This window comes from Clostridium sp. K04 (assembly GCF_019734375.1).
GTDB classification, from domain to species: Bacteria; Bacillota; Clostridia; order Clostridiales; family Clostridiaceae; genus Clostridium; species Clostridium saudiense.
Genome location: NZ_JAASHD010000021.1, coordinates 1 through 57671 on the forward strand (window position 1 = coordinate 1; position 57671 = coordinate 57671).

Genomic DNA, 57671 nt, shown 5'->3' on the forward strand with positions numbered 1-57671 from the left:
TTTAAGTGCGTCTATTTTTATATTCAATTTGATTTTAATCGAAAATGTACAATTATTTTTTTGAAAATATAGAAAAAGAGCTATCGCTAGCGGATTTTTTTACCCGCTATTGCGACAGCTCCATATAATAAATTATATTCTAAACATAATCAGGCTCTAACAAACCATAATTTCCATCTTTTCTCTTATATATAACATTAATATTTTCTGTATCACAATCTTTAAATACAAAGAAATTATGTTGAACAAGTTCCATTTGTAATATAGCCTCTTCAGTACTCATTGGTTTTATATTAAATCTCTTAACTTTTACTATTTCACCTTCATTATCATCTTCCTCAGATGCAACCTCATCAAAGTTACCAAACCTTAAAGACTCATTATTTCTTCTTTGTAATTTTGTTCTTTGCTTTCTGATTTGTCTTTCAAGTTTATTTTCCACTAAATCTATAGACTTATACATATCATCTGTAGATTCTTCACATCTTAAAACTACGCCATTAAAAGGTATTGTCACCTCAAAAATTTGACTATTCTTTTGAACTGTTAATGTAGCTCTCGCAGTTACATTAGGTTCAAAGTATTTGTCTAGCTTCGAAATCTTCTTTTCTACTATTTCTTTCAATGCAGGTGTTACGTTAATGTTCTTTCCTATTACTGTTACTCTCATAAGGTCAACCCCTCTCTTTAAGTTCTAATTATAATTATTAAGATTTCAATATTTAGTATAGTTATATGTTACCATTTTCAAATTTATTCCACAAGCATTGTTTTCTGAATTTACAGAAAATTTAAACTTGTTAACTCTACATAACTCTATTTTCCTTTATTTCTCTTAATATTTAAACAAAATAAAAAAACATCAACTCATACGAATTGATGTTTTTTTATATAAAGTTAGCTGACCTGGATTTTGCCCCCACACTCGCCTGCTGGAGCTTTTGCTACCCGGAATTAACCTCTCACTACTAACACTCTCAGTATCTCTACTGGCAGGACTTACCTCTATACCGCACCATGCTCATTAAAACTTTGTCTAACTTACGTGGATCGTTTCGCCTGCGACTGGCATCGACTTTCATCCACAGACCTAACTTTACATTACTATTATATATTGCTTTTAGCAATTGTCAATACCGTAATTTTATTTGCACCATATTTTAATAAAATATTTTTACATTCATCTACTGTAGCTCCAGTAGTAACAACATCATCTATCAATATAACATGTTTATCCTTTATATCTTTGCTACTTTTTATATTAAAGACTCCTTTAATATTACTTTTTCTTTCATCTTTACTTAAAGTCTTCTGCTCCTTTGTATGCTTTGACTTTATTACACAATTACTAATTGGAATATCTGTATTATAACTAATGTTTCTTGCCATAATTTCACATTGATTAAATCCCCTTTTTCTAATTGCTTTTTTAGTCATAGGAACATAACAAATTACATCAGCATTAATACTCTGATTATTTATTATCTCTAAAATTAAATTTGATAATATCTCTCCAGCAGTAAAATTTTTATTATATTTAAATTCTAAAATTAACTTTTTTAATAATCCTCCATAAAACCCATATGAAATATTAGTTTTATCCTCAACATCACATTTCTTAATTTCAGATTTACAGCAATCACATATCCCTATAAATCCTTCTATTTCACAAAGAATACACTTTTCTTCTATCGGATAAACTATATCTAATAACTCCTGATATATTTTTTTTAATATTTTAAATATTGTCTTTCCCACAAATTTTTATTAAATGATCTCGCCATATTTTTAGCTTTATCCATTTCTTCAGAAACTTCCCTAGATACCATTATTGCTTCTGAATGAATATTACTTTTAACATTAATTGCTGCACACATATATAGTATCTTCTTATATGAATAAAACATATCGTCTGCAAACAACATTATTATATTTACATCAGGAATATTTTTTATATACTGTCCACAATTATTTGTTACTATAAATAAAGCATCACTATAACCATCTATTATTTCTTTAATAAAGCTGAAATCTTGATTTTTACTATAGCGAACTACTCTTATATTTAATTCTTTTAAAATATTGTAATAATGATTATAAACTTTATTTAATTTATCTTCTGAAGGAACCACTATTAAAACAATTCTTTTATTTTCCTTAAACCACCTAAAGTATTCAAATAAGGAAAGTGGAATATCCTGTTCTAATTTTATTCTAGTATTCATTAATCGTGGTTCTATCATCGGTTCTTGTGATGGCATATAATTAATTTCAAATTTTTCTCCAATAGGGAAAATATATTCTGAGGCATACACTATTATTTTATTACAATTCCAATATATATCTTCTATGGCTTCCCTAATGTATTTATTACTAGATTTAGAAAATAAACTTATGTCATCAAATATAACTAAATCATATAAATTGTCTATTTTATTAATTTCATCTATAAAAATAAATTTAATTTTGCTTTCAATTTTTTCTTTTTCTATAGTCTCATTAATATATTCATATAGTTCATTTTGTTGTTCATATACATATTTTTCTTTTTTGCTACAGAATACGTATAGTATATTACTTTCTCTACCTACAACTTTATTTATTATATTTGAAAAAATTTCAACTGTATTAAAAGGCCTCGTCTTTATTGATAAAACCTTTGTTTTTTTACCATACCATTTATTTATCTTTTTAAAAGTATTACTCAATTCCTTATAATTCATAGTATCAGAACTCCATTATCTATTCTTCTTTTATTTTATCATCAGATACAATATCTACAATTCTTTCTTTTAATGATGAATATCTCTCCATACTATTTGTATTATCTACCATGTATTTTAGTGATTTTTGATTACCTACAACTACAACTAATTCTTTTGCTCTAGTTATACCTGTATACAAAATATTTCTATTCATTAAAAAAGCTGAACCCATAAATGAAGGTGTGATTACAACTTTAAATTCACTACCTTGACTCTTATGAATAGTAATTGCATAAGCTAACTCTAACTCTTCTACATATATATTATCGTATACAATTCTTCTTTCATCATCAAATACAACAGTGACAGTTCTACTTTCCTCACTAATCGATTCAATAAATCCCATATCACCATTAAATACCCCTACACCTTCATTATCGCCATATCCACCTGTTCTATTCCATTTTAAAGAATAATTATTTTTAGTTTGCATTACCTTATCGCCTTCTCTAAAAATTATATCCTTAATATTTCTCTCTTTTTTATTTTTACTAGGTGGATTTAATATAGCTTGAAGCTCATTATTTAAGTTATCTACTCCTAATATTCCTTTCCTAGTAGGAGAAAGAACTTGAATATCTCTTGTTTTATCCCACTTAGGATTAAAAAGGGGTAATCTTCTATTTACTAAATCTAAAATAGTGGACAAAATTTCTTCATTACTTTCTCTATTATCAAAAAAGAAATCTCCACCTTTTTTATTCAAGTATGGCAACTCACCATTATTTATTCTATGTGCATTAGTGATAATCATACTTTCTTTTCCCTGCCTAAATATTTCTTTAAGCCTTACAACCTTAATAAATTCACTATTTATTAAATCCCTTAAAACATTTCCAGGACCTACTGATGGAAGCTGATCAACGTCTCCAACTATGATAACTCTTGTTCCAAGTTTAATAGCCTTAAGTAAGCTATTCATAAGCATTATGTCAATCATGGATGCTTCATCTATTATTATTACATCTCCTTCTAATGGTTCACCTTCACCTTTACCAAAAAATGAATTTTCATCATCGCTTACACCCATTTCTAGTAGTCTATGTATAGTTTTTGCTTCTCTTCCTGTTGATTCTGTCATCCTCTTAGCTGCTCTTCCTGTTGGTGCTGCTAAAAGAACTTTCATCCCATTATTTTCATATATCTCTATTATACATTTAATTATAGTAGTCTTACCTGTACCAGGACCACCAGTAATTATCTCTATCCCATTTTCAAAAGCTCCTAGTATAGCCTCCTTTTGAGAATCTGCAAATTCTATATTATTTTTCTTTTCAAAACTAGATATTTCAAAAGAAATATCAGAGTTTATAGTTTGAAAGTTTTCAATACTTAAAGTAATAATTTTATTGGTTACTCCTAATTCACAAAAATAATATGGCAGAGCATACACAGCTTCTACATCATTAATTTTTTCTACTTTTATTTTACCCTCTAATACGCTATTATATATATTTGCTTCTATTAACTCTTTATCTACAACCAAGACCTTTTGACACTCTTTTATTAGCTTATCTTTAGGCATATATGTATTTCCTAAACCTGAAAAATTATTTAAAACATATCTTATTCCACTTTGAATTCTAAAATCCGATACTGGCTCAATTCCTAAGCTTTTTGCAATTCTATCTGAAGTTAGAAAACCTATTCCAGAAATTTCATCACTTAAAATATATGGATTTTTAGATACAATATCTTGAGAATCTGGACCAAATTTTTTATATATTTTTAAGCATTGATTTATTGTTACTCCATGTTTTTGAAAAAACATAATTATATCTTTAAGTTCTTTGCTTTCTAAATATGAATCATAAATAATGTTATACTTCTTTTCACCAATACCTTCAACTTCTTTGAGTCTTTCAATATTATTGTCTAATATATTTAAAGTTTCTTCTCCAAATGCTTTTACTATTTTTTTTGCTGTTACTGGCCCTATTCCATGTATTATGCCTGTGCTTAAATATTTTTCAATTTCCTTAACAGAAGTTGGAAGAAGCTCTTTATATTCTTCTACATTAAATTGTCTTCCAAATTGTTTATGTGTAATCCAATTTCCTTTAACCTCTATTTGTTGACCTTCTTTTAATAACGGCATTATTCCAACAATCGTAACAACCTCTTTATTCGCTGTAATTTTAGCTACTACATATCCGCTATCTTCACTTCTAAAAATTACTGCTTCAACTAAGCCATCTAATATCTCCATATTATCGCTCCAAACATTTTATTTTACTTATTAATATTATATAATTATATCATAAGTGAAATTTTGATTGTTAATTTATACTCTTCTTATTCACTTATAAATTATTTGCTTATAATAAAAAGCTTAAACATCATAGGGAGGTTATTTAATATGTTATTAAAAAACTGTAATATTATTTTTCTAGATAAAATTGAAAAAGGCTCTATATTAATTGAAAACGGTATTATTAAAGAAATAAATCCAAATACTACTTCTTCTGATTCAGTCATCGACTGTAAAGGTTTATATGTAGCTCCTGGATTTATAGACATTCATATACACGGAGCTGGAGGATATGATACTATGGATGGTACATTTGACGCAATAAATGAAATTTCCAAAACCATCTGTAAGTATGGTACAACTTCATTTACACCAACTACAATGACGATGTCAGCAGAAGACATATTAAAATCTATGACTGCAATAAAAAAAGCTAAACTTGAAGGTACAGATGGTGCTCAAGTTTTAGGCGCACACTTAGAAGGACCTTTTATCAGTCCTAATGCCATTGGAGCTCAAAATCCTAACTATTTAATTAAACCAACTTTTGAAAATTTTGAATCTATGACTGGAGATGCAATGGATTCTGTAGTATCAATTACAATGGCACCAGAAGTTGATGGAGCTAAAGAACTTGCTAGTATATTAACCGAAAAGGGTATTCGTTGCTCTATAGGTCATACTAAAGCTACTTATGAAGAAGCAATTGAAGGTATCAAATGTGGCTTCTGTCACTCAACTCATTTATTTAATGCAATGACAGGCTTCACTCATAGAGAACCTGGTGTTGTAGGTGCAACCTTTGATACTGATATTACTACTGAAACTATTTCTGATGGTATACACATATCCTATCCATCATTAAGAATAGCTTATAAACAAAAAGGAACTGATAAAACTTTATTAGTTACAGATGCAATGTGTGCTTGTGGAATGCCAGATGGAAATTATGCCCTAGGAGGACAACCAGTCATAGTTAAAGATGGATCAGCAAGACTTGAGAATGGTGCATTAGCAGGATCAATTTTAACTTTAAATAAAGCAATCAAAAACATATACGAAAATACTGATTATCCTTTATACGAAATAGTTAAAATGGCTTCATTTAACGGTGCTAAATATTGTAGAGTGGATGATAAAAAAGGTCAAATAAAAGAAAATTTTGATGCTGATTTAGTTTTATTCGATGATAATATTGATATTAAAATGACTATCGTAAACGGAAAAATAGTTTATTCTAGTTAAGAGTTTTGAGTTAATAGTTATTAATTTAGGAATAGTTTCATGATAAACTACTAATTTTCTAACTGAGTAAATTTCTTTTCAATCTAATAAAAAAGCGAAGACTCATGTCTTCGCTTTTTTATTATAAGTATTTCTTAATTTCTTCTACTTTATTTAATTGTTCCCAAGGTAAATTTAAATCATTTCTACCAAAGTGACCATAAGCTGCTGTTTGTCTGTATATAGGTCTTCTTAAATCCAGATCCCTTATTATAGCTCCTGGTCTTAAATCAAATACTTTTTCTACAATTCTTGTTATTTCTTCTTCATTTAATTTACCTGTTCCAAAAGTTTCAACTTCTATAGAAACCGGCTTTGCAACACCTATTGCATAAGCCAATTGAATTTCTAACTTATCTGCAACACCAGCTGCAACTAAATTCTTAGCTACCCATCTTGCTGCATAAGCTGCTGATCTATCAACTTTTGTTGGATCTTTTCCTGAGAAAGCACCACCACCGTGTCTTCCATATCCTCCGTAAGTATCAACTATAATCTTTCTTCCTGTTAATCCACTATCACCTTGTGGTCCACCAACAACAAATCTTCCAGTAGGATTAATGTAATATTTAGTTGATTCATCTAATAATTCAGCTGGAATAACATGTTTAATTACATGCTCCATTAAATCTTCTCTTATTTGCTCTTGACTTACATGCTCATCATGTTGAGTTGAAATAACTATTGCATCAATTCTTACAACTTTATTATCATCATACTCAACTGTAACTTGAGTTTTTCCATCTGGTCTTAAATAAGGTAAAGTTTCATTTTTTCTAACTTCAGTTAATCTTCTTGACAATCTATGTGCCATGGCAATTGGTGAAGGCATAAATTCTGGTGTTTCATTAGTAGCATAACCAAACATCATTCCTTGATCTCCAGCTCCTACTGCTTCAACATCATCCTTTGTTCCTGCTCTAGATTCTAAAGCTTCATCAACTCCCATTGCAATATCTCCAGATTGTTCATCAATAGATGTTAATACTGAACATGTATCACAATCAAATCCATATTTAGCTCTATCATATCCAATTTCTCTAATTGTTTTTCTAACTACTTTAGGAATATCTACATAACAAGATGTTGATATTTCTCCCATTACTAGTACCATTCCTGTTGTTACTGCTGTTTCGCAAGCAACTCTAGCTGTTGGGTCCTTTTCTAATATACTGTCTAATACTGCATCCGAAATTTGATCACATATTTTATCTGGATGCCCTTCTGTAACTGATTCTGAAGTAAATAATCTTCTCATTTTGCTTAGCTCCTCTCGTTTTGATATTAATTCTAAGCAATAAAAAAAGCCTCTTGCAAAAAGAAGAGACTATAATTATCTAAGGTCTTTCTTATCTTGCAAACTTAATTGTTCTGCAGGAATTTGCACCACATTAACCTAGTTAATAATTCTTAGTTTATAGTTCATAGTTATAGATGAAATCCTAATAGTTTTCTCTAATCTTAACTATTAACTTTTAACTGTTAATAGGTTGCCGGGTTTCACAGGGCCTTTATCCCTCCACCTCTCTGGATAAGAACTAATATCAAATTTTATTTCTAGAATATTTTATCAATATAATTATACTATGTCAACATTTAATATATTCATAAAAAATAATATGATTATAATTTATTTTTTATAAAATAAAAAAAGCATGGTATAAACCATGCTAATGGTGGGGGAGGACGGATTCGAACCATCGAAACGAAACGTAACAGATTTACAGTCTGCCCCCTTTGGCCTCTCGGGAACTCCCCCATATTTGGAGCTTCATGTCGGAGTCGAACCAACAACCTGCTGATTACAAGTCAGCTGCTCTGCCATTGAGCCAATGAAGCTTATTTGGTGGAAACAACAGGGATCGAACCTGTGACCCTCTGCTTGTAAGGCAGATGCTCTCCCAGCTGAGCTATGCTTCCATAAAACTAAATTTGAAATGGTGGGGGAGGACGGATTCGAACCATCGAAACGAAACGTAACAGATTTACAGTCTGCCCCCTTTGGCCTCTCGGGAACTCCCCCATTTGGAGCTTCATGTCGGAGTCGAACCAACAACCTGCTGATTACAAGTCAGCTGCTCTGCCATTGAGCCAATGAAGCATAATACCAAATTTCAAATTTTCTTTTTTAAGTTGTTAATGGTGGGGGAGGACGGATTCGAACCATCGAAACGAAACGTAACAGATTTACAGTCTGCCCCCTTTGGCCTCTCGGGAACTCCCCCATGTGCTTATTTACAACTTTTTTGTCATTCATTATGTTACTGCCGAACTGACAAGGACTAGTATATAATTAAACCAATTATATTTCAACCCCCATTTTTAATCTTTATAAAAGATTATTCTTAATATACTCTTATTTTCTCTATAATTCTTCTTTTTAATATATAATTCTATTTTTTTATAATAATAAAAATAATACTTTTTTCAAATTTAATAGTAGATTTTTTATTCATTTTTCACCTCATAATTAGTAACAAATTTACCCTCATATAAATATAGTATAAGTACAAGCTTGTTAATTTTAATAAATTTTACATACTTTTATAAATCATCATTGTCCAACTGATACCTTTTCTTTTAAGTTCTTAATATAATTTTTTATAATAAAATTATATTATTGCTTTGTAAATCATATATTTTATATAAGACAAGCTATAATATAATCAAAATTTAAACTTTTAATTTTATTATTAAATTTATTTACTAAATGAATCGAAAAGAAGTTTTCTTTAAAGTAACAAACATTATTTTTTGTTATTTTAAATAGCGAAAAATAATTTCCATATATAAAAATGGGAGGTGAATTATTTGATTAAAAGAAAGTTTAATTATAAATCTAATTTAGCATACTATGAAATTGCTGAATTTATGAGAAAATATATTAATTCTAATAGTATTATAGTATGCATCGGTACTGATAAATGCGTAGGTGATTGTTTAGGCCCACTTGTTGGAACTTTTCTTCAAGAACATAATTTTCCTTTACCTGTATACGGTACGTTAGAAAATCCGATTCATGCATTAAACTTAGATAAAAAACTTATTGAAATCAATAAGCTTCATCCTAATGCTTCTATAATAGGTATAGATGCATGTCTCGGAGATGTAAATTCAATTGGTGAAATACACACTCGTGATTATCCTATCCATCCTGGGAAAGGTGTTGGAAAATCACTTCCCGATGTAGGTATTGCTTCAATAATTGGTATAATAGACTCTAGTGATACTGCTGAATTCTTCACTTCTAGAAGTATACGACTTCATCTTGTTTTCGAAATGGCAAAAGTAATTTCTCATGGATTAATACATGCTTATTATTTAAATTCTATAGTAAACAAATAATGCTAGAAGTTATAACTTCTAGCATTATTTGTTTACTAATATAAATTTAATCTATTAAAGTAATTTCTTTATTAGAAATATTATTGTCCAATTTATCAGCATACTTAAGAACCTCACCTGTTCCCATTGCTACTGCCTCTACTGTGTTACTTGCAATACTAACATTAATACCTGTATTCTCTTCTATAAGTTTATCTAATCCATCTATTAACGAACCACCACCAGTCATTAATATTCCTTTTTCAATAATATCTGCTGCTAATTCCGGTGGAGTCTTTTCTAATACAGATTTTACACTTTCAACAATCATTGATACTGGTTCCATTAATGCTTCTCTTAATTCTTCAGTAGAAATAATAACTTCACCTGGTAAACCAGCAATTAAATTTCTACCCTTAATAGTCGTTGATATGTTCCTTGATCCCTTAAATACAGATCCAACACTAACCTTTAAATCTTCTGAAGTCTTTTCACCAATTAGAAGCTTATACTTCATTCTTACATATCTAGTAATTGCTTCATCAAATTTATCACCTGCGACTTTTATAGACTGTCTAATAACAATACCACCTAATGAAATAACTGCAATATCAGTTGTTCCACCACCAATGTCAATAATCATATGTCCATCTGGTTTCGTAATATCTAATCCTGCTCCAATTGCAGCCGCTAATGGTTCTTCAATTAGATTAACTTTCTTAGCTCCCGAATTCATAGCTGCATCTATTACTGCTCTTTTCTCGACTTCTGTTGCTTCTGATGGAATACAAATCATAACTCTCGGTGCTATAACCCTTCTTTTTCCTAAAGCTTTCTTAATAAAAGCCTTAAGCATTTTTTCTGTAACATCATAATCAGAAATTACCCCATCCTTTAATGGTCTTACTGCTACAATATTACCAGGGGTCCTCCCTATCATCCTTCTTGCTTCCTCTCCAACTGCTAAAACCTTATTATTATTTTTATTAATTGCTACAACTGATGGTTCTTTTAATACTACTCCTTTTCCTTTTACATAAACAAGTACAGTGGCTGTCCCTAAATCAATTCCCAAATCGCTACCGCTTTTCCAAAACCACATTTTATTCACTCCTATATAATAAAATTCAAAATATTTGTTTTTTCTACAAAATTATTCCTTTTTCTATTATATATTTAATGGATTTATCATTCAATAGCTTTATCCTTCATTCGCCTTATATTTCATTTTTGTGGCTTTACCGCCTCTAATATGTCTTTCAGATTTATTTAATTCTAATATTAAATGTGTTTGTTCAGCTATAGCCGGATTAATTTTAGGTAATCTTTCTGTCATATCCTTATGAATAGTACTCTTACTTACCCCAAATACTTTCGCTGTTTTTCTAATTGTAGCTTTTGAATCAATTATATATTGGGCTACCTCTAAAACTCTTTCTTCTATATAGTCTTTCAAGATTATACCTCCTTAATCTCTATTTGATATATTATTTACTTAATCTATAAAAAAAATTCATATTCTCAAACTAATTAAATAATTGTATAAGTATCAACCATAAAAATGGTTGATACTTTAATAAATTATTTCATCTCGAAATAAGCACTTGGATCAACATCTTTTCCATTTGCATCTTGTACTTGAACATTTAATACATCTCCGCAAATTTTTGATGTAAATATACCTGAACTATTTCCTACTGTACCTATTTCAGTACCAGCACTAACAGTATCCCCTGCTGCTACCTTAACATCTTCGCTTAAGTTAGCATATTTTGTTTTTAGCCCATTAGCATGTGCAATAACAACATAAGTTCCATCTGTAGTATTGCTTGATACTTCTTCAACTTTACCCTCTGCAGCTGCCTTAACAGTTGTTCCGACAGCAGCATTTATATCAATACCTCTTCTAGATATATCTTCACTTCTAGTTTCATCTGAATAAGTTCTTACCATTTTTCCAAATTCTCTTGATATAGCTACTTCACCATCTATAGGTAATGATAGAACAATATTACTATCAGTTCCTGCTGAAACATCAACATCAGCTTCTTGCTCTGAGTTATTTTGATTTTCAGAAACAATCGCTTCATTAGTATCATTAGTATCATTATCTGCTTCATTAGTAACTTCTTCTTGAGATATTTCATTATCATTTGCTTCTGCTAATTCATCATTGTTTTCTACCCTTTCTGCATTTTGCATATTAAAGTTAGAATCAACCTCTGAAGAATTGCTATCTTGAACATCATTTAAAGATAATTCATTGCTAGTATTGTTTTGCTCCTTAGCAACTGAATTCTTTTTAATAGTAAATGCTGCTACAGTTGCAACTACACATAAACATACTAGTAAAACTAAGTAAAAGCCCTCCTTTCTGAAAAAGTCCTTTACTTTATTTTTTTTATTTTGGTCCATTTCAACACCTCCTGTATTGTATTCTTGCCCCTAAAATTAAATTAATTCAATCTATACTAAATTTTTATTCGTCAAATTTATATATAAAAAAACAAAAAGAGATTTGATAAATCAAATCTCTTCGTGTTTATATAGTATATATTAACCTTATAGGTTAAATTTTAAATTTCCTATATTAATACCCGTATAATAATGCTTTAATATTTCATCATAACTCTTCCCATCCTTAGCCATAACATTTGCCCCCCACTGACTCATTCCAACCCCTTCACCATAGCCTTTACAATTGAATATAATCGTATTATCTCCTATAGAATAATCAAAGTTTGTTGAGTTGAGCCCTAGCAAAACTTTAAAATCAGCTCCTTTAATCACACTATCTCCTACTTTTAATTCAATAACTCCCCCCGACTCACTTCTTGATAATATACTAATACTATCTCTTATATTACTTGAAGTTATGCCAGACTTAGGATATTTATTACTTATTATATAAGCTAAATCACTTAATGTAATTTCCTTAGAACTTTCAAATTTAGATGATTCCTCATCACCTGGGCTATCTACTGATTTAAGATACGGGATTTTTCCCATCCCTAACTCTTCTGCTGACTCGGTCTTTCCAGCACTAACAGCAAAATATAATGGATACATTACCAATTCGCTATCATAAGTTAAAACCATACCTTTTGTATCATCTACTGCATTTTTTATTTTTTCCCAATATCTCTCTCCATTTTCCTCTCCCCATTTCTTAAGGATATCATCCTTTGATGAATAAACCTGACAATGTGCTGAGTCACATATATCTCCTCCATTAGCCTCTGTACATGGATTTATTTTTTTACTAACAACATAGGTTCTAGCTACAATAGCTTGAGCCTTCAATGCTTCAGTTTCAAAGCTAATAGGCATTGTATTTGCAAGTACACCATATACATAATCTTCTAGTTCTATCTCCTCTATTCTATTCTCTAAAGTAATATATACAGAAACAGTACTATTTGTATTAATGTTTATTTCATTGTTTATATCCTCTATCTTATCCACATTATCTACATTGTCCACTTCATCTACTTTGTCTTTAATCTCTGTATTATCTATCTCTTCCTCTACCTTATTATCTTCACTCTTATCCGATTCATTAACATTTATCTTTTCTTTATTAGTTGCATATTTATTAAAATCTATTTTCACATCTGCCTTCATAGTTATTACTGGAATTATTATCATAAACAAAATAATACATATAGCTGTTACTATTACTAACTTAATCGTTGTAAATCCTTTTAAAAAATTTTTACTCATACTCCCTCCATCTTACCAAGGTTACACCTATATATATGTTTTAATCTGTTGAACAATTCCAAATTATCATTATTATTAATTCTTATATTTCTATATAAAATAAAATTAGGAGTCAAAAAAGACCCCTAATTTATTTATGAACTCTATATATTTCTGCTCCAAGCTTTCTAAACTTTTCTTCAATATTAGTATATCCTCTATCAATATGATATATTTCTCCTATCTCCGTTTGTCCATTTGCAACTAATCCAGCTAATATCATTGCTGCTCCAGCTCTTAAATCAGTAGCTTTAACCCCGCATCCAGTAAGAGTAGTTACACCTTCTACTATTGCTATTCTACCATCAATTTTTATATTAGCACCCATTCTTCCTAGCTCTCCAACATGCATAAACCTATTTTCAAATACAGTTTCAGTTATTACACTTACTCCTTTAGTAATTGCTAATAAAGCCATCATTTGAGCCTGCATATCTGTTGGAAAACCAGGATAAGGCATTGTTTTTATATCTACTGGTCTTTTTTCTTTAGTTCCATCAACAATCATCTTTTGTCCATCTATAGTACAGTAAACTCCGCACTCCTTCAACTTTTCGATAGTAGGCATTAAATGTTCTTCATTTACTCCATTAATCGTTATCTTACTATTAGTAATTCCAGCTGCAACCATAAAAGTTCCAGCTTCTATTCTATCAAATATAGGTGTAAATGGTTTTGGTTGTTTCAATTCTGATACACCATGTATAGTTATCTTTCCATATCCAGCTCCTTCAATATTAGCTCCCATACAATTCAAAAATCTTGCTAAATCCCAGATTTCTGGTTCTTCAGCAGCATTTTCTATTACAGTAACTCCTGGTGCTAAAACAGCTGCCATCATAATATTCTCTGTAGCTCCTACAGATGGAAAATCTAAATAAATTCTGTTTCCATGTAATTTATCAATCTTAGCTTCGACATATCCATACCCAACTTCAGATTCTATTCCTAAAGCATTAAAACCTTTTAAATGTAAATCTACAGGTCTGCTTCCAATATTACAGCCTCCAGGCATTGATATTTTACATTTGCCAAACCTTGCTAACATAGGTCCCATAATTAAAAAAGATGCTCTCATTTTTCTAATTAACTCACTATTAGGATCTACTTCTTTTAAATTTTGGGTATTTATTTTTAAATCTCCTGTTATTGAAGAAAATTGCACTTCACAATTTAACTCTCTTAATAAATTAATCAAGACAGTAACATCTTCTAACATAGGTACTTTCTTTAAAATTATTTCGGTTGGATTTAAAATAGTTGCAACTATTATAGGTAATACTGAATTTTTTGCAACACTTATATCAACTTCTCCATGAAGTTCCTTTCCACCTCTAACTATGATTTTTTCCATATTATCCTCCATATTTATTGTTAGTATGTTACGAAAATTATCGGTGTTCCTATAATTAAATATGAACCTGTATCGTACTTAATTTGTCCAATGTTTATATGTTGATTATCTTCAAATGTAGCTTCAGCAACACACCCATTGTTTATATCTAAATATTCATTAACTTTTATATTTAAATTTTTTTCCAAATCATCAATCAAATTTTTATCCTGTGTATTTAGCTTTCCCTTTATAAATGAAAAATACCTTTCATTTATAAAATTATCATTTCTTATTTTCTGTGATAATTTTTTCAATTCTTCCTCTGATTTACTAACATCATTATTAATTAGAATAACTTGAACTTTTATCAAATCATTATATTCACAAATATTAATACTATAATCAATATTTTCACTTTCTGCTGTAATATTATTATTCTCTGTAGAAAGTACTAAAAAATTATTTTCTTCAAAAAATTGTTTTATCCTTAAGTATTCTTTGCATAATTTTTCATCAACTGTATATTCTAATTTAATTCCATTTTGAACAAAATCATAATTATTTATCACATATCCTTCAATCTTACTGAAAGAATCTTCCTTTGATTCACACTTATACTCTTTTCCACCAATAATTAATAGAGAAAAGATTAAAAGAAATACAAAAAATACTTTTTTCATATTGTAATCCCCTGCCCTTCCTCTAAAATTATTGTCCAAACTATTTTTTTTATACATTGCTTTAATATAAATTGTCCAAATGAAATTTCAAAATTCTATTTGGTTAATTCAAGTTACATAAATATATACTGCCACATTGTAGTAAAATAATTTCTCTTAATAATATATATATATTATTAAGCTCTTAAAATAGTTCTCTTTATTCTAAATTTAATATATTTCTCTACTGATTTCGTGTATATATATCATTCTATTCAAATCTAAAAAAAAGGTTATATAAATAATTTTCTATAAAAAAAAATAAGGAAGTCGCTTTTTAGCGATTTCCTTATTTAAATTGCAATCTTGCATTTGCCCTAGCTAATGCTCTCTTTGCTCTTTCTATATCAACATTTTCTTTTTTACTAGTTAATCTTTCTTCTGCTCTCTTAAAAGCCTCTTCCGCACGATTTATATCAATTTCTTCTGGATAATTAAATGAATCACAGCAGAAATTAATCACGTTATCTTTAACATATATAATTCCTGAAGATGTAAATAATTTCTTTATATCACCATTAGCGGTAGTATACACACTTACCGTTGGTATAGCAGCAACTATACTTGGTGCATGATTTGCAAGAAACTCAATTTTACCATTAGGCTCGGTTGTCAATAAACTAATAATTTCCTCTGTTAATACTTCACGCCCAGGAGATACAATGTTAAGTTTTATTGTTTTTCCCATAACTTACATCTCCTATTTCATTTTATTAGCTTTTTCTACAACTTCTTCAATAGTACCTGCAAATAAGAATGCTGATTCAGGTAAATCATCGTATTTTCCTGATAAAATTTCTTTGAATCCTCTTACAGTCTCTTTAACTGGAACATATCTTCCTTGCATTCCTGTAAACTGCTCTGCAACAGTAAATGGTTGAGATAAGAATCTTTGAATTCTTCTTGCTCTTGCAACTACAGCCTTATCTTCATCTGATAATTCATCAACACCTAAAATTGCAATTATATCTTGTAATTCTGTATATCTTTCAAGTATATTTTTTACTTCTGTTGCAACTTCATAGTGTTCCTTTCCAACTATTCTTGGGTCAAGAATTCTAGAAGAAGATTCTAATGGATCAACTGCTGGAAATATTCCTAATGATGATATAGCTCTAGATAATACTGTTGTAGCATCTAAGTGAGTAAATGTAGTTGCTGGTGCTGGGTCTGTTAAGTCATCAGCTGGAACATATACTGCTTGAACTGATGTTATAGAACCATTTTTTGTTGAAGTGATTCTTTCTTGAAGAGCACCCATTTCAGTAGCTAGAGTTGGTTGATACCCAACAGCTGAAGGTATTCTTCCTAATAATGCAGAAACTTCTGAACCTGCTTGTGTAAATCTAAATATATTATCTATAAATAATAATACGTCTTGACCTTGATCTCTAAAGTATTCAGCCATAGTTAATCCAGTTAATGAAACTCTCATTCTAGCACCTGGTGATTCATTCATTTGACCAAATACTAATGCAGTCTTATTTATAACTCCTGAATCCATCATTTCATGATATAAGTCGTTACCTTCTCTAGATCTTTCCCCTACACCTGTAAATACAGAAATTCCACCATGCTCTTTGGCAATATTATTAATTAACTCTTGGATTAATACTGTTTTACCTACTCCGGCTCCTCCAAATAATCCTATCTTCCCACCTTTTTGATATGGTGCAATTAAATCAATTACTTTAATTCCTGTTTCAAACATTTCTGGCTCTAAAGATTGTTCTTTAAAGCTTGGTGCTGGTCTATGTATAGGATATGATTCATCGGATTCTATGGCTCCTTTATTATCTATAGGATTTCCTAATACATTAAATAATCTTCCTAATACATTCTTTCCTACTGGTACAGATATTGGCTTTCCTGTATCTAAAGCCTTCATACCTCTCTTTAATCCATCAGTAGACTCCATTGCTATTGCTCTAACAATATCATCCCCAACATGTTGCTCAACTTCTACAACTAGCTCTCTATCACCCATATCAATTTTAATTTCATTGTATATGTTTGGTAAAGAAGCTTCATCGAACTTTATATCTACTACAGGTCCAATTACTTGAACTACTTTTCCAATTTTACTTTCTGACATACTTCTTCCTCCTTGCTACTTTTGAGCTTCGGCTCCCCCAACAATTTCTGAAATTTCTTGTGTTATAATACCTTGCCTAATTCTATTGAATTTAATATTAAGACTTTGTAATATGTCATTTGCATTTTCTGTAGCTCCATCCATAGCAGTCATTCTAGCACTATGTTCACTAGCTTTTGCACTAAGCATACATGTCTTAAGTTGGCTCTTTAAATACATATCTATTGCATTTTTAAATACAGCTTCTTCATTTGGCTCAATTATATATTGACCTTCTCGAGAAGCTTTCTTTTCTATTGGTAATATTTTAACACTTTTTACCTCTTGTTTAACCGGAGAAATAAATTCTGTATATACTATATTTACTTCAGAAACATCTCCCTTTTCATATAAATATATAGCATCATTATATATTCTATTAATATCTTTAGTAGCAGGCATATCTGGTAAATCTACATATTCAGCATATGTGCTTATTTTATATCTAGAAAGATATGAAATTCCTTTGCTTCCAACAACAACAACTTTTGCTCCGCCACTTTTTTGAACTAAATTGTTTAAATATATAGCTACAGTATTATTATAACCTGCGCATAACCCAGTGTCTGAAGTTAATACAATATAGAGTTTATCTCCATCAAAGCTTTTATAATAAATTGAGTCAAAATCTTCCGGCATACTAGAAACAACTTCACTAATAACTTCTTTGCACAAATTATTATATTGCTCGTTAGCTATAAGCTCTTTTCTTGCTTTTCTGAGTTTTGAAGTGGCAACAAGCCCCATAGCCTTAGTTATTTTTCTAGTACTTTCAACTGACTTCATTCTTCTTTTAATTTCTATAAGTCCCGCTGCGCCCACTGTTTTACCTCCTAAAGAATTGCATAGCTATAAAAAGCTATGCATCTTTTAAAAATTCTTTTTTAAAATCAATTATACATTTTTCAATGTTTTCTTTTAATTCATTTGTTAATTGTTTTTCAACAATAACTTGCTTCAAGACATCTCTATGATGAGTATCCATATATTCTAAGAATTCAGCTTCAAATTTTCTAATATCTTTAACCTTTATATCTGATAAAAAGTCATTTACAGTTGCATACAATATAACTATTTGTTTTTCAACATCCATTGGTTTATATTGATCTTGCTTTAATACTTCTAATATTCTTTTACCTTTTTCTAGTCTTCTCTTAGAATCAGAATCTAAATCAGATCCAAATTGAGCGAATGCTGCAAGTTCTGTATATTGTGCAAGTTCCAACCTTAATGTTCCTGAAACTTGTTTCATAGCCTTAATTTGAGCATTACCACCAACTCTTGATACCGAAATACCTGCATTTACTGCTGGTCTTTGTCCTGTATTGAATAATTCACTTTCTAAGAATATTTGCCCATCTGTAATTGATATTACATTAGTTGGTATATATGCTGTAACGTCTCCAGCTAGTGTTTCTATAATTGGAAGTGCTGTTAATGAACCTCCTCCATTTTCTTTAGATAGCTTTGCAGCTCTTTCTAAAAGTCTTGAATGAATATAGAACACATCTCCTGGATACGCTTCTCTTCCTGGTGGTCTTCTAAGTAATAATGACATTGTTCTATAAGCTACAGCATGCTTAGATAAATCATCATATATTATAAGAACATCTTTACCCTTATGCATGAAATATTCACCCATACTACATCCTGCATATGGTGCTAAATATTGAAGTGGTGCACTTTCTGATGCAGTTCCTGCAACAACAATTGAATAATCAAGTGCTCCCATTTCTTCTAATGTATTAACTATATGTGCAACTGTTGATTGCTTTTGACCAATAGCTACATATATACATATTACATCTTTACCTTTTTGATTTAAAATTGTATCTACAGCGATAGCAGTTTTTCCTGTTTGTCTATCACCGATAATAAGTTCTCTTTGTCCTTTACCAATAGGAACCATAGAATCAATTGCCTTTATCCCTGTTTGTAATGGCTCATTTACTGAAGCTCTGTCTATAATACTTGGAGCTGGAACCTCTATCGGTCTAGTTCCTGCATAGTTTATAGGTCCTTTACCATCAATCTCTTCACCAAGAGGGTTTACAACTCTACCTAAAATTCCTTCTCCTACAGGCACTTCAACAATTCTATTAGTTCTTTTTACTATATCGCCTTCTTTAATTCCTTCTTCAGAACCTAATAAAACACATCCAACATTATCTTGTTCTAGGTTTAAAGCCATCCCAAATACATTATTAGGAAACTCTAAAAGCTCACCTTGCATACAATCATCTAATCCATAAACTCTTGCAATTCCATCACCAATTTGAATTATTGTTCCAGAATCAGAAGTTTTAATTTGATTTTCATATCTTTGTATTTCTTTTTTTATGATAGATGTTATTTCTTCTGGTTTTATGTTCATGCAATCACCTCTATTCCGTAGTAAGCATCAGCTTTCTTAAATCATCTAATCTTGTTCTTACAGTTCCATCAATAACGTCATTTCCTATTCTTACATAAATTCCGCCTAAAATTTCAGGATCTATTATTTTCTTTAATATAATATCTTTATTATACTTCTTTTCTAATTTTTCTACTAAAGCATTATATTCATATTCCTCTAAAGGTATTGTAGTTTTAACAATTCCTTGTAAAACATTTAATCTTTCTAAATGGATTTTCTCCATTTCCTTTAACTTTTCTTTTAAAAATAAAATTCTGTCCTTTTCTATTAATATTAATAAAAATGATAAAAGTTCCTCATCGATTTTACCTTTAAATATGTTAATAAAAGTCTTTTTCTTTTGCTTTGTACCTATTTGAGGATGTTTAATTACTTCTAAAAAATCACTATTATTATCTATAAGATTGCAGATTTCTCTTAAATCTCCAAGATATTCATCAACTTTTCCTTTTTTTTCAGCAACTTCATAAAGTGCAAGGGCATATCTTCGGTCTAAATATTCGTACATATTTATTTACCTACCTCTGAAATAAATTCATCAATTAGAGTTCTATTTTTTTTCTCATCGATATTTTTTTCAATTACTTTTTTAGAAAGTTCTAAAGCTAAGTCTATAGCTTCCTTCTTTAAAGAGTACTCAGCTTTTTCTTTTTCCCTTTCAATTTCTACTTTGGCTCTTTCTATAATTAAATTTGCTTCAGCTCTTGCTTCTTCAACAATTTCATCATATACTTTTTCAGCCCTTTTCTTATGGCTTTCTGTAATAGCCTTTCCTTCTTCTTTAGCCCTTTGAAGTTCTCTTTCATTACTAATAGCAAGATTTCTCGCTTTTTCAAGCTCCATATCTGCATTGTCTAACTTCTCCACTATCTCATTCTCTCTTGCTTCAACTATTAGTTTAACTTTTTCAAAAAAGAAATATTTTAATCCAAAGAATAGAATCAAAAAGTTTACTATAGTGGCTAATATAATACCTGGATTAAATTCCATTATTTGATACCCCCTTCTGGAGTTATTAAAATATTATGCTACTCCTACAAATATTAATAAGATAGATACTAATAATCCATAAATAGCTGTTGCTTCTGCGAATGCTGATCCTATAACTAATGTTGTTGTGATCTTTCCTGTTGCTTCTGGATTTCTTGCAACCCCTTCAACTGCTTTTCCTGTAGCATTTCCTATACCAATACCTGCTCCTAAACCTACTAATACTGCAATACCTGCTCCTAATGCTCTCATTCCTATTTCATTCATTTTTAATTTCCTCCTTTTAATTATGTTCTGATACTATCTTAATGTTTATCATTGTTAACATTACAAAAATAATTGCTTGAATACCACCATCAAATATATCGAAATACAAATGTAATGGGATTGGTATAACAAGTTGTGCAAACCATGCTATCTTTTCTAAACTTTCATAAACAAGTTCTATTATAAAAGTAGCTGCTAACATATTACCAAAAAGTCTTAAAGATAGAGATATTGGAAGCATTACTCTCTCCAATATTGTAATTGGTAATATGAAAGATACTGGTTCTAAATATCCTTTAAAATATCCTCCAATGCCATTCTTTTTAATAGCATATCCTTGAACCATTACAAATGATATTAAAGCTAAAGTTAATGTAACACTAAAGTTTTTTGTTGGTGGTGATATTCCGACTAGACCTGTAAAATTCATTACTAGCACAAATATCCCTAAAGTTCCTATGAAAGGAACAATTCCTCTAAAATCTTCTCCAACATTACTTACTACAGCATTATTTAACATGTTATAAATCCATTCAACAATAGTTTGCTTTTTAGATGGTCTTATTTTCATATTTCTAGTAGACCACCAAGCTAAAGCTAAAATTAATAAAACAATTACTAATTGCACTATTGCCTCTGGTTTTATATCAATTGCTATTTTGCCTAAGTAAAAAGAAAATATAGCTTTTGATGGTTCCATCTATTCACTTCCCTTCTGCACTTTTATAGTAGTTATTACTAGTATTATATAATGTATAAAAAATCCTAATAAAAAGACTAATAAATTAATTATTTTATTAGAAAAGATTACTGCTATAAAAACTATAGTAATAATTCTCATTAGATAACTTAACGGATATAAAATTGCTTTATTTTTTTTAGGATTATTTATGAATTTCTCAGTTATTTTTGCTGAAATAATAAAATTCAGCATAGAAATTATTAATCCAAGAAATAAAATTAATCCAATTTTACATTTTCCTACCAAAGCTAATAATAAAAATAAAACAACTCCAGTTATAAAATCATTACTTGCTACAGATTTTACTATAAACTTTAGATCTTTAGCCATTTTAATCTCCTAGTAAATAACTTATTTGGGAGCTAGAATCTTATCTTATTCCTATATAAAAACTAATTGTTATATCGTTATATGTATGTATTTATTTATACAAATGAGCTCTTATCTAGGAATACTCTTACGTTATTTTTAGACACTGTCCCTGTTGACATTAGCTAATTATATACCTAGTTCTAAATTAATAAAAACCTCATTTTTACTTATTTTTTACAATTAATCGTTAAAATAGCCTGTTATTAGATACTATTTCATAAATGCTCAACTAAAATCTTTTTTTTGAGCTTTTTAAATTATTTTTGCAATTAATTTTATAATCTTTCATTTGTTTAAATTTTCATAATATTTATTTTTTTATTCCTATTTATTCTGATAACGTTTCATACTTTTATTTTGTTACTTTTTGATAATATTATTACTATTTTAAAAATTTTTTTAACTTTTTTTATCATTTTATAATTATTAATAAGGTATTCTGTATATTTATTTAGTTTTTTATGAATAATTGCTTTACACTTTATTCATTATTTTTTAAAATTTTTATTATTTTTTATTCTAATAATTACAATTAAACATATTTATAATTACTATAGTTATAAAAGGAGCCTCTGAAAAGCTCCTTTTTTTTTATTTTTAATATAAATTACACTCTTTCAACTACTAAAGCAGTTCCCATTCCTCCACCAATACAAAGAGTTGCTAATCCTCTTTTAGCATCTCTTTTTTCCATTTCATGAAGTAATGTAACTAATATTCTTGCTCCTGAAGCACCTACTGGATGACCAAGTGCTATTGCTCCTCCATTTACATTTACTTTATCCATATCGAAATTTAAATCCTTAGCTACAGCTAAACTTTGTGCTGCAAATGCTTCATTTGCTTCAATTAAATCCATATCTTCTACAGTTAATCCAGCACCTTCTAACGCCTTCTTTGTTGCATGGAATGGTCCATATCCCATTATTGCAGGATCTAATCCCTTGCTTCCATAAGAAAGTATCTTAGCCATTGGTTTTAATCCTAATTCTTCTGCTTTTTCAGCACTCATAACTACAAATGCAGCTGCACCATCATTAATTCCTGATGCATTAGCAGCAGTTACAGTACCATCTTTAATAAATGAAGGTCTTAATTTAGACATTTTTTCAAGAGTTGATCCGAATCTTGGGAACTCATCTTGAGCAAATACTTTTGGTTCACCTTTTCTTTGTGGAATAACAACAGGTACTATTTCATCTACAAATTTTCCTTCTTTAATTGCCTTTTCAGCCTTTAATTGAGAATTTAATGAGAATTCATCTTGCATTTCTCTTGTTAATCCCCATTCTTTAGCTATGTTTTCAGCTGTTACACCCATATGATAATCATTAAATGCATCCCATAAAGCATCTTTAATCATTGTATCTACCATTTTTGCATCGCCCATTCTTTGACCCCATCTTGCGCCAGGAATAGCATATGGTGCTGCAGACATGTTTTCCATTCCTCCAGCAACTACTACATCACAATCTCCAGCCTTAATCATTTGAGCCGCTAATGCTACACATCTTAAACCTGATCCACAAACTTTATTTATTGTCATAGCTGGAACCTCTACTGGTAATCCTGCTTTTACAGCAGCTTGTCTAGCAACATTTTGTCCTTGAGCAGCTTGTATAACATTTCCCATAACTACTTCTTCAACTAATTCTGGTTTAACTCCAGCTCTATTTACAGCTTCTTTAATTACTAGTGCTCCTAAATCTGCTGCTGGAACATCCTTCAATGCCCCACCGAATGATCCAATTGCAGTTCTTACTGCACTAACTATTACTACTTCTCTCATAAAAAACCCTCCCATTAATTTACCCTAAAATCATAATAGTGTTAATTGTTTAAATTGTTAAACAATTAACACTATTATTATACCACTTTATTTTTTCCAATATCAACTAGTTTTTAAAATATTTTACCTTTTTCCACTAATTTTACACTTAAGTTTGCTCTATATCTGTACCTGTTATTCTCCTTAAATCCTTTATATGATAACGCCTTTTCTATTTAAGTATGTATTTGATTTTTTTATAAACATAATTTGCTTATAGATAATTATTACTTTATTTAATGTGTTATTAAATTATCAAGCAATTAAATATCTTTTATATTTAAAGATAGCTCTATTTTTTCGTGAGTTGGAATTAACTGATTCAGAGCAACTCCAGCGCATTTGAACATTCTTTTAGAAGCCTTTACTGAATCAGTATCCGCATACTTGTCACTTAAATAGACAACTTCACTAATTCCTGATTGTATTATTGCTTTTGCACATTCATTACATGGAAATAATGCAACATATATCTTACACCCCGATAAATCTTTACCCTTTGCATTTAATATTGCATTTAACTCTGCATGAACAACAAATGGATATTTCGTATTCAATGTTTCCCCTTCTTTTTCCCATGGAAATTCATCATCAGAACATCCTTTAGGTAATCCATTGTATCCTATGCTTTCAATTATATTATTTCTATTTACAATACAGGCCCCAACCTGTGTGCTAGGATCTTTGCTTCTCTTTCCTGATAATAATGCTACAGACATAAAATAATCATCCCATGATAAGTATCCTTCTCTTTTTGCCATAACTTTCACTCCTTTGCTTTTTTATTTAATAATTATAGAAATAAATTCAGCAAAGCTGAATTTAAAAATATATTATTAATAAGAAACTCCCATAGGAATTTCTACATTAACTATTAACTATTAACTAAACTAACTTGTTTGTAATTTAATTAAAAAGCGAAGACTTAGTCTTCGCTTTTTATTATTTAGTTCCGAAAAGTCTATCTCCAGCATCACCAAGACCTGGTACAATATATCCTTTTTCATTTAATTTTTCATCAATAGAAGCTAAGTATATATCAACATCTGGATGTTGTTCTTGAACAAGTTTAACACCTTCTGGAGAAGAAATTAAACACATTAATCTAATCTTTTTAGCTCCTCTTTTCTTTAATAAAGAGATTGCATCAGCTGCAGAACCACCTGTTGCTAACATTGGATCTACTACTATTATATCTCTTTCAGCTATATCTTGTGGTAACTTACAGAAATACTCTACTGGTTGAAGTGTTTCCTCATCTCTATATAATCCAATATGCCCAACTTTAGCTGCTGGTATTAAATTTAATATTCCATCTACCATTCCAAGACCTGCTCTTAATATTGGAACTATAGCCATCTTCTTACCAGCTAACATTTGACATTTAGTCTTACATATTGGTGTTTCTACCTCTACTTCTTCAGTTTCTAAATCTCTTGTTACTTCATATGCCATTAACATAGAAACTTCTTCTACTAATTCTCTAAAATATTTTGATCCAGTATCTTTACTTCTAATATATGCTAATTTATGTAATATCAATGGATGCTTAATTTCTGTTACTTTACTCATTATCTTCTTCCTCCTAGTAAAACCTTTAAAGATTATTTAAATTACTCCCTATTATTTAGAGTATTTTTTTTCAATTTCAGTGATTTTATTTATTCTTCTTGCATGTCTATCGCCTTCAAATTCGGCCCCTAAAAATGCTTTTACTATGTCTATTGCTAATCCCTTACCAACAACTCTTTCTCCCATAGTTAATATGTTAGCATCATTATGCTCTCTAGTTGCATGAGCGCTGAATGTATCAGAGCAAAGTGCAGCTCTTATTCCTGGTACCTTATTTGCTGCAATTCCTATTCCTATTCCAGTTCCACAAATTAATATACCAAAATCAAATTCTTTAGCTACTACTGCTTCAGCTACTGGTAATGCTATATCAGCATAATCACAAGATTCTTCTGTATAAGTTCCGAAATCCTTAAACTCAATGTTTTGAGATTTTAAATAATTAGCTATTTCTGCTTTTAAATTTAATCCACCATGGTCACAACCTAATGCAATTTTCATAAAACCAACCTTTCTATTATTTATTATGTAATAACTAACATTATTACATTAATTATTTATAAAAAAAGAAGAATAGGCTCCCCCATCCTCCTTATTTACACTTCTAAAATATCATAACCTGCAGCTTTATTTAATCTATTCATTATTGCAAGACCAACGCCTTTTTCTTCAAATCCTTGACATAAGATATGTTGAACTCCTAAGTCATCACATTTTCTTAACGTCTCAAAAAGATTTTTTGCAATTTCGTTTAAATTATTTTCACTTCCTAATGATATTACTTTTCCGCTATTAAATTTATTTAAATTTTCATCTGTAGTTAATATAGCTACATCATTACCTTTTTCTATATAATTTTCTAATATTTCATTGATTATTTCAATAGTTTTTTCATTTTTCCCTTTAATTATTTTTAAATGTGCTTTAGGCGCATAATGTCTATACTTCATTCCTGGTGCCTTTGGTTTAAAATTTTCAGTTGGCTTCGATTTTAAAGCACTATCGATTTCAATATTAGAATCTATTTCTTTAAGCATTTCTAAAGTAATACCACCTGGCCTTAATACTAATGGTGGATTTACTGTACAGTCAATTATAGTTGATTCAACTCCTATATCACTACTTTCTCCACCAATTATATAATCAACCTTACCATTTAGGTCCTCAATACATCTTTCAACCTCTGTTGGACTTGGTCTACCTGAAATATTAGCTGAAGGTGCTGCAATTGGTCTTTTTGATAATTCTATAAGCTTAAGAGCAATTTCAGAACTTGGCATTCTTATTCCAACAGTATTAAGGTTTGCACTTGTCATATTTGGAATAATATCATTCTTTTCTAATATAATTGTTAAAGGTCCTGGCCAAAATTTATCAATCATTCTTTGTGCTACTTCTGGCACTTCTTTAACTAATTCGGATATATTCTTTGAACAAACATGTACAATTAATGGATTATCTTGCGGTCTCCCTTTAGCAATGAAAATCTTCTTTACAGCCTCTTCATCTAAAGCATTTGCTCCTAATCCATATACAGTTTCAGTCGGAAAAGCTACAGTTCCACCATCTCTAATGATAGCACCAGCTTCTTCTATAAATTTAATATCCTTATTTATATCTTTTATTATGGCAACCTTTGTTTCCATAAAAGACTTACCTTCTTTCTTTAAATTTCTTTTTGTCCTCGCGCTATTTTTATGTTCTCTATAGCTGAAGACGTATATACTGCATTAACACAATTTCTATAAATGTTATCTAACAATACATACTTATTTAATTCACCACAATTAATAACCTGAAAATAATATAAGCAATCTTGACGTATCTTTTTTATTCTTAAATACTCATCTGCAGCTTCTTTATTTTTTCTCATAAAATCTTTTGAAATAGGATGTAATTTTTTATTTTTATACCTTACAGGTGTAATAATAATTATTTCCATATCTTCATTACTTTTATTAGTATGTACAATAGCTACTTTATCGCATTGAATTAAACTATAACTTAAAAATAACCCATTTTTTATTTTCAATTTATTATTATAAATAGAAAACTTAAGAGTAGATTTATTAATTTTATTTATTAATGCTATGCAAATTAAAACTTCTATCAATGCTAGAAAGGTTAGCATTATTGTTGAATTAATATAAGCTAAATAAGTACATAATGGAAGAAACACTGCTAATAATATCATAATTATATAAAATATCTTATTATGAAACTTTTGTTTTTTTAATGCTTTTTCTATTTTCATGTAATCACCTATTTTAAAAGCCTTACATTATCCAATGCAAGGCTTTTAATCTTATATTGAATCAGTATTACCCATTGCCTGCATTTTTTCTGCTTGATCTGCAGTAATTAAAGCATTAATAACTTCTTCAATATCTCCATTCATGAAACTATCTAATTTATATAATGTTAATCCAATTCTATGATCAGTAACTCTTCCTTGTGGATAGTTATAAGTTCTTATTCTTTCACTTCTATCCCCTGTTCCTACTTGACTCTTTCTATCTTCAGCGATTCCAGCAAGTCTTTCAGCTTCAGCAACTTCATATAATCTTGCTCTTAAAACCTTCATAGCTTTTTCTTTATTTTTAAGCTGTGACTTTTCATCTTGACAAGCTACAACTGTACCTGTTGGAATATGAGTAATTCTAACTGCTGAATCAGTTGTATTAACACATTGTCCTCCATTACCTGAAGATCTATAAACGTCAATTCTTAAATCTTTATCATTGATTTCTATTTCAACATCATCAACTTCTGGTAATACAGCTACTGTAGCTGTTGAAGTGTGTATTCTTCCTGAACTTTCTGTGTCAGGTACTCTTTGAACTCTATGTACACCACTTTCATATTTTAACTTTGAATAAGCTCCGTTACCTTTAATCATAAATACAACTTCTTTAAACCCACCAAGATCATTTTCATTTGAACTCATTAGTTCAACTGACCATCTTTGAGATTCAGCATATCTAGTGTACATTCTGAAAAGATTAGCTGCAAATAACGCTGCTTCATCTCCTCCAGCACCAGCTCTAATTTCAACAAATACGTTCTTGTCATCATTAGGATCTTTAGGTAATAAAAGAATTTGAATCTTATTTTCTAGTTCTTCTTCTTGCTCTTTTAATAAAGAAATTTCTTCAGATAACATTTCTCTCATTTCTTTATCTGATTCCTCTTCTAACATTTCTTTATTAGCTTCTAAATCTTCAACAACTTTCTTATATTCTCTATAAGCTGTTACGATTATTTCTAAATCAGCGTGCTCCTTACATAGCTTTCTCCATTCTTTTTGGTTAGCCATTATTGAAGGATCTGATATTTTAACTGATAGTTCTTCGTATTTATTTTCCGTAAATGCTAATTTATCTAATAACATAATATCACTCCGTACTGTATTTTTTCATATTGAAATATTATAACATAACCATTATGTACTTATCAAGCTTCACATATAATAACTAAATTGCACAACAATCTAGTTATTATAGTTAATAGTTAATGAATAAATTCGGCTAAGCTGAATTTAAAATATATAGTTAAAAAACTCTGTTAAGAGTTTTACCATTAACTATTAACTATTAACTAAACCTAAATATTTCCTATAACAACTCTGTCAAGTCCAGCTAAGTCTTTAACTACTCTAACATTTTTATAACCTTTTTCAATCATTAAATTGCTAACTTCCTCACCTTGATCATGGCCAATTTCAAATGCAAGAATACCATTTTCCTTTAATATTTTATCGCTATCATCTACAATTCTTCTATAGAAATCTAATCCATCATTTCCACCACTTAAAGCTGTATGTGGTTCATAATCTTTAACATCTTCCATTAAGGTATCAATAACTTCTTCCTTAATATAAGGAGGATTCGATACTAATATATCATATTTCTTTTGCTGATTTATAACTTCATTTAATAAATCGCTCTTTATAAATTTAGCTCTATTACTTAACTTTTGTTTTACAATATTTCTTTTTGTTACCTTCTCAGGAACATCATAGTAATCAATTAAATCTACCTTAGTATTCTCTCTAAAATGTGCAATAGATATACCTATAGCGCCACTTCCACAACACAAATCACAAACTTCATACTCTTTATCTTCATCCATAAATTTAAGAGTTTCTTCTACTAGTATCTCAGTATCCCCTCTTGGTATTAATACTCCTTCTTCTACATGTAAGTCTAAGCCCATAAATTCAGTTGTTTTTAAAATATAGCTTATAGGCATTTTATTTTTTCTCTTTTCAATTAAAGAGTAAAATTCTCTTTCCTTAAACTTACTTACTTCTTCTTCCTTATTAGTAATCAAATGTAATTTATCTTTACCTAATACTTTTCCTAATAATAGTTGTGTATCTAAAATATAAGTATCTATATTAGCTTCCTTTAATATTTTATTTCCATCTATTAATAATTCCCCTATTTTCTTCTTATATTCAATTCCTTCTGCTGCTTTTAAAGATTCTATTGCCACTTCTAATTGAGCATCATCAGGTTCTTTTGTTGTAAGTTCTTGTAATTTTAATCCTGGATATGCAATTATTTTTCCCAATTTACTTTCTGTTCTCCCTAGCCATTTAATAATTTCGTAAGTTATTCCTGCAACTATAGGCATCAATACTATTCTTAATATTAATCTTTGCCAAAATCCACCCCAACCAGTTAATGAAAATAATATAACACTAACAAGCATAGTTAAAAATAAGAAATTAGTACCACACCTTGGATGTAATCTTCCAAACTTCCTTACATTTTCTACTGTAAGCTTTTCATCAGCTTCATAGCAGAAAATAGTTTTATGTTCTGCTCCATGATATTGAAATACTCTATAAATATCATCTAATTTACTTATTAAAAACATATAAGTAATTAATATAGCTATTCTTATTATAGCTTCAATTAAATTTAACGCTACTGAAGAAATTCCAGTATTTTTAAACAAAGATGCAATTGCCGTAGGAATTCCTAAAAATAGCCCAGCTGCAACTAAAAGTGAAATCATCATAGTAAAAGTAACTAATAAATCATTTGCACCTTTATCACCTAATTTTTCTTTTAACCAAATATCAAATTTTGATTCTTCCTCATCTTCTTCAAAAAAACTAGCGGAATAATTTAATGTTTTAATCCCAACTATCAATGAATCTATTAATACAACTGCTCCTCTAATAATAGGAATATTTAAAAATTTATATTTTTTTGTTATTGGCTTAGTTTTCTTTACATTTACTTCAATTTTTCCACTGGGAGTTCTTATAGCTGTAGCTAATCCTTTAGAACCTCTCATCATAACTCCCTCAATTATAGCTTGCCCTCCGACATCACACTTTTTCATAAAATCACACTCTCACCCTTTTATTGATTTTTAAATTTAAAGTAACAATGACCGCATAATGATTCATATTCAACATTATCTATATTATCTATTGCTACTTGTTCACCCTCAAATACAAATTTACCATTTATTTTTCTTCCGTTTAATATTGCTTTTTTCCCACATTTACAAATGGTTTTTAATTCTTCAATACTATGTGCTAATAATAATAATCTTGTACTTCCTTCAAATCCTTGCATTTTAAAATCTGTTCTAAGACCATAACATATAACCGGTATATCTAAACAAACTGCTATTTCAAAAAGTTGATCTATTTGGTATGCTTTAAAAAATTGCACTTCATCTACTAAAATACAATCAATTTTGTACTTTTCATCTTGCCATTTTTTCACTTCATTATATATATTTTGATCATCATTAATTAATAAGTCGACTTTTCTTTCTACACCAAGTCTAGAAACTAGTTTATCTCCACCTTTTTTATCAGTAGATGGTTTAATTAATAAAACCTTCATTCCACGCTCTTCATAATTATATGCAACCTGCATAAGATTTGTTGATTTTCCTGAATTCATCGCACCATATCTAAAATATAATTTGCTCATAATGTCTCTCCTCTTCATATGTATCTCATTCGATTATAGCATTTTAAGAAATACTTAAAAAGATGTTTTTATTTTCTGTCTATATTGACTGTATTTGTCGACTATGCTATAATTCAATAGGTCATTGCTAAGTCAATGAATGTATTTTGAAAGAGGTGAATCAAATGAAACAAGGCATACATCCAGAATACCATCACGATGCTGTGGTTAAGTGCGCATGTGGAAATACTTTCACAACTGGTTCTGTTAAAGAAGAGTTAAAAGTTGATATATGTGCTAAATGCCACCCATTCTTCACTGGTAAGCAAAAAATCGTTGATATCGGCGGTAGAGTTGACAAATTCAACAAGAAGTTCGGTCTTAACAAATAAGATTAGGTTAGAATTTATGAGAAAGAATTTTATTTTCTTTCTCATTTTTTCATTTTTAAAACAATTCATCATTTATTATAAAATTAACAAAAGAGGCTATTACAATACTTGTATATAGCCTCTTTTTAACTAGATATATTCCAAACTACACCTTCAATGTAGTTTTTTTATTTTTTAAAAACATCACTTTTTAAGAAAGTTTGAATAAATTCTTTGTTATTTTTTGTTTTTGATAACATATTTATTAAATTTTCCGTAATATTTTCTATGTTTCCATCTCTATACATTACTTTTCTAATAGCATATGCTACTTCTTTTTCTTCATCACTTAATAATAAATCTTCTTTTCTTGTTCCTGATTTATAAATGTCAATAGCAGGGAATATTCTTCTTTCTTGTAGTCTTCTATCAAGATGAACTTCCATATTACCAGTTCCTTTAAATTCCTCGAAAATCATATCATCCATTCTTGAACCAGTTTCAACTAAAGCTGTTGCAAGTATTGTTAAACTTCCACCCTCTTCAATATTTCTTGCTGCTCCAAAGAATTTTTTAGGCATAATTAATGCTCCTGGATCCAATCCACCTGATAATGTTCTTCCAGTAGGAGTAATAGTTAAATTATATGCTCTTGATAATCTTGTTAAGCTATCTAATAATATAACTACATCCTTACCTTGCTCTACCATTCTTTTAGCTCTTTCTAATACCATCTGAGCTACTTTAGCATGATTTTGTGGTTCTTCATCAAATGTTGAGTAAATTACATCTCCATTTATAGATCTCTTCATATCTGTAACTTCTTCAGGTCTTTCATCTATTAATAAAACTATTAATTTTACATCTGGATGATTTATAGTAATATTTTGTGCAACCTTTTTTAACAAAGTGGTTTTTCCGGCTTTTGGTGGTGCCACAATTATTCCTCTTTGTCCTTTTCCTATTGGACAAATTATATCCATTAACCTAGAAGATAAATCATTTTCGTTACTAGTTTCTAAATGTAGTCTTTCATTTGGATATATTGGTGTTAATGTTTCAAAGTTCTTTCTTCCAATAGCTTTTTCTGGATTATCTCCATTAACTTTTTCTACGAATAATAGAGCTTTAAACTTTTCCCCTTCTTTAGCTTCTCTAACCTTTCCTTGAACTTCATCACCAGTTCTTAAGTTAAATCTTCTAATTTGAGAAGGAGATACATATATGTCATTCTCACCAGTTAAATAATTATTACATCTTAGAAAACCAAAGTTATTATTTTCTTGAACTTCTAAAACCCCTTTAGAAGAACCTGATTCATTTATCATAACCTTCAATCTTTCCTTTTTTTCTTCCCTTTGTTCTTCTGTCATATTATTAGCATTCTCTTTACTAGCAAAATTATTATAAGTACTATTAATACTTTCTTGTTCTTTTACCTTAGGTGCAATTTTTTCTCTTAAAACAACACCATTTTTTTCAATTGCATTAGGTGTAACCTTTACTAATTCATCTATTAATTCACTTTTCTTTAACTTACTTATGTTTTTTATTCCAAGTTCTTTAGCTTTGTTTTTTAACTCTACTAAAGTCATCTCAGAGTATATTTCTCTTGTCAAAATGACACCTCCAATAGTTTTCATTAATTTGGGATAAAAATTAGATTTACCTTAAGGTTTGATATATTTGAAATGAAACATAACCATACAAAAATAAATTATAAATTTAAAAAATAAACTTAAATTTATATATAATTATGAACTAATAATTCTTAAAATACAATAGTAACTTCTCTTTTAAGCTTATCCACTTTATATATTTTTTATAACAAACATATATTTATTATTAAAAAAAAACGAAGGTAAACCCTTCGTTTTTTTACTCCTCTCCTTTTAAAGTTGCTTTTATAAATGCTTTAAATAAAGGATGTGGATTATTTGGTCTTGATTTTAATTCTGGATGGAATTGCGCTGCTACAAACCATGGATGATTTTCCACTTCTACAATCTCCACTAATCTACCATCAGGACTTGTCCCTGTAATTTTCATTCCAGCTTCAATTATTTGTTTTCTATATTCATTATTAAATTCATATCTATGTCTATGTCTTTCGTAAATTAATGCTGATTCATAAGCTTCATGAGCTTTTGAATTTTCATCTAACTTACATGGATATAATCCTAGTCTCATTGTTCCCCCTAGGTCTTCGATATCCTTTTGTTCTGGCATTAAATCTATTACTGGATATGATGTTTCTGGATTTATTTCAGAACTATTTGCATCACTATATCCTAATACATTCCTTGCATATTCAATTACAGCGGTTTGCATACCTAAACAAATTCCTAAGAAAGGTATTTTCTTTTCTCTAGCATATTTTATAGCTTCTATTTTACCTTCTACTCCTCTATCACCGAAGCCACCCGGTACAAGAATACCATCTACTCCACCTAATAATTCCTCTACGTTTTCAGCTGTAACATCTACTGCATTTACCCATTTAATATCAACGTTAGTCCCATTTGCTAATCCGCCATGACTTAACGCTTCTACAACTGATAAATATGCATCATGTAACTCAACATATTTTCCTACTAATGCAATAGTAGTATTACCTTTTAGGTTCTTCAATCTAGAAACCATATCAATCCATTCACTGTTATCAATGTCTCTACATCCTAATTCTAATTTTTCTACTACTAATCTATCTAATCCTTCTTTATGTAACATTAATGGAACTTCATATAAATGATCAGCATCTAAATTTTGAATTACACACTTTCCTTCAATATTACAGAATAATCCTATTTTATTTCTTAAATCTTCTGATATTTCCTTCTCAGATCTACAAACTATTATATCTGGTTGAATACCAATACTTCTTAATTCTTTTACTGAATGTTGAGTTGGCTTAGTTTTAAGCTCTCCTGATTTTCCTAAGAAAGGTACTAATGTAACATGTATAAAGCATACATTTTCTCTGCCTACATCATATTTTATTTGTCTTATCGCTTCAAGGAATGGTTGTGATTCAATATCTCCAACAGTTCCTCCTATTTCAGTTATTACAACATCTACATCTCTTTCTTTAGCAACCCTATACACTCTTTCTTTAATAGCATTTGTTATATGAGGTATTACTTGAACTGTTCCTCCAAGATATTCTCCTCTTCTTTCTTTTGAAATAACTGACCAGTAAATTCTACCTGATGTAACATTACTGTTTTGAGTTAAATTTTCATCTATAAATCTTTCATAATGCCCTAAATCTAAATCTGTTTCTGCACCATCATCAGTTACAAAAACTTCTCCATGTTGATATGGACTCATTGTTCCTGGATCTACATTTAAATATGGATCAAACTTTTGTATAGAAACCTTTAATCCTCTATTTTTTAATAATCTTCCTAATGAAGCTGCTGTTATTCCCTTTCCTAATCCTGATACAACTCCACCTGTAACAAAAACATATTTTGTATTCATGTATAATCCCCCAGCTCTAATTTTTTTCATTTTTATTATTGACTATTGCTTTTTATAGTGATATAATTTAAATTACCTCTCTTATTGCCTAGCGCAATAACAATCATAGATAATATAGTATCACATTAGTTTAATTTAGGCTAGTGTTTTTTATGCATTTTTTAAATTTTCTTTTATTTTTTCTTCTAATTCAAAATATTCATCTCTAAATTTCTTATTAATTAGAATCTTTTCTTCTGCAATTTTAATCTTGTAGTGTAAACTTCTATTACTTATAATCCCTAACTTTTCTTTTAAACCTTCACTATTTAAACACCTAAATTTTTTCATCAATAATACTGTTAAATATGACTTTTCCCTTTTCTTTAATAGTTTATTAAATTCCTCATAATTTACTTCGTAATATTGACATAATATCATTATTATATTTTCATATTTATTTATTTTATTCACACCCTTTATTTTTAACATTGTATTTTCTTTAATTCTCTCCTTACACTAAACTTTTATACATATAAAAATAAGCCTCCGAAAATATATTTATTTTCAGAAGCCTATTTAAGTTAATTTACCTTAATTTTAATACTTAATTCTGTACTTATACCTTCTTGACCTTCAAGGCCTAAAACGTACTTTGAATGTATTTCTCCACCATTTTCATCTATATTTATCTTTAATTTCTTAGTATCAACATTTAAATCTAAAATTCCATAAGGAGTATTATATAGAGATACAGCCGTTACCCCTTCCTTAAACTCCATATTTGTATTTATAGATCCAACTCTCTCTAGTACCATACTATTATCTTTTATATTTAATGTAGTTGTCGTGCCATCCATTCCTGATATTTCTGATTCTTCATATATAGCCTTAAATCCTTCATCATGTATAATAAAAGTTCCTGGTGTTACAACTTCTATTGCTTCATTTGGATCAATATCTGAAAAACTCTTTACTGATATGATTGCTCTCTTCTCCATATTCTCCTCCTATTTTATAGAAATCATATATTTTTCTAACTCATTATCATTAATTGGTTCTACTTCTATATGATTGTCTAGCTTTGTTCCATATATACCAAATTTTATTTTTACTTTTTCTTCTTCTCTTCCTTTACTATATCTTGCAGCCATTCTTGCAGCTAATACCTTATCATCTTCTGTTCCGTTCTTATCTAATAAAACTAATGCTCCTGAAAAATCTGTTGCATGGAATGATAAGTATTCTTTATTTATAAGCTTCTTAATAGCTTCTGACTCTTCTTTAGTTCTAGCAACTATTATTTTATTATTATCTGATGTTCTAAAATGTCTTCCATATCTTAATAAGCTTAATTCATCTTCTTCTACTTCATCTTTAAATGTTAAAAGATCCTTTAATCTTAATGCATAATTAGGCTCAGTAAGTCTACATCCCCCTGCTGGTGATGGGTATTCTGTTATTCCCCATTTAGCAGCTAATTCCATTTGTGGCTTTCTGCTTCTACCTGAAATACCTAGTAATTTCTCTCTATCAACTAAACCATTTAACTCCATTTCAGTTGGTTCTATATTTTTAGCACATAGTGGTCTTAATATCTTATTTGCAAATCCTGATTCTTTTTTTACTATATTTAAAGCTTGTCTGTTTTGCGACATCGGTCTTTGATTTAATACTTCTCCAGTAATTATAAAATCTGCATTATGTTCTTCTAATAATTTCCCTGCATAATTCATCATCATAGCATGGCAATCTATACATGGATTCATATTTTTTCCTCTACCATGCTTAGGGTTCTTTACTAATTCAAAATGTTCTGGTGAAAAATCAACTACTATTAAAGGTATATCTATTTGTTTTGTCATTTTAATAGCACTTGCTTCACTAAAGAAATATGATCTAAAACATACTCCTACTACTTCTATACCTTGTTCTTTTATTAACTTAGCTGCTAATATACTGTCTAATCCACCTGAAACCATCGCTAATGCTTTTGTCATTTTATCCTCCTAATTATTTAAATAAATCATTAATAACTTCAACAATTTTAAATTTTACTTTAATATTCTTTGTACTATTATCTTCTTTATTTAAATCACTTGTATTTTTTTCTACTTTATTTTCTTCTTTATCTTCTTTTGGTTCAATGTTCTCAATTTCCTCTTTTAATTTTGTTGAATCAACATCACTTTTACTTTCATCAACAAAACATAATGATGGAAACATTACACACCACCAATTTTGTCCTTGTCCTGAACCTATTATAACTCTATATGCTTCATAATTTCCCTGTGGAAATATATAGTCACCATATACTTTATTAGGAAAATTTTCATATGATAACATTGTATTTACTTCATAATCATAATTATTGCTAGTAATAACTTGTCTCGCTATTTCATTAACATATTCAATATTATCTTCTAAAATCTCCTCTGCTTCTTCTAACGACTCTACTCCTTTAAGCTTTTCACTTAATGCTTCAACAACCCTATCTCTTACTTTTAATTTAAGATTTTGATCTTCTTCTGTATCGCTATTTGCTATTACATGAAATCTAATCAGCTTGTCCTTTATATCATCATAATTAAGTTCATTAAGCTCTAAACTATTATTATTTATATTATTAACTTGAGCACATCCATTCAATGTAAATATTACTAAAATTAAAACTATTATAAAATACATATATCTTTTCATAACATAACCCCTTTCTAGTAATAATTATTGACAATTTAAAGGGGTTTATTCATTTCATTATAATATTTAATTTTTTAGATAGTTCTAGTTAAAAATACTTCTCTATGATTTTCTTTCATCTTTTCGTAGCACCTTTGAGCTTTTAGCATATCATCAAAAAATGCAAAAACACTTGGCCCACTACCGCTCATCATACTTCCAACAGCGCCATATCTATTCATTTCTTCTTTTATTCTAATTAATACATTATGTTTTCTTAAAGTAACATTTTCTAGTAAATTTTTCATGTTATTTGCAACATAATATAAATCATCTTTTTCTATAGCTTCAATTAATTTTTCAGTTCTTGGATGTATTCTTGCTTTTTCTAAATCAAAAGATTTATATACTTCTTTTGTTGACACTCCAAAACTTGGTTTAACCAATACTAAGATTTTATCTTTAAACGGCTTTAGAGGTGTTATTTCCTCTCCAACTCCCTCACAAAGAGCAGTTCCTCCTTTAATGCAATAAGGTATATCAGCACCAAGGCTTAAACCCATTTCCATTAATTCTTCATCTGAAGCATTAATTTCAAAAAGCTTATTCATAAGCTTTAATACTGCTGCCCCATCAGTACTACCCCCAGCTAATCCAGCTGAAACAGGAATATTTTTTATGATGTTTATATAGACACCTTCTTTAATATTATACTTTTCTTTAAATAACATTGCCGCCTTATATGCCAAATTTCTTGAATCAGTAGGTACATAGTTTTTGTTACAATCTATAGTTATACCTTCTTTACGCTTCTCAACATATATCTCATCATATAAATCAATGTTTTGCATTATCATTCTTAATAGGTGATAACCATCCTCTTTTCTTTTTCCTACTACATCTAAGGAAATGTTTATCTTTGCATACGCCTTTATCTTCATATATTCAAATCCTTTCAACCGGAAAGTATCTATTTTAAATTGAAGTTCAGAGCCAAAAACCCTGAACTTCATAAAATATATTATATATATTATTTTTACTATAGTAAATATGTCATTGTTGTATTCTTTAAATTGAATTAGCAACATTACCTAGATTTTCATCATCAGATTGATTAGTTTTTATAAAATCTAATAATGGTTGTAATTTTTCAAAAAATACAATTATAGTATCTCCCGGAATCGATTCATTAAATGCAACTTCTAAAGCTTTCACTTCATCTAGTATAATTCGTGCTTTAATATTATTCTTACTTTCTAAAACACCTTGATTAATTACTTCAGCAACTTCTCCTATATTTTTTCCACGTCTATCTTTATCTTCTTTAATTATTATTTTATCAAGATAGTTAGCACTTATTTTACCAATCTCTTTAGCAACATAATTTCCTCTATCACCTGGTACACCTATTATACCAGTTATTTTTCCGTTAGTAATATATCTCAATGTAGGTAGTACTTTTTTATACCCTTCTATATTATGACCATAATCTAAAATAATTTTAACCCCATTGCAATTATAAATATTAAATCTTCCTGTGTTTTCATTTGAATTAAAATTACTAAGTCCTATTTTTATCATTGCATAATCTACTTTCAATGCTACTAGCGCAGCACAAGCAGCCATTGCATTTTCAACATTAAATTCTAAAGTTCCATTTAATGTAATAGGTATATTTTTTACACTAATTATTTTATATTCTTTTCCAAAATTTTTAACACATATATAATCATCTTTTAAATATACTGCTATACTATTTTTAGATTCATTATTTATTATTAATTCGTTATTATAATCCTTTGAAAAATAAATTATATTCGCATTGATTCTACTTATTATCTTTTTACTCCATTCATCATCTGCATTTATTACAACATAACCATCTTCTTTAACAGCTTCTGCTACTAAAGATTTCACCATACATAAATCTTCCATTGTATTAACTCTATTTAACCCTAAGTGATCTTCAGTAATATTGGTTATTACTGCAACATCAGCCAAATCATAAGCTAATCCTTTCCTTATTATACCACCTCTTGCCGTTTCTAAAACAGCTACGTCAACATCTTTATTAAACAATACACACTTTGCACTTTCAAATCCAGTATCATCACCATTATCTATACATGCTCCATTTATATAAATACCATCTGTACTAGTCATTCCAACACAATATCCCATTTTTGATAATGTACTATTTATAATCCTTGTAGTTGTAGTTTTTCCATTTGTGCCTGTAATTGAAATAACAGGTATATTCTTAGGATTATTATTATACATCATATTAACTATTTCAATTCCAACATTTCTTTTCTTTCCAATAGCAGGATATGAATGCATTCTTAATCCTGGTGCTGCATTAACTTCTATTATCGCACCTTCTTCAAGTAATGATTTTTTAATACTCTTTGTGCAAATATCTACACCACAAATATCTAATCCAATAGCCTTAGCTGCTCTTATACATATTTCTTTATTTTCCTCTGAAATATCATCAGTACAATCAACAGCTATTCCCCCTGTTGATAAGTTTGAATTTTGTCTTAAAATTAGCTTTTTACCTTTTTCTAAAATTGAATTTATTCCATAATTATTTATATTTAAATTTCTAATAACTTCATCATCTATTTTAATTTTAGTAAGTGGCTTTTCATGATCTTCGCCTCTTCTTTCATCACTGTTCAAATCATTTATAAGCTGATTTATTGATTTTATTCCATCACCTATAATATATGGTGGAATTCTCTTTGATACAGCAACAACTTTATTATTTATAACACATACTCTATAGTCATCGCCTTCGTAATATTTTTCTATTATTATATCCTTATATTTTTTAGTTAACTTCTGATAAGAATCCACCAATTCTTTATCAGTTTTTATCTTTAGTATTACATCTCTACCCTTACTTCCAAACTCAGGTTTTAATACAACCGGATATTCTAAGTTTTCTGCAGCTTTTAATAACCCTATAATATTACTTACCTTCTCCCCCCTAGAAATAGGCAGGTTCTGTATTCTAAGTATTTCTTTAGTAAGTAATTTATCACAAGAAATATCAGCTGCAACACAACTAGTTGAGTTACTAATAGCTGATTCTATTATTCTACCTTGTTTTCCATATCCAATTTGATAAAATCCACTATTCCCAATTTTCAAAATAGGCATACCAACTTTTTGCGCAGCATTACAAATTTCAAATGAACTAGGTCCTATTAGTTCCTCATTTAATATATTTTTTATTACGTTAAGTCTGTCATCAAATAATATATTTTTATTTTCTATAAATGAATTAATAATATCTACAGCAAGCCTCCCTATCTCAAGTCCTGCTCTTGGATACTCATATTGAAATACAACAATATATTTATCACCTTCAATTTCTCTAGCTTTTCCATAAGCTATATCCATTCCGAGAATATTATGCATGGCAATAATCATATGCTCGCAAATATGTGCAAGATATGTTCCTTCTTTTAATCGCTTAACAAATCCGCCTTCTTCATCTATACCACATCTGTGTGTATATAATATTGGAAGTAACTTCACTAATTTTTCATTAAATCCTTTAATGTCTTTGCTTGGTATTTCCGAATATCCCTCCAAATCAACGTCTAACACTATACATTTCTTATGTGAATGAATATTTCTACCATCATAAACAGTACTATCTATGATTTTCATAAAAATCCTTATCCTCCTCAAAAGGTACCTTTTTTAATAAATTAAATCTATTTCCTTCTTTTAATACATGCAGTTTAACATTAAACATGCTGAGTACTTCTTCGCTATATTGTTCTGAAACATTACTATAATCAATACAGCTTCCATCAATAAAATATACCGCTCCCGAGCCAATTACTTCTGCTGTTCCTTTATCACTTACTAATATTGCAGTATCTTCATCTATACCTATTCCTAATACTTCGGGATTCTGAGCAATTGCAGTAAGCAATCTTCCTATTCTTCCTCTTTGAGCAAAATGCTGATCTATTATTATATTTTTTACTAGACCTAATCCTGGTGACATTTTTAATGTGCATTTATGTGGTGATTCTTCATCATTTCCTTCTACAATCATTGTATCGCTCATAACAGAAGCCCCTGCTGATGTTCCTGCAATAATACCACCATTAATACATAATTCTTTAATAGCATCATACACTGGACTTCCTCCTATCATACTAGTTATCCTTAATTGGTCTCCACCTGTAAAAAATAATAAATCTGCTTCCTTAATTAAATCAATATTCTCTTTCTCAAAAGCCTCTTCTCTCACACTTATATCTAATTTTTCAATGTTTTTTATACCTAAATTATTAAATATAGTTTTATAATTCTCATAGCTTTTTTCAGGGTATTCTGTTGCTATAGTTGCTATTAGCATTTTGTCTTTATTGGGATCAATATATTTTGCTACCCTTTTTAGTATCTCTTTCTTTCCCTTCTTATCTTCAGCTCCGCCAATTATAATTAAATTGCCACTTATTTTTTCACTCAAATTATCACCTCATATCATGTATTTCTTATTTTATCCAATACAACAAAATATATTCATATAGAAAAAGGCCATTACATCAAGCTGTAATGGCCTATAACTTAAATAATATTAAAATTTACATTTGCCAGGTATTATTATCTTCTTTCCTTCAACTAATGCCTCTGGACTTTCTAATTCGTTAATTTTAATCAATGAATCCATTGTAGTATTATATTTCTTAGCTAATTCCCATAATGTATCACCACTAGTAACAACGTATATTGTTACTGATGCCTTTTTACATTCTTTCTCTGCTTCTCCTTCTTGAATATCAACTATCCATTCCTTTTCAATCTTATAGTAAGCTTTAGCTAATAGTGATAATGTTGCTCTTATTCCTATTGTATTAGCTTCAACAGTTCCATCTAAATTTTCCAACTTAACTTTACAGATAGCACTCATATCAGGTTTAATACCTTTTAAATCAATTACTGATGTAAATGGAATCTCTCCACTACACATATCTAACTTACATTCCTCTTCTGCCACCTTATAAAGAACTTGTACTTTTACTATACCTTCAATCTTAACCTTATCATCTTCAATAGAAGTTTCAGTAATTAAAGGACAACCGCCTGTCCAAACTACACAAGAAATTTTTTCATCCTCGTTTTTTGGATATAAATTATCTTTTATTATTAATTCTGATGGTACTACTCCTTGCACTATTCCAATATCATATTTTTTCTTTGTTAATTCAATTGATTGTGTTGGTGAATATGCATCTTTAATAACATCAATTATTTCTTTAGATATAACCTTAACAGTTCCTTTTACATTAAACTCAACATTAATAACTCTATTCTCGCCTAAATCATCTGCTGTTATTATACTATCTGAATTTACTATTTCCATTTGATTAGTCGCAATCATATCGCCATTAACTCCAATAGCCTCTTCCTCTTTAGATAAATAAACATCATCTTGTAGTAAGAAAATATCATTTTCTTCTTTACCTCTACATAAAACCTCTATCTTACAATAGCAACCAAAGTAAATTTTACCTTCGCCAAGCTTTACTTCTTTTTTATGCAAATTTAATGAAGATGCTAATATTTCTTCAATCTCAGGCTTATCCATTGTTACTTTAATCATAGATTTGCCCATTATCTCTATTTCTTTTTCACATTTCAATTGGTTTATTTCTTCACTTTTTCTCTTAATTTGTATATCATCTCTACCTTCTATTTCCTTTACAAATTCAAATTCGCAAATTTTATACAATAGCCATTTTGTTGTTCTTATTCCGTCAATAGCAATCTTACGTTCATTCATTATACTAGCTTGAATATGTTCTATTATGCACTCTACTTCACAAATGACTTTATGTTCTTCAGCATTAATATCAAGATAGTCAGCGAATTTTTCTGATAAACAAACAGAATTTATACTAGTTACCTTACTTTCATCTTCAGATAAGTACATGACAGAATAATTAATTTGACCTTCTATCATTATTTTGTCTGCTAGTATTTCTTTGTTAGTAATAGTTGCCTTTGCTTCTATTCCTAAAATTTGATGAACATCTGGATGTGAGTCCTTTATTAAATATTCACCTTTTAATACATTATTAGTAGAGCTTTCTCTTATTAGTTGTTCATTTTGAACACTTTCTTTAATAACATCTATCTGAGACATCCTATCCCTCCTCCATAGTATATACCTACTATAATTTATATTCTCTAAATATATATTTATTCTAATATAGGCAAACTGTTTACTAATTTTTAAATAATAAATTTATCTTTTTAATTAATAAATTCATCATACTTTTCTAAACCTTATTATTTTTTTCCATTTATTAGTTTAAATTGTCGAAATTTAGTGTCAAAATAAAAAAGTTTTATTTTTTTTTAAATAAATTGTTGACTTTATTATAAATATGTCATATTATAAAGATGGTTATTGACCATATAACCTCTCATAAATTCTCAATACCCTTTTATACCATAGTTGAAAGATGGATACCCGCCATCTTTCTTTTTTTTTATTCTTATATATGTATATTAATATAATTGTATTTTTAGAAATAAAATGCATTTTTTTTTGTTTAAATTTAATTTAACAAAAATAAGAGCTTCGAAAAAATTCGAAGCTCTTACTTATACCGCATAATATAAAGATACAGTTTTAGTTAAAACATCTGAATAACTATAAGTTACAGTCCTTTGGTTGTCATTATCTAACCTTACAACAAAAATACTTGGATGAACACTTTCTATTACTCCATCATTTACTAGTATTTTTTTTCTTCCACCATTGGCTTTTAAAGTTACTTTTTCACCTACGTGGTTTTCTATGTCTCTTCTTATGTTGGCTAATGTTTTATTTCCTTCCATATGACCACCATCTTTCTAACTATATTATAAAACTTTTTAGCACTTTTGTCAAATAAAACCAATTATTTTATCACCTTACGGTGTTTTTGTCAATGTAAACTTTTACCTTTATATATTTATCATTTTATCCATTAATTATTATTGCTTTTTTTACAGTTTTTTATTCATTATTATTAAATTATCAATAAATATTTGAGGGGCAAATGCCATGAAAATATCATATTATAGATTGAAATGATGTATTAGTTAGGAGAATAAAATGGTAATAGGCGATACTGTTGTAAGAAAATCCTATGATAAGGATATAACTTTTAAAATTATCGATATAAAAGAAATAGATGGTAAAATAGTATATATACTTAAAGGTATAAGCATAAGAATAATTGCTGATTCACCTGAAGATGATTTAGAACATGTTGATGTTAATTTTATTGGTGAAAAAGAGAAAATATTAAATAGCAGAGTTAATGACGCAATTAAAAAGGCTGTAAATACCCGTGGATATAGGCATGATATATCACAATTCACACGTAGCAGTAAATCTCAAAAAAAAGCACCCAATAATGAATTAATTTTCGGGCGCCCTGGAAAAATTCTTCATATCGATGGTGATAAAGACTATTTAGAGACATGCTTGAAAGTTTATAAACAACTTTCTTTAGATGCTGTTGGTAGAGCTATTTCAGAAAAAGATCAAGCTACGAAAGTTGTTGATTTAGTTAAAGAAGTTAAACCAGATATTGTAGTTTTAACTGGACATGATAGTGTATTAAAAACAAGTGATGATTACTTAGATTTAAATAATTATAGAAATTCAAAATATTATATAGATGCTGTCAAGGCACTTAGAAATTATAATTCTAGTTATGATGAATTAGTTATTTTTGCAGGTGCTTGTCAATCTTGCTATGAATGCCTATTAGATGCTGGTGCTAATTTTGCTAGTTCCCCTAGTAGAGTGTTAATTCATTGTTTAGATCCTGTTTTTGTATGCGAAAAAATAGCTTATACTAACATTGATTCTGTAGTTTCAATAACAAATATAGTTGAAAATACAATCACAGGTATAAAAGGCATCGGTGGACTTCAAACTCGTGGAAAATATCGTGAAGGCTATCCTAAATCACCATACATTTAATATAGTTAATAGTTAAATAAGAAACTTCTATTAGAGTTTCTTATTTTTTTAATTCAGCTTAGCTAAATTTATTCATTAACTATTAACTAAACAAAATGTTGATTCTCAGTATTTTAAAAGCCAGCTTTAAAGCCGGCTTTTAAATTGTGTTATATTTCTTTTTAAACTCATCTAAGAATTTTAAATACTCATCTTTTTCGTTAATTATACTTTCTAATTTACTATCAAAGGTATTTTGTCCCCAATTTACTTCGTTATAATAATATCTATTAGCTAACCTCCAATACCTTTGTGGAAATTGTAAGTATGCATATAAGACATTATATTCACATTCATCTAACTTCGAAATACTATTATAGGAATCAATAATTGCATCTGCAAAATCTATGTTCCAATTGTTTCTCTTTAAAACTTTTATCATAAAGTTTGAAATATCAAATGTTCTTACTTCCCTCTTGCAATAATCAAAATCTATTACACTAACAGAATTATCATTACCTAAAATAATATTGTGATAAGTATAATCATGATGGCAGAAACTCTTTTCCTGTTCTGCAATTTCACATAATTTAATATATTCAGATGAATTTAAAGTATTTAGTGCCTTCTTTCCAATTTCCTTATAAAACTCCATTGACTTTAAGTATAATAAATCAAAGTCACTCTTCCTATTTTTTTTCCTTATCATATCACGCATCTTATCTAATGATTTAATTCTTTTCTCCATAAGGCTTGGCCATCTTCCTAAATCACTCTTTAATTTTGAGTTTTCAGGAGGGTCATATCCTTTTGATGCTTCATGTAATTTTGCTAAAGTCTGTGCTGCAATTTTAACTTCTTCTATGTTATGGAAGTCACATTCTCTTCCTTCTAGCCACTCTGATAAGGTATATAAATCTTCATTAACTAGTGCATATGGTTCACCATCTATATTTAAAAAATACCTATCTACATTATCAAATCCATTTTTTATTAGATGTTCTTTTGCACCATAAACAAACAAAAGTTTTTGTGGCCCATAATTGATTTTTTTAAGACATCGTTCACCTTTATTGGTTTTAATATAATAGATACCTTTATTTGCTTTTATTATATCTATTTTTATTTGAAACTGTCTTTCTATTTCAAATTCTCTCATCATATTCCTCACCCCCTTTATATTTATATGTACATATATCTACTTTTATTAACATTTTTAAATTATTATAATATAATAAATTATAACTATTTTGAAAGGATTAAATCATGAAGATTGGTATCGATGGAAGAGCCGCAAAATGGTATAGGGGAACAGGTATAGGAACCTACACTTATCAGCTTATTACCAATTTAAGCAAATATGACAATTTAAATCATTATCTTACCTTCATCCCAGAAGATTCTGATTTAAATCTTAAAGATAATTTCTCTATAGAATATACAAAAGACTCCTCTAACAATAATTTTTGGGATGATGTAAAAGTTCCTAATTTACTTGAAAATTTTAATATGGAGCTATATCACGTTCCTCAAAATGGTGTAGGCCTTTCTGGCAATGTTAATTGTCCTAAGACCATTACCTTGCATGATATAATTCCACTAAGAATGCCCCAAACTGTTAGTGACCGTTATTTAAGAATATTCAATGAAGAAATGCCAAAAATATTAGATAACTGCGATGGCATAATTACAGTTTCAGAGTTTTCAAAGCTTGATATAGCTGAAGAATTTAACTTTCCAAAGGAAAAAATTTTTGTAACTCATCTTGCCGCTGAAGATATTTATAGACCAATTGATAGAGCTTATTGTAAAAAATTTATTAAGGATAATTACAAAATAGCTGATAACTTTATTTTGTATGTTGGCGGATATAGCCCTAGAAAAAATATAATTGGCATTTTGGAGGCATTTTCTCTTTTAAAAGATAATTTAAAAGAAGATTTAAAGATTGTAATAACAGGTAAAAAGGGAATATCATACGAAATCTATAAAAATAAAGCAATAGAATTAGGTATCTCTAATTCAGTAATATTTACTGATTTTATTCCATTAAATGATTTACCTATTTTTTATAATGCCTGTGAATTTTTAGTATATCCTTCATTTTATGAGGGATTTGGTCTACCACCACTTGAAGCAATGGCTTGTGGAGTACCAGTAATAGCTTCTAATGTCACTTCACTTCCAGAAGTATGCAGGAATTCAGCTATACTTATAGATCCTAATGATATTGATGAACTTTGCTATTCAATGGAACGTGTATTGACTGATAGCTTCTTAAAATTGACTATGATTGAAAGAGGTTTGTCTACTAGTAATAATTATTCTTGGAAAAATACAGCCTTAAACACTATAAAGGCTTATGAAAGCATAATAAACTTCTAATGCTTATTTTTATAAAGTAATATATAAAGTAAGGACTATGCTAACGCATAGCCCTTTAATTTTATTCTAAATTTTCATTTAAACATCTTAACAATTCAGTTCTAAAAATATCATTTTCAATCTTATCTCTAAATCTACTAATAAATACCTCTTCATCCCAAGACTTTTGTTTCAAATAATAATCCATTGAAATATTTATAAAATCTCTTGGATAATTTAGTAATGCAGAAACTACTTTTTTCTCTTTAACTGATATTTCAAAAATTTCATTATAATCATTTATTATTTTAACTAGTATATCTTTATTGTAAGCATAGTTTTTTATAACCTTAACAATATAATTATATATATCTAACACCTTAATGCCTAATTTGCAATAATCAAAATCAATTATATTTATTTCATTATCCTCTATTATAAAATTATGATGAGCCAAATCTAAATGACACAATACATAATTATCTTTTTTAGCATATAACTCATTATATGGCCCTTCAGTCAGTAGATTAATACATTTATTTAAATCATTTTTTGCTTTTGATACATTCTTTAAAAACATTAAATCAAATTCATTTTTATAATTAAATTTACTAACCACTCTTTCAATCTCTGTTATAATACATAAATCATTTAAAAATTCATAAATTAAATTTTTTGCTCCATTTAAATTAACTTCTTTTTCATTTAAATCATTAATTATCCCTTCTGATGCTTTATGGAAATTAGCTAAAGACTTTGTACACCATTCAACTTCAATTGGATTTGTAAATGTAGCCTCTCTTCCATCTATCATATCTAATAATACAAAAGATTTTCCATGCCACTTAGTGATTATTTTTCCCTTTGAATTAGTGCAATATTGAAGTATATACTTATCTTTTTCTTTGATTATATTTAAAGCTTTATTTATAAATTCAACTCTTTCTTCCGATGAGTTAATTCTTTTTAATATTTTTTTACCCTTATCGGTAAAAATTACAAATACTTTTCTTAATGGAATAATATCATATACTTCTACACCTAGTTCTTTAAAAAATTCCTCACTTAGGTCATAGCTACACAATATCTTTTTATCTATATATCTAAATTTATTCATTTTGTTCCTCCATTCATAAAAGCTCAATACCATCTATACTTTGAGACATATTAATCTCCTTTGCCCATTCATCATCAGTGAATCGTTCTCTATCGTACCTTAGTTTTGATAATACTTTTATTGACTCTACAGGATAATTTGCCAGTACTTTCATATAATCTATACTTTCACTTTTTAAATTAGACTCTTCTGCAAACTTATTTATTATATGAACAATATCACCACTATACCCCCTTCTTTTTAACCTTTTTATATAACTATAGCAATCATGTTCAATCATATTATATGAGATATATCTTATTGTTCTTATACAAATTGCCATTCCCTCTTTTTTTAGATTTCCTTCATCTACTCTTCCTAAGCAAACCTCATAATTATTCATACTCCTTACTATTATTTTTAAGTATTCATCCTCATCTAATGTATCTAAAGATTTGTTAGCTCTATCTAAAATTTTATTTCCTTCCTCAATAATAAAGTAATCTAAATCGCTTTTAGACATTTTTTCCTCAAACAACTTTAACATTTTAGAAGTTTTTTTTGCTTGTACAATAAATGTTTCTATTTCATGTCCAATTGAACTTTCTATTCTAGGAATTATATATGATTTTTTACCCATCATTATTTTTTGAATTTCCACCATTAATGCTATTTGATAGTCAATATCCCACATATATTTTTTCTTACTACCCTTAGGAAAGTTTTCCTCCCCAACGATAATACCATTCCCATTTAAAAATTCTATTATATCCAAATATCATCCACCTCTTTATTTGAAATATGACTCTAAGAATTCTTCCCTATATTCAACATCTTCTAAATATTTGTTTATTTTCTCTTCAAAAAAATCTTCTCCCCAAGGTTGTTGCTCCCAATAATACTGAATACCTATTTGCCAAAATGTTTGTGGAAATTTTATAAAATCACCTATTAATTTAAATTCATCTTCATATAATCCATTACTTTTACAGTAATTTTTAATAATTAAATCAGCTTTATCCTTACTCCACTTAGCCCCTTTCATAGCTCTAATTAATAATGATGCTAAATCATGTAAATGCGAATCTAAAATGCAATAATCAAAATCAATAATATTCAATTCATTTTTATCATCAACCAATATATTATGGTGGGCATAATCGTGATGACAAAATCCCATCTTCATTACTTCTTTATCCATTATTTCAATATATTTATGCTTCTTTAAATTATCTATTGCTTTTTTTCCTCTCTCTATTTCTGCTTCTATATTATTTAAATAAATACAATCAAATTTTGACTTATATGCTTTTTGATTTATTCTATTTTTAAAATCTAATATTTCATTGCATCGTGTATTAAATACATTAATCCATGAATACCATCCTATTCGTGGTCTCATATTGTTATTTATATTAAAACCTGTACTACGGGTATGAAGCTCTCCTAGCTTTTCAGCAACTTTTGATAATTCAATAGGGTTATCATAATTGCTTACTCTAGATGGTATCCATTCTGTTAAATAAGCATAGCTATTTTCCAATTTAATATACTTTGTTCCATCTTTGTTGTTTAATATTTGGGGTATTTTATGAAATTCTCTTTTTTGAAGATGTTCTATTGCAGATAAAATAAAATAGAAGTGTGGAAAATCATACTTTATTATCTTTATAGCATAATTAGTATTTTCAGTTTCTAATCTATAACTATTTTTTACTTTCTCTATAGCTAGCACCTTAATATCATAATTAGATTCTATAGATTCTTTTAAATTTTCCTTATTCATCGCTTACTCCTAAAGCTTTCTTCTTTGTATTATATGAAATTTTATATTTCATTGTGTTTACTATCACATAAATTACTTTAATTTAATATTTATAATATTATAGGTTTTTTTAGGAGGCGTTATGCTTTGAAATTATCAATAGATGCTAGAGGGATTAATTTATATAAAGGTTCTGGTATAGGTACTTACACAGAAAATCTTCTCAGAGAGCTTCTTAATATAGATCAAAAAAATACTTATTCTATTTTTTGGGCTGGTGAAAATTATGGAGAGTTTAAAAGGGATAATTCAAAAATAATTTTTACTTCAAAAAAGCATGGAACATTTTATGAAGATTATTACTATCCAAGTTATATTGAAGAAAATAGTATAGATTTACATCATATACCCCAAAACGGAATTGGATTAAATACATCATATACTTCACCTGTAATAGTTACAATACATGATTTAATCCCTTATATATTACCTGAAACTGTTGGTAGAGGATACTTAGAAAGATTTCTTAGGGATATGCCCCTAATAATTAATAATTCTAAAGCAATCTTAACTGTATCCGAATATTCAAAAAAAGATATCTTAAAATTCTTTCCTTCAGTTAATGAGGATAAAATATTTGTTACTCCTTTAGCAGCAAATTCAACTTATAAACCTTTAGATAAACAAGTTTGTATTGATTATATAAAAAATAAATATCATATTTCTTCACCTTTTTTATTATATATAGGTGGTTTTAGTACTAGAAAAAATGTCAAAGAACTTATATTATCATTTAACAGCATATATAAATCTCTAAATAAAGATTATAAACTTGTATTATGTGGGTCTGTCCGTGATGAAGGTACTAAACTACAAGATTTATGTAAAGAACTTTACATTGATGACAAAGTAATATTTACTGGATTTGTAGTCGATGATGACTTACCTTACTTTTATAATGCATGCGAGTTATTTATTTATCCTTCACTTTATGAAGGCTTCGGCCTTCCACCACTTGAAGCAATGAGCTGTGGTACTCCTGTTATAACATCCAATTTAACATCAATACCAGAAGTTACTTCTGATGCTGCAATCTTAATTAATCCAAATAATAAAGATGAACTAGCTTCTTCAATGCTTCAATTATTAAATTCTTATGATTCATTAATTGAATATGGTGAAAAAGGTTATAAAAACAGCTTAAACTTCACTTGGAAAAACACTGCTATTTCTACATTAAAAGCTTATGAAAGCATTTTAAAGTAAAATAAATAGACCATGTAGTCTTATTAAGCCACATGGTCTATTTATTCATAATTAATTTGTTGTTGATTCTGAAGATGATGTTGATGATGTTGATGTTAATGTTATAGTAGTATTTTTAGTTTTACCATCTCTAATAAATTCAATATTAATAGTATCTCCTTCTTCTTTAGAGTTTTTAATTTCTTGTAACTCTTCGAATGTCTTTATTCTAGTTCCATCTGCTTTAACTATTAAATCACCACTCTTTAATCCTGCTTTTTCAGCTGGTGAATATTCGTTAACTTCTACAACATATAAACCTTCTTCTAAATTTAATTGTTTAGCTAAAGGTTCATCAACTACCCTAATTGAAACACCTAAATTTAATATTGGTTTAGATAATGAATCTATTTTATCTTTAACATCATTAATTGGAATTGCAAATCCAATACCTTCTGCTCCATCACTAGCTTTTAATGTATTAATTCCAATAACTTCGCCTTTAGTGTTTATTAATGGTCCACCACTATTACCTGAATTAATAGCTGTATCTGTTTGAATTAAGTTACTGCTAACACCTGATTCAGTTTCAACACTTCTATTTAATGCACTTATTATTCCTTTTGTTAATGTTGATGATAATTCTTTTGATAGTGGATTACCAATTGCTAATACTTCTTCACCTGGTTGTAATGCATCTGAATCTCCTAATTCTACTACTCCAGGAACTTCTATATCATCATTAATTTTTATCATAGCTACGTCTTGATCAGCATCATAATTTACTACTGAAGCAGTAACTTCCCTACCATCACTTAATGTTACTGTAACTTCTTTTGCTCCATCAATTACATGATAGTTTGTTAAAATATACCCATCTTCATTAATTATAAATCCTGATCCCATACCCTCAGTTTCTTGTTGAAACCAACCATTAACACTTTGAATTGATTTTGTTGATACCATAACAACTGCAGGTGCTACTTTCTTATATATATCTGCTGCTGATAATGCTGTATTATCTGTTGCAAATGATACTGGATCTGTCACCACACTATTATTTGATTTAGTACTATTATTGCCTTTATCTGCTATAACGTAAGTAATTCCTGAACCAACTACTCCTCCAAATAAAGAACAAATAAGAGCTATTGCAATATATTTAGCAAATCCGTTTCCATTTCCTCTCTTTTTTTTACTATTCTTTTTTTTATGTTGTTCTTCAAAGTTGTTTTTTACTTCTCCTTCCTCAACTATATGTGCTTCACTATATGCAGCGTCATAAATATTCTCATTATCCATATATACTAACTCCTTTAATTTATATTTAATTTATTTTTCATTTATTTGATACTTATAATATAACCACTGTATGTGTCAAATATATGACAAATAGTAAATATTATATTACTTAATAAATTAAGTTACTTTTAGAAAAAAAATAAAGCCGATAAAAATCGGCTTTAGTTTTTAGCTTTATTTTTTATTATTTGCTTTATTTGCTGTTTCAATTTCTTGTAGTTTTTTAACTGTTTGTCTTATAGCCAACAAAACATTATCTTTATCATTTAATGGTAAATAGTCTTTTTCACAGCTAGTTACATGTACATCAGTTAATTCTTCACTTCCTAAGATCTTTAGTGGATCATTTTCATCTCTAGTCAATAAATAATATGGCATATCAGAAAATACTCCATCAACTTGACTATGGCTTGTACCATTTAATATATTTTTAAGCTCATTATAAACCGCAGTGGTATACTTTGATTTAGTTCTTAAAGTTAAAAATTCATCTTTATTCTTATCTAAAAGTCCTGATTCATAATCCTCTAAATTAATATCTAAATTTAATTTATCTAATAACATTGTAAGTCCACATTTTGAACCTATCTTTTCAATACTTCTTCGTATTTTAGTTAATATCTGACTTTGTTTATACTCTTTCGTTTGAATAACCTCTTCATTAATAGGATCAATCATTATTGCCGCTGCAACCGAATCTTTAAATTGCTCTGCAAAACTTGTTAATACCAAAGAGCCATACCCTTCACCTACAATGATATATGGTCCAGAAAGTCCAGCTTTTCTTAATAATATCTTTAAATCTCTAGCTTGCTCTTCTGGCGTTCTTCCTGATGATGATATATCACTATATCCATATCCCTGTCTGTTATAAACAAAAGTCCTAATACTATCATTTTCTTTTAACTCTTCTACAATAGATGTCCATTCTTCTAAAGTAGTTCCAATATCACCATCAAAAATAATAGTATAGCTACCTTCCCCCTCAATTCTATAATCCATTCTTAATTCATCTACTGTAGTATAATTTACTCTTTTCTTTAATCTTTCCCCATCGATAAAGTCAACTATATTTTGAGTAACAATCCCAATAATTAAAATAGCAACTATTGTAATAACTACAATTTTAAATTTTTCTTTAGGACTCCTATGCTTTTTCATACTTACTTTACGTACCCCATTTGAATACGGTAAAAAATTCATTGCTTTCTCTCCCCATACATCCTTAACTTATATTTTTTTATAAATATATTTAAGTTTTTTAAGTATATGTATCCCTCTACAAATCGTATACTTAAATCTACATAATTACAATTTTAAATTTGGTTTAGCATTTAAATTTAAATCGCTAATTTTACCATTAATAAAATTAAAATAAGCTGCACTTCCTATCATGGCTGCATTATCTGTACATAAAATTGGAGCTGGGAATAAAACCTCTATTCCTCTCTTTGAAGCAGCATTAGTTAGTGTTTCTCTTAATGTTGAATTAGAAGCAACTCCACCAGCAATTGCAATAGTTTTTACATTTTTCTTTTTACATGTTAATAAAACATTATCCTTTAATACATCAACTACTGCTTGTTGGAATGATGCTGCAACATCAGCCTTATTAACTTCAATATTTTGCATTTTACATTTATTTAAATAATTAAGTACTGCAGATTTTACACCACTAAATGAAAAATCTAATGTTTCTTCATGGAAATTAGCCTTAGGGAATACTATCGCCTTTGGATTTCCTTCCTTTGCTAATTTATCAATTTTAGGCCCACCTGGATATCCAAGTCCTAAAGCTCTTGCAACCTTATCATATGCTTCACCTGCTGCATCATCTCTTGTTTGACCTATTACTTCATACTTTCCATAATCTTTAACATGAACTATAAAAGTATGCCCACCTGAAACTACTAAAGAAACAAAAGGTGGTTTTAAGTCTTTATGTTGTATGTAATTTGCGCAAATATGCCCTTCAATATGATTTACTCCTACTAAAGGCTTCTTGCTTGAAAATGCTAACCCCTTTGCAAATTGTAAGCCAACTAATAAGGCTCCAACTAATCCTGGTCCATATGTAACACCAATTGCATCAATTTTATCTAAAGTAATATTAGCCTCTAGTAAAGCTTCTTCAACAACTCCACTAACAGCTTCTATATGCATTCTTGAAGCAACTTCAGGAACTACTCCCCCATACTTTTCATGTGTGCTTATTTGTGAAGCAATTACATTTGACAGTACTTCCCTTCCGTTTACTACAACTGCTGCTGAAGTTTCATCACAACTTGATTCTATAGCTAAAATATATTTATCTTCCATCTATTTTTACCTCTTCTTTATTTACTGAATAATACCAATCTGTATTATATCGTAATCGTATTACATAATCAAATTATTACTTGTTAATATAAATTCTCTCATGTATAGTTGAAATATAATAAATACTTATTTGTAGATTTAATACTAATGAGTATTATATACTTTTCAAAAAAAATATTCATTATTTTTTATTTCTTTTTATGGATTTTTAAGGATTTTTTAATAATTATTTTTCATTTCAATTATCCATTAATAATTATTAACATCTTTTATATTATATACACTTTACTCTAAGAAATTTTAGGAGAACTATATATGAAACCTTATGCAAAAGTAATAGTTTTAGGGTCGCCTATTACTAAATCAAATTTCAAATTACATAATAAAGATGGTAGAGCTATTTTACCTTACAATACTGGAAAATCTCACGATAAATATGCTCTTTATGAAGAAGAAATAGCTTATTATGCAAGAAGTCAAAATCCAGAAATAATATTAGAAGAATCACTTATAGCAGTATTAAAAGTTTATTATAAAAGTGAAAAGCGTCATCCTGATACTGCAAATATAACTAAAAGTATATTTGATGGAATCGAGAAAAGTGGACTTATAGTCAATGATGCTCAAATTCGTAGAATAATAGTTGAAGAATTTTATGATAAAGAGAACCCAAGATTTGAACTAGAGCTTTTTGGTGAAAGTACATTTTCAATCTCATATTCAATTATAGAAAAAGATATATGTGATGAAAAAAGATTATATTCTTCATTAAAAAAATCAATAAAATCTACTGAAATTCCAAAGAATAAAAGCAAATTAAATAACTCATCTTCTTCAAAAGAGAAGTTATCTTCAACAAAGAAATGTTCTATTTGCAATTGTATTTTAAAAGAAAATAATTTTGTTACTGCTGATAAAGGCAAAACTCTTATTTGTAAAAATTGCTTTAATAAATTATTTTAAAGGAGGTCATTTACTTATGAAAAAATATGTATTTCTAGGAGATAGTTTAATTTATGGTTACGGAGTGAAGCCTAAAGATAATTGGGTTTATAAATTACAGACTAAATATAATTTATCTTTATATAACAAAGGTGTAAATGGCAGTACCACTACCGATATGCTTGTTAGATTTCAAAAAGATGTGCTTGATTTGAATCCTACTGATTTATTTATTATGGGCGGTACAAATGATTTACTTTCTAACAGAAGTGTCCAATCTATTGCTAATAATATTGAATTAATGATTAAGGATTCATTAAAAGAAAATATAAATGTAATTATAGGATTTCCCCCAAATATAATACCAAATTTAGCAAATAAACTTTTTATGAAATGCGATACTTATGATTACTGCCAAGATAGTTT

The 57671-nt window shown here is 28.7% G+C and carries 55 protein-coding genes, 6 tRNA genes and 1 riboswitch (1 of these 62 running past the window's edge); of the genes, 8 read left to right on the plus strand and 53 right to left on the minus strand.

Annotated elements, in window-relative coordinates; translation table 11 throughout:
* Positions 1-139: 139 nt before the first annotated feature.
* The 4 genes from hpf to HCG70_RS09985 form a co-directional block, all read right to left on the minus strand.
* Positions 140-670 (minus strand): ribosome hibernation-promoting factor, HPF/YfiA family, encoded by a 531-nt coding sequence (gene hpf / locus HCG70_RS09970; RefSeq protein ID WP_042399543.1) that lies wholly within the window; start codon positions 668-670, stop codon positions 140-142.
* Positions 671-1107: 437 nt separating this feature from the next.
* Positions 1108-1758, minus strand: a complete 651-nt coding sequence (locus HCG70_RS17670; RefSeq protein WP_042399541.1) for a ComF family protein — start codon at positions 1756-1758, stop codon at positions 1108-1110.
* Positions 1731-2723: a hypothetical protein gene (locus tag HCG70_RS09980; protein WP_221697706.1), complete on the minus strand. Its 993-nt coding sequence runs from the start codon at positions 2721-2723 to the stop codon at positions 1731-1733. The genes HCG70_RS17670 and HCG70_RS09980 overlap by 28 nt, the downstream gene beginning before the upstream one ends.
* Positions 2724-2742: 19 nt before the next feature.
* Entirely contained in the window at positions 2743-4974 is a 2232-nt protein-coding gene (locus HCG70_RS09985; RefSeq protein WP_055276720.1) for an ATP-dependent RecD-like DNA helicase, read from the minus strand.
* A gap of 150 nt (positions 4975-5124) precedes the next feature.
* Here HCG70_RS09985 and nagA point away from each other — a divergent pair, with 150 nt between their 5' ends.
* The gene (nagA, locus tag HCG70_RS09990; RefSeq protein WP_042399536.1) at positions 5125-6261 is read left to right on the plus strand and encodes an N-acetylglucosamine-6-phosphate deacetylase; all 1137 of its coding nucleotides are present in this window, start codon (positions 5125-5127) and stop codon (positions 6259-6261) included.
* A gap of 121 nt (positions 6262-6382) precedes the next feature.
* On the opposite strand, the gene metK is transcribed toward nagA, so the two are convergent.
* The 7 genes from metK to HCG70_RS10025 form a co-directional block, all read right to left on the minus strand.
* The gene (metK, locus tag HCG70_RS09995; RefSeq protein WP_042399534.1) at positions 6383-7558 is read right to left on the minus strand and encodes a methionine adenosyltransferase; all 1176 of its coding nucleotides are present in this window, start codon (positions 7556-7558) and stop codon (positions 6383-6385) included.
* Positions 7559-7646: 88 nt separating this feature from the next.
* Positions 7647-7838, minus strand: a riboswitch (SAM riboswitch).
* 136 nt (positions 7839-7974) lie between these two features.
* Positions 7975-8059 (minus strand) — tRNA-Tyr (locus HCG70_RS10000).
* Between the two features lie 5 nt (positions 8060-8064).
* Positions 8065-8139: transfer RNA gene (locus HCG70_RS10005), tRNA-Thr, on the minus strand.
* Positions 8140-8144: 5 nt separating this feature from the next.
* Positions 8145-8220, minus strand: a tRNA-Val gene (locus HCG70_RS10010).
* Positions 8221-8238: 18 nt separating this feature from the next.
* Positions 8239-8323: transfer RNA gene (locus HCG70_RS10015), tRNA-Tyr, on the minus strand.
* Between the two features lie 3 nt (positions 8324-8326).
* Positions 8327-8401 (minus strand) — tRNA-Thr (locus HCG70_RS10020).
* Between the two features lie 39 nt (positions 8402-8440).
* Positions 8441-8525, minus strand: a tRNA-Tyr gene (locus tag HCG70_RS10025).
* Between the two features lie 586 nt (positions 8526-9111).
* On the opposite strand from HCG70_RS10025, the gene yyaC reads away from it, so the two are divergent.
* Complete coding sequence (yyaC, locus tag HCG70_RS10030) at positions 9112-9645, plus strand: spore protease YyaC (protein ID WP_042399531.1); 534 nt, start codon at positions 9112-9114, stop codon at positions 9643-9645.
* 46 nt (positions 9646-9691) lie between these two features.
* Here the strand turns inward: yyaC and mreB are convergent, their stop codons facing one another.
* From mreB to HCG70_RS10150, 24 genes are all read right to left on the minus strand, one after another.
* Complete coding sequence (mreB, locus tag HCG70_RS10035; protein WP_042399528.1) at positions 9692-10726, minus strand: rod shape-determining protein MreB; 1035 nt, start codon at positions 10724-10726, stop codon at positions 9692-9694.
* 99 nt (positions 10727-10825) lie between these two features.
* Positions 10826-11080 carry a sporulation transcriptional regulator SpoIIID gene (spoIIID, locus tag HCG70_RS10040; RefSeq protein WP_042399526.1) on the minus strand — a complete coding sequence of 85 codons (255 nt, stop codon included), beginning with the start codon at positions 11078-11080 and terminating at the stop codon, positions 10826-10828.
* A 125-nt stretch (positions 11081-11205) separates the two neighbouring features.
* Positions 11206-12039: a M23 family metallopeptidase gene (locus tag HCG70_RS10045; RefSeq protein WP_055291653.1), complete on the minus strand. Its 834-nt coding sequence runs from the start codon at positions 12037-12039 to the stop codon at positions 11206-11208.
* A gap of 147 nt (positions 12040-12186) precedes the next feature.
* Positions 12187-13347 carry a stage II sporulation protein D gene (gene spoIID, locus HCG70_RS10050; RefSeq protein WP_052330699.1) on the minus strand — a complete coding sequence of 387 codons (1161 nt, stop codon included), beginning with the start codon at positions 13345-13347 and terminating at the stop codon, positions 12187-12189.
* Between the two features lie 130 nt (positions 13348-13477).
* On the minus strand, positions 13478-14740 hold the full coding sequence (murA, locus tag HCG70_RS10055) for a UDP-N-acetylglucosamine 1-carboxyvinyltransferase (RefSeq protein WP_042399520.1): 1263 nt from the start codon (positions 14738-14740) through the stop codon (positions 13478-13480).
* Between the two features lie 20 nt (positions 14741-14760).
* Positions 14761-15402: a hypothetical protein gene (locus HCG70_RS10060; protein WP_042399517.1), complete on the minus strand. Its 642-nt coding sequence runs from the start codon at positions 15400-15402 to the stop codon at positions 14761-14763.
* Between the two features lie 328 nt (positions 15403-15730).
* Entirely contained in the window at positions 15731-16129 is a 399-nt protein-coding gene (atpC, locus tag HCG70_RS10065; RefSeq protein WP_042399514.1) for an ATP synthase F1 subunit epsilon, read from the minus strand.
* 12 nt (positions 16130-16141) lie between these two features.
* Complete coding sequence (gene atpD / locus HCG70_RS10070; RefSeq protein ID WP_042399511.1) at positions 16142-17536, minus strand: F0F1 ATP synthase subunit beta; 1395 nt, start codon at positions 17534-17536, stop codon at positions 16142-16144.
* 15 nt (positions 17537-17551) lie between these two features.
* Entirely contained in the window at positions 17552-18397 is an 846-nt protein-coding gene (gene atpG / locus HCG70_RS10075; RefSeq protein WP_042399508.1) for an ATP synthase F1 subunit gamma, read from the minus strand.
* A 37-nt stretch (positions 18398-18434) separates the two neighbouring features.
* Positions 18435-19949 (minus strand): F0F1 ATP synthase subunit alpha, encoded by a 1515-nt coding sequence (gene atpA / locus HCG70_RS10080; protein WP_042399505.1) that lies wholly within the window; start codon positions 19947-19949, stop codon positions 18435-18437.
* Positions 19950-19959: 10 nt separating this feature from the next.
* A complete protein-coding gene (locus tag HCG70_RS10085) occupies positions 19960-20499 on the minus strand; it encodes a F0F1 ATP synthase subunit delta (RefSeq protein WP_042399503.1) in 540 nt (179 codons plus the stop codon).
* Between the two features lie 2 nt (positions 20500-20501).
* Entirely contained in the window at positions 20502-20981 is a 480-nt protein-coding gene (locus HCG70_RS10090; protein WP_042399500.1) for a F0F1 ATP synthase subunit B, read from the minus strand.
* Positions 20982-21014: 33 nt separating this feature from the next.
* Positions 21015-21248, minus strand: a complete 234-nt coding sequence (atpE, locus tag HCG70_RS10095) for an ATP synthase F0 subunit C (RefSeq protein ID WP_042399498.1) — start codon at positions 21246-21248, stop codon at positions 21015-21017.
* Between the two features lie 16 nt (positions 21249-21264).
* On the minus strand, positions 21265-21948 hold the full coding sequence (locus tag HCG70_RS10100; RefSeq protein ID WP_042399493.1) for a F0F1 ATP synthase subunit A: 684 nt from the start codon (positions 21946-21948) through the stop codon (positions 21265-21267).
* Positions 21949-22320 (minus strand): ATP synthase subunit I, encoded by a 372-nt coding sequence (locus HCG70_RS10105; protein WP_042399491.1) that lies wholly within the window; start codon positions 22318-22320, stop codon positions 21949-21951.
* A 649-nt stretch (positions 22321-22969) separates the two neighbouring features.
* The gene (locus HCG70_RS10110; protein WP_221697707.1) at positions 22970-24151 is read right to left on the minus strand and encodes an acetyl-CoA C-acetyltransferase; all 1182 of its coding nucleotides are present in this window, start codon (positions 24149-24151) and stop codon (positions 22970-22972) included.
* A gap of 302 nt (positions 24152-24453) precedes the next feature.
* Positions 24454-24951, minus strand: a complete 498-nt coding sequence (locus tag HCG70_RS10115) for a dCMP deaminase family protein (protein ID WP_042399486.1) — start codon at positions 24949-24951, stop codon at positions 24454-24456.
* A 181-nt stretch (positions 24952-25132) separates the two neighbouring features.
* Positions 25133-25762: a uracil phosphoribosyltransferase gene (gene upp, locus HCG70_RS10120; RefSeq protein ID WP_042399484.1), complete on the minus strand. Its 630-nt coding sequence runs from the start codon at positions 25760-25762 to the stop codon at positions 25133-25135.
* A 51-nt stretch (positions 25763-25813) separates the two neighbouring features.
* Positions 25814-26263 carry a ribose 5-phosphate isomerase B gene (gene rpiB, locus HCG70_RS10125; RefSeq protein ID WP_042399483.1) on the minus strand — a complete coding sequence of 150 codons (450 nt, stop codon included), beginning with the start codon at positions 26261-26263 and terminating at the stop codon, positions 25814-25816.
* A 95-nt stretch (positions 26264-26358) separates the two neighbouring features.
* Positions 26359-27408, minus strand: a complete 1050-nt coding sequence (locus HCG70_RS10130) for an L-threonylcarbamoyladenylate synthase (protein WP_042399481.1) — start codon at positions 27406-27408, stop codon at positions 26359-26361.
* Between the two features lie 20 nt (positions 27409-27428).
* A complete protein-coding gene (locus tag HCG70_RS10135; RefSeq protein ID WP_042399479.1) occupies positions 27429-28016 on the minus strand; it encodes a hypothetical protein in 588 nt (195 codons plus the stop codon).
* 51 nt (positions 28017-28067) lie between these two features.
* Positions 28068-29153: a peptide chain release factor 1 gene (prfA, locus tag HCG70_RS10140; protein WP_042399477.1), complete on the minus strand. Its 1086-nt coding sequence runs from the start codon at positions 29151-29153 to the stop codon at positions 28068-28070.
* A 212-nt stretch (positions 29154-29365) separates the two neighbouring features.
* Positions 29366-31120, minus strand: coding sequence for a peptide chain release factor N(5)-glutamine methyltransferase (gene prmC / locus HCG70_RS10145; protein WP_042399475.1), 1755 nt, complete (start codon positions 31118-31120; stop codon positions 29366-29368).
* Between the two features lie 20 nt (positions 31121-31140).
* Positions 31141-31725, minus strand: coding sequence for a thymidine kinase (locus tag HCG70_RS10150; RefSeq protein WP_042399472.1), 585 nt, complete (start codon positions 31723-31725; stop codon positions 31141-31143).
* Between the two features lie 164 nt (positions 31726-31889).
* Between HCG70_RS10150 and rpmE the strand changes: the two genes are divergently transcribed.
* The gene (gene rpmE / locus HCG70_RS10155) at positions 31890-32096 is read left to right on the plus strand and encodes a 50S ribosomal protein L31 (RefSeq protein ID WP_005212373.1); all 207 of its coding nucleotides are present in this window, start codon (positions 31890-31892) and stop codon (positions 32094-32096) included.
* Positions 32097-32263: 167 nt separating this feature from the next.
* Here the strand turns inward: rpmE and rho are convergent, their stop codons facing one another.
* The 11 genes from rho to HCG70_RS10210 all read right to left on the minus strand — a co-directional run bounded on the left by rho (position 32264) and on the right by HCG70_RS10210 (position 45095).
* Complete coding sequence (gene rho / locus HCG70_RS10160) at positions 32264-33694, minus strand: transcription termination factor Rho (RefSeq protein ID WP_042399466.1); 1431 nt, start codon at positions 33692-33694, stop codon at positions 32264-32266.
* 259 nt (positions 33695-33953) lie between these two features.
* Entirely contained in the window at positions 33954-35558 is a 1605-nt protein-coding gene (locus HCG70_RS10165) for a CTP synthase (protein WP_042399464.1), read from the minus strand.
* A gap of 150 nt (positions 35559-35708) precedes the next feature.
* Positions 35709-36029, minus strand: coding sequence for a hypothetical protein (locus HCG70_RS10170; protein ID WP_042399462.1), 321 nt, complete (start codon positions 36027-36029; stop codon positions 35709-35711).
* A gap of 92 nt (positions 36030-36121) precedes the next feature.
* A complete protein-coding gene (locus HCG70_RS10175; RefSeq protein WP_042399459.1) occupies positions 36122-36538 on the minus strand; it encodes a DUF1934 domain-containing protein in 417 nt (138 codons plus the stop codon).
* A 9-nt stretch (positions 36539-36547) separates the two neighbouring features.
* On the minus strand, positions 36548-37537 hold the full coding sequence (locus tag HCG70_RS10180; protein WP_055291657.1) for a DUF814 domain-containing protein: 990 nt from the start codon (positions 37535-37537) through the stop codon (positions 36548-36550).
* A 13-nt stretch (positions 37538-37550) separates the two neighbouring features.
* On the minus strand, positions 37551-38237 hold the full coding sequence (gene spoIIR / locus HCG70_RS10185) for a stage II sporulation protein R (RefSeq protein ID WP_221697708.1): 687 nt from the start codon (positions 38235-38237) through the stop codon (positions 37551-37553).
* A 74-nt stretch (positions 38238-38311) separates the two neighbouring features.
* Positions 38312-39157, minus strand: a complete 846-nt coding sequence (gene ispE, locus HCG70_RS10190) for a 4-(cytidine 5'-diphospho)-2-C-methyl-D-erythritol kinase (RefSeq protein ID WP_055291658.1) — start codon at positions 39155-39157, stop codon at positions 38312-38314.
* 127 nt (positions 39158-39284) lie between these two features.
* Positions 39285-41900 carry a cyanophycin synthetase gene (cphA, locus tag HCG70_RS10195; protein ID WP_042399446.1) on the minus strand — a complete coding sequence of 872 codons (2616 nt, stop codon included), beginning with the start codon at positions 41898-41900 and terminating at the stop codon, positions 39285-39287.
* Positions 41884-42717 (minus strand): cyanophycinase, encoded by an 834-nt coding sequence (locus HCG70_RS10200; protein ID WP_042399443.1) that lies wholly within the window; start codon positions 42715-42717, stop codon positions 41884-41886. Before HCG70_RS10200 ends, cphA begins: the two co-directional genes overlap by 17 nt.
* Positions 42718-42825: 108 nt before the next feature.
* Positions 42826-44394 (minus strand): SPOCS domain-containing protein, encoded by a 1569-nt coding sequence (locus HCG70_RS10205; protein WP_042399441.1) that lies wholly within the window; start codon positions 44392-44394, stop codon positions 42826-42828.
* A gap of 464 nt (positions 44395-44858) precedes the next feature.
* Positions 44859-45095 (minus strand): Veg family protein, encoded by a 237-nt coding sequence (locus HCG70_RS10210; RefSeq protein WP_042399439.1) that lies wholly within the window; start codon positions 45093-45095, stop codon positions 44859-44861.
* Positions 45096-45354: 259 nt separating this feature from the next.
* On the opposite strand from HCG70_RS10210, the gene yabG reads away from it, so the two are divergent.
* A complete protein-coding gene (yabG, locus tag HCG70_RS10215) occupies positions 45355-46233 on the plus strand; it encodes a sporulation peptidase YabG (RefSeq protein WP_042399437.1) in 879 nt (292 codons plus the stop codon).
* A gap of 139 nt (positions 46234-46372) precedes the next feature.
* On the opposite strand, the gene HCG70_RS10220 is transcribed toward yabG, so the two are convergent.
* Positions 46373-47374, minus strand: a complete 1002-nt coding sequence (locus HCG70_RS10220; protein ID WP_042399435.1) for a CotS family spore coat protein — start codon at positions 47372-47374, stop codon at positions 46373-46375.
* 104 nt (positions 47375-47478) lie between these two features.
* Here HCG70_RS10220 and HCG70_RS10225 point away from each other — a divergent pair, with 104 nt between their 5' ends.
* Positions 47479-48597, plus strand: a complete 1119-nt coding sequence (locus HCG70_RS10225) for a glycosyltransferase family 1 protein (RefSeq protein WP_042399432.1) — start codon at positions 47479-47481, stop codon at positions 48595-48597.
* A gap of 61 nt (positions 48598-48658) precedes the next feature.
* Here the strand turns inward: HCG70_RS10225 and HCG70_RS10230 are convergent, their stop codons facing one another.
* The 3 genes from HCG70_RS10230 to HCG70_RS10240 are packed head-to-tail and all read right to left on the minus strand — an operon-like array spanning position 48659 to position 51458.
* Positions 48659-49693: a CotS family spore coat protein gene (locus tag HCG70_RS10230; protein ID WP_042399429.1), complete on the minus strand. Its 1035-nt coding sequence runs from the start codon at positions 49691-49693 to the stop codon at positions 48659-48661.
* Positions 49694-49706: 13 nt separating this feature from the next.
* Positions 49707-50447 carry a hypothetical protein gene (locus HCG70_RS10235; protein WP_052330698.1) on the minus strand — a complete coding sequence of 247 codons (741 nt, stop codon included), beginning with the start codon at positions 50445-50447 and terminating at the stop codon, positions 49707-49709.
* Positions 50448-50462: 15 nt separating this feature from the next.
* Positions 50463-51458 carry a CotS family spore coat protein gene (locus HCG70_RS10240; RefSeq protein WP_042399426.1) on the minus strand — a complete coding sequence of 332 codons (996 nt, stop codon included), beginning with the start codon at positions 51456-51458 and terminating at the stop codon, positions 50463-50465.
* Positions 51459-51584: 126 nt separating this feature from the next.
* Between HCG70_RS10240 and HCG70_RS10245 the strand changes: the two genes are divergently transcribed.
* A complete protein-coding gene (locus HCG70_RS10245) occupies positions 51585-52703 on the plus strand; it encodes a glycosyltransferase family 1 protein (protein WP_221697709.1) in 1119 nt (372 codons plus the stop codon).
* Positions 52704-52754: 51 nt separating this feature from the next.
* On the opposite strand, the gene HCG70_RS10250 is transcribed toward HCG70_RS10245, so the two are convergent.
* The 3 genes from HCG70_RS10250 to tsaD all read right to left on the minus strand — a co-directional run bounded on the left by HCG70_RS10250 (position 52755) and on the right by tsaD (position 56303).
* Positions 52755-53984 (minus strand): S1C family serine protease, encoded by a 1230-nt coding sequence (locus tag HCG70_RS10250; protein WP_042399420.1) that lies wholly within the window; start codon positions 53982-53984, stop codon positions 52755-52757.
* Positions 53985-54158: 174 nt separating this feature from the next.
* Positions 54159-55187, minus strand: coding sequence for an alpha/beta fold hydrolase (locus tag HCG70_RS10255; RefSeq protein WP_221697710.1), 1029 nt, complete (start codon positions 55185-55187; stop codon positions 54159-54161).
* A gap of 105 nt (positions 55188-55292) precedes the next feature.
* Entirely contained in the window at positions 55293-56303 is a 1011-nt protein-coding gene (gene tsaD, locus HCG70_RS10260) for a tRNA (adenosine(37)-N6)-threonylcarbamoyltransferase complex transferase subunit TsaD (RefSeq protein ID WP_042402646.1), read from the minus strand.
* 315 nt (positions 56304-56618) lie between these two features.
* On the opposite strand from tsaD, the gene HCG70_RS10265 reads away from it, so the two are divergent.
* Both HCG70_RS10265 and HCG70_RS10270 read left to right on the plus strand, forming a co-directional pair.
* The gene (locus tag HCG70_RS10265; protein WP_042402643.1) at positions 56619-57266 is read left to right on the plus strand and encodes a RusA family crossover junction endodeoxyribonuclease; all 648 of its coding nucleotides are present in this window, start codon (positions 56619-56621) and stop codon (positions 57264-57266) included.
* A 16-nt stretch (positions 57267-57282) separates the two neighbouring features.
* Positions 57283-57671, plus strand: partial view of a GDSL-type esterase/lipase family protein gene (locus HCG70_RS10270; RefSeq protein ID WP_042402640.1) — the 5' portion only. The gene runs 178 nt beyond the window's last position; the window shows 389 of its 567 coding nt (coding positions 1-389); its start codon is at positions 57283-57285; the stop codon falls past the right edge of the window.

Excerpts from the sequence above, each read along its gene's own strand:
- hpf (WP_042399543.1), bottom strand. The coding sequence starts at position 670 with ATGAGAGTAACAGTAATAGGAAAGAACATTAACGTAACACCTGCATTG.
- HCG70_RS09980 (WP_221697706.1), bottom strand. The coding sequence starts at position 2,723 with ATGAATTATAAGGAATTGAGTAATACTTTTAAAAAGATAAATAAATGG.
- HCG70_RS09985 (WP_055276720.1), bottom strand. The coding sequence starts at position 4,974 with ATGGAGATATTAGATGGCTTAGTTGAAGCAGTAATTTTTAGAAGTGAA.
- nagA (WP_042399536.1), top strand. The coding sequence starts at position 5,125 with ATGTTATTAAAAAACTGTAATATTATTTTTCTAGATAAAATTGAAAAA.
- metK (WP_042399534.1), bottom strand. The coding sequence starts at position 7,558 with ATGAGAAGATTATTTACTTCAGAATCAGTTACAGAAGGGCATCCAGAT.
- mreB (WP_042399528.1), bottom strand. The coding sequence starts at position 10,726 with ATGTGGTTTTGGAAAAGCGGTAGCGATTTGGGAATTGATTTAGGGACA.
- HCG70_RS10045 (WP_055291653.1), bottom strand. The coding sequence starts at position 12,039 with ATGGACCAAAATAAAAAAAATAAAGTAAAGGACTTTTTCAGAAAGGAG.
- spoIID (WP_052330699.1), bottom strand. The coding sequence starts at position 13,347 with ATGAGTAAAAATTTTTTAAAAGGATTTACAACGATTAAGTTAGTAATA.
- murA (WP_042399520.1), bottom strand. The coding sequence starts at position 14,740 with ATGGAAAAAATCATAGTTAGAGGTGGAAAGGAACTTCATGGAGAAGTT.
- HCG70_RS10060 (WP_042399517.1), bottom strand. The coding sequence starts at position 15,402 with ATGAAAAAAGTATTTTTTGTATTTCTTTTAATCTTTTCTCTATTAATT.
- atpC (WP_042399514.1), bottom strand. The coding sequence starts at position 16,129 with ATGGGAAAAACAATAAAACTTAACATTGTATCTCCTGGGCGTGAAGTA.
- atpD (WP_042399511.1), bottom strand. The coding sequence starts at position 17,536 with ATGTCAGAAAGTAAAATTGGAAAAGTAGTTCAAGTAATTGGACCTGTA.
- atpA (WP_042399505.1), bottom strand. The coding sequence starts at position 19,949 with ATGAACATAAAACCAGAAGAAATAACATCTATCATAAAAAAAGAAATA.
- HCG70_RS10085 (WP_042399503.1), bottom strand. The coding sequence starts at position 20,499 with ATGTACGAATATTTAGACCGAAGATATGCCCTTGCACTTTATGAAGTT.
- HCG70_RS10090 (WP_042399500.1), bottom strand. The coding sequence starts at position 20,981 with ATGGAATTTAATCCAGGTATTATATTAGCCACTATAGTAAACTTTTTG.
- atpE (WP_042399498.1), bottom strand. The coding sequence starts at position 21,248 with ATGAATGAAATAGGAATGAGAGCATTAGGAGCAGGTATTGCAGTATTA.
- HCG70_RS10100 (WP_042399493.1), bottom strand. The coding sequence starts at position 21,948 with ATGGAACCATCAAAAGCTATATTTTCTTTTTACTTAGGCAAAATAGCA.
- HCG70_RS10105 (WP_042399491.1), bottom strand. The coding sequence starts at position 22,320 with ATGGCTAAAGATCTAAAGTTTATAGTAAAATCTGTAGCAAGTAATGAT.
- HCG70_RS10110 (WP_221697707.1), bottom strand. The coding sequence starts at position 24,151 with ATGAGAGAAGTAGTAATAGTTAGTGCAGTAAGAACTGCAATTGGATCA.
- HCG70_RS10115 (WP_042399486.1), bottom strand. The coding sequence starts at position 24,951 with ATGGCAAAAAGAGAAGGATACTTATCATGGGATGATTATTTTATGTCT.
- upp (WP_042399484.1), bottom strand. The coding sequence starts at position 25,762 with ATGAGTAAAGTAACAGAAATTAAGCATCCATTGATATTACATAAATTA.
- rpiB (WP_042399483.1), bottom strand. The coding sequence starts at position 26,263 with ATGAAAATTGCATTAGGTTGTGACCATGGTGGATTAAATTTAAAAGCA.
- HCG70_RS10130 (WP_042399481.1), bottom strand. The coding sequence starts at position 27,408 with ATGGAAACAAAGGTTGCCATAATAAAAGATATAAATAAGGATATTAAA.
- HCG70_RS10135 (WP_042399479.1), bottom strand. The coding sequence starts at position 28,016 with ATGAAAATAGAAAAAGCATTAAAAAAACAAAAGTTTCATAATAAGATA.
- prfA (WP_042399477.1), bottom strand. The coding sequence starts at position 29,153 with ATGTTATTAGATAAATTAGCATTTACGGAAAATAAATACGAAGAACTA.
- prmC (WP_042399475.1), bottom strand. The coding sequence starts at position 31,120 with ATGAAAAAGTGTGATGTCGGAGGGCAAGCTATAATTGAGGGAGTTATG.
- HCG70_RS10150 (WP_042399472.1), bottom strand. The coding sequence starts at position 31,725 with ATGAGCAAATTATATTTTAGATATGGTGCGATGAATTCAGGAAAATCA.
- rpmE (WP_005212373.1), top strand. The coding sequence starts at position 31,890 with ATGAAACAAGGCATACATCCAGAATACCATCACGATGCTGTGGTTAAG.
- HCG70_RS10165 (WP_042399464.1), bottom strand. The coding sequence starts at position 35,558 with ATGAATACAAAATATGTTTTTGTTACAGGTGGAGTTGTATCAGGATTA.
- HCG70_RS10170 (WP_042399462.1), bottom strand. The coding sequence starts at position 36,029 with ATGTTAAAAATAAAGGGTGTGAATAAAATAAATAAATATGAAAATATA.
- HCG70_RS10175 (WP_042399459.1), bottom strand. The coding sequence starts at position 36,538 with ATGGAGAAGAGAGCAATCATATCAGTAAAGAGTTTTTCAGATATTGAT.
- HCG70_RS10180 (WP_055291657.1), bottom strand. The coding sequence starts at position 37,537 with ATGACAAAAGCATTAGCGATGGTTTCAGGTGGATTAGACAGTATATTA.
- spoIIR (WP_221697708.1), bottom strand. The coding sequence starts at position 38,237 with ATGAAAAGATATATGTATTTTATAATAGTTTTAATTTTAGTAATATTT.
- ispE (WP_055291658.1), bottom strand. The coding sequence starts at position 39,157 with ATGAAGATAAAGGCGTATGCAAAGATAAACATTTCCTTAGATGTAGTA.
- cphA (WP_042399446.1), bottom strand. The coding sequence starts at position 41,900 with ATGAAAATCATAGATAGTACTGTTTATGATGGTAGAAATATTCATTCA.
- HCG70_RS10205 (WP_042399441.1), bottom strand. The coding sequence starts at position 44,394 with ATGTCTCAGATAGATGTTATTAAAGAAAGTGTTCAAAATGAACAACTA.
- HCG70_RS10210 (WP_042399439.1), bottom strand. The coding sequence starts at position 45,095 with ATGGAAGGAAATAAAACATTAGCCAACATAAGAAGAGACATAGAAAAC.
- yabG (WP_042399437.1), top strand. The coding sequence starts at position 45,355 with ATGGTAATAGGCGATACTGTTGTAAGAAAATCCTATGATAAGGATATA.
- HCG70_RS10220 (WP_042399435.1), bottom strand. The coding sequence starts at position 47,374 with ATGATGAGAGAATTTGAAATAGAAAGACAGTTTCAAATAAAAATAGAT.
- HCG70_RS10225 (WP_042399432.1), top strand. The coding sequence starts at position 47,479 with ATGAAGATTGGTATCGATGGAAGAGCCGCAAAATGGTATAGGGGAACA.
- HCG70_RS10230 (WP_042399429.1), bottom strand. The coding sequence starts at position 49,693 with ATGAATAAATTTAGATATATAGATAAAAAGATATTGTGTAGCTATGAC.
- HCG70_RS10240 (WP_042399426.1), bottom strand. The coding sequence starts at position 51,458 with ATGAATAAGGAAAATTTAAAAGAATCTATAGAATCTAATTATGATATT.
- HCG70_RS10250 (WP_042399420.1), bottom strand. The coding sequence starts at position 53,984 with ATGGATAATGAGAATATTTATGACGCTGCATATAGTGAAGCACATATA.
- HCG70_RS10255 (WP_221697710.1), bottom strand. The coding sequence starts at position 55,187 with ATGAATTTTTTACCGTATTCAAATGGGGTACGTAAAGTAAGTATGAAA.
- tsaD (WP_042402646.1), bottom strand. The coding sequence starts at position 56,303 with ATGGAAGATAAATATATTTTAGCTATAGAATCAAGTTGTGATGAAACT.
- HCG70_RS10265 (WP_042402643.1), top strand. The coding sequence starts at position 56,619 with ATGAAACCTTATGCAAAAGTAATAGTTTTAGGGTCGCCTATTACTAAA.